Origin of the sequence: Gordonia aichiensis NBRC 108223, from assembly GCF_000332975.1 — a bacterium.
Taxonomy (GTDB): domain Bacteria; phylum Actinomycetota; class Actinomycetes; order Mycobacteriales; family Mycobacteriaceae; genus Gordonia; species Gordonia aichiensis.
In genome coordinates this window covers 171876-229546 of the sequence record NZ_BANR01000007.1, presented here as the reverse complement: position 1 = coordinate 229546, position 57671 = coordinate 171876, and the positions used below count along the sequence as shown (strand labels likewise).

General features: G+C 65.6%; 47 protein-coding genes (1 of these 47 only partly in view). 7 read left to right on the top strand and 40 right to left on the bottom strand.

Translation table 11 applies throughout. The features are described 5' to 3' along the window. Nucleotides 1-10: the 5' portion of an FmdB family zinc ribbon protein gene (locus GOACH_RS23325; protein WP_083859048.1), read on the bottom strand. It extends 341 nt beyond the left edge of the window; 10 of the gene's 351 nt are visible here — the first part of the coding sequence; it begins with the start codon at nucleotides 8-10; the stop codon falls past the left edge of the window. 235 nt (nucleotides 11-245) lie between these two features. On the opposite strand from GOACH_RS23325, the gene GOACH_RS11235 reads away from it, so the two are divergent. After that, on the top strand, nucleotides 246-1790 hold the full coding sequence (locus GOACH_RS11235; RefSeq protein ID WP_005174624.1) for an alanine/glycine:cation symporter family protein: 1545 nt from the start codon (nucleotides 246-248) through the stop codon (nucleotides 1788-1790). Between the two features lie 28 nt (nucleotides 1791-1818). On the opposite strand, the gene nhaA is transcribed toward GOACH_RS11235, so the two are convergent. Continuing rightward, nucleotides 1819-3144, bottom strand: a complete 1326-nt coding sequence (gene nhaA / locus GOACH_RS11230) for a Na+/H+ antiporter NhaA (protein ID WP_083859052.1) — start codon at nucleotides 3142-3144, stop codon at nucleotides 1819-1821. A gap of 280 nt (nucleotides 3145-3424) precedes the next feature. Between nhaA and GOACH_RS11225 the strand changes: the two genes are divergently transcribed. After that, nucleotides 3425-4084, top strand: coding sequence for an SAF domain-containing protein (locus GOACH_RS11225; protein WP_005174621.1), 660 nt, complete (start codon nucleotides 3425-3427; stop codon nucleotides 4082-4084). 183 nt (nucleotides 4085-4267) lie between these two features. Further along, on the top strand, nucleotides 4268-5098 hold the full coding sequence (mscL, locus tag GOACH_RS11220; protein ID WP_005174620.1) for a large conductance mechanosensitive channel protein MscL: 831 nt from the start codon (nucleotides 4268-4270) through the stop codon (nucleotides 5096-5098). 466 nt (nucleotides 5099-5564) lie between these two features. Here the strand turns inward: mscL and GOACH_RS11215 are convergent, their stop codons facing one another. From GOACH_RS11215 to GOACH_RS11185, 7 genes are all read right to left on the bottom strand, one after another. Next, the gene (locus tag GOACH_RS11215) at nucleotides 5565-6275 is read right to left on the bottom strand and encodes an MspA family porin (RefSeq protein WP_005174617.1); all 711 of its coding nucleotides are present in this window, start codon (nucleotides 6273-6275) and stop codon (nucleotides 5565-5567) included. 74 nt (nucleotides 6276-6349) lie between these two features. Then, nucleotides 6350-6994 carry an MspA family porin gene (locus tag GOACH_RS11210; protein WP_005174616.1) on the bottom strand — a complete coding sequence of 215 codons (645 nt, stop codon included), beginning with the start codon at nucleotides 6992-6994 and terminating at the stop codon, nucleotides 6350-6352. Nucleotides 6995-7382: 388 nt separating this feature from the next. Further along, complete coding sequence (locus GOACH_RS11205; protein ID WP_005174614.1) at nucleotides 7383-7568, bottom strand: hypothetical protein; 186 nt, start codon at nucleotides 7566-7568, stop codon at nucleotides 7383-7385. A gap of 123 nt (nucleotides 7569-7691) precedes the next feature. After that, nucleotides 7692-8345, bottom strand: a complete 654-nt coding sequence (locus tag GOACH_RS11200) for a MogA/MoaB family molybdenum cofactor biosynthesis protein (protein ID WP_005174610.1) — start codon at nucleotides 8343-8345, stop codon at nucleotides 7692-7694. 109 nt (nucleotides 8346-8454) lie between these two features. Further along, the gene (locus GOACH_RS11195) at nucleotides 8455-9831 is read right to left on the bottom strand and encodes a S1C family serine protease (RefSeq protein WP_005174606.1); all 1377 of its coding nucleotides are present in this window, start codon (nucleotides 9829-9831) and stop codon (nucleotides 8455-8457) included. Nucleotides 9832-10021: 190 nt separating this feature from the next. After that, a complete protein-coding gene (locus GOACH_RS11190) occupies nucleotides 10022-11458 on the bottom strand; it encodes a sensor histidine kinase (protein ID WP_052003985.1) in 1437 nt (478 codons plus the stop codon). A gap of 44 nt (nucleotides 11459-11502) precedes the next feature. Next, nucleotides 11503-12189: a response regulator transcription factor gene (locus GOACH_RS11185; protein WP_005174598.1), complete on the bottom strand. Its 687-nt coding sequence runs from the start codon at nucleotides 12187-12189 to the stop codon at nucleotides 11503-11505. 166 nt (nucleotides 12190-12355) lie between these two features. On the opposite strand from GOACH_RS11185, the gene dctA reads away from it, so the two are divergent. Beyond that, nucleotides 12356-13789, top strand: a complete 1434-nt coding sequence (gene dctA, locus GOACH_RS11180; RefSeq protein ID WP_040518379.1) for a C4-dicarboxylate transporter DctA — start codon at nucleotides 12356-12358, stop codon at nucleotides 13787-13789. Nucleotides 13790-13862: 73 nt separating this feature from the next. On the opposite strand, the gene GOACH_RS11175 is transcribed toward dctA, so the two are convergent. Both GOACH_RS11175 and GOACH_RS11170 read right to left on the bottom strand, forming a co-directional pair. Beyond that, entirely contained in the window at nucleotides 13863-15458 is a 1596-nt protein-coding gene (locus GOACH_RS11175) for a 4Fe-4S binding protein (RefSeq protein WP_005174591.1), read from the bottom strand. Then, nucleotides 15458-16402 (bottom strand): AurF N-oxygenase family protein, encoded by a 945-nt coding sequence (locus GOACH_RS11170; protein WP_005174589.1) that lies wholly within the window; start codon nucleotides 16400-16402, stop codon nucleotides 15458-15460. The genes GOACH_RS11175 and GOACH_RS11170 overlap by 1 nt, the downstream gene beginning before the upstream one ends. 242 nt (nucleotides 16403-16644) lie before the next feature. Here GOACH_RS11170 and GOACH_RS11165 point away from each other — a divergent pair, with 242 nt between their 5' ends. Next, a complete protein-coding gene (locus GOACH_RS11165; RefSeq protein ID WP_005174587.1) occupies nucleotides 16645-17415 on the top strand; it encodes an SDR family oxidoreductase in 771 nt (256 codons plus the stop codon). Nucleotides 17416-17455: 40 nt separating this feature from the next. On the opposite strand, the gene GOACH_RS11160 is transcribed toward GOACH_RS11165, so the two are convergent. From GOACH_RS11160 to GOACH_RS11150, 3 genes are all read right to left on the bottom strand, one after another. Beyond that, nucleotides 17456-18130 (bottom strand): trimeric intracellular cation channel family protein, encoded by a 675-nt coding sequence (locus tag GOACH_RS11160; protein WP_005174585.1) that lies wholly within the window; start codon nucleotides 18128-18130, stop codon nucleotides 17456-17458. A 107-nt stretch (nucleotides 18131-18237) separates the two neighbouring features. Beyond that, complete coding sequence (rpmF, locus tag GOACH_RS11155; protein ID WP_005174583.1) at nucleotides 18238-18411, bottom strand: 50S ribosomal protein L32; 174 nt, start codon at nucleotides 18409-18411, stop codon at nucleotides 18238-18240. Nucleotides 18412-18651: 240 nt separating this feature from the next. Further along, a complete protein-coding gene (locus GOACH_RS11150) occupies nucleotides 18652-19611 on the bottom strand; it encodes a DUF4190 domain-containing protein (protein WP_005174578.1) in 960 nt (319 codons plus the stop codon). Between the two features lie 152 nt (nucleotides 19612-19763). Here GOACH_RS11150 and GOACH_RS11145 point away from each other — a divergent pair, with 152 nt between their 5' ends. Further along, complete coding sequence (locus tag GOACH_RS11145; protein WP_005174569.1) at nucleotides 19764-20702, top strand: AEC family transporter; 939 nt, start codon at nucleotides 19764-19766, stop codon at nucleotides 20700-20702. Between the two features lie 88 nt (nucleotides 20703-20790). Here GOACH_RS11145 and GOACH_RS11140 read toward each other — a convergent pair whose 3' ends face one another. The 19 genes from GOACH_RS11140 to GOACH_RS11045 all read right to left on the bottom strand — a co-directional run bounded on the left by GOACH_RS11140 (nucleotide 20791) and on the right by GOACH_RS11045 (nucleotide 46167). After that, complete coding sequence (locus tag GOACH_RS11140) at nucleotides 20791-21561, bottom strand: DUF1707 SHOCT-like domain-containing protein (RefSeq protein ID WP_040518376.1); 771 nt, start codon at nucleotides 21559-21561, stop codon at nucleotides 20791-20793. A gap of 169 nt (nucleotides 21562-21730) precedes the next feature. After that, nucleotides 21731-23731 (bottom strand): vWA domain-containing protein, encoded by a 2001-nt coding sequence (locus tag GOACH_RS11135; protein WP_005174565.1) that lies wholly within the window; start codon nucleotides 23729-23731, stop codon nucleotides 21731-21733. Between the two features lie 36 nt (nucleotides 23732-23767). Continuing rightward, on the bottom strand, nucleotides 23768-25228 hold the full coding sequence (locus tag GOACH_RS11130; protein WP_040518375.1) for a sigma 54-interacting transcriptional regulator: 1461 nt from the start codon (nucleotides 25226-25228) through the stop codon (nucleotides 23768-23770). Between the two features lie 364 nt (nucleotides 25229-25592). Next, nucleotides 25593-26519, bottom strand: coding sequence for a TauD/TfdA dioxygenase family protein (locus GOACH_RS11120; protein ID WP_005174561.1), 927 nt, complete (start codon nucleotides 26517-26519; stop codon nucleotides 25593-25595). Between the two features lie 310 nt (nucleotides 26520-26829). Next, a complete protein-coding gene (locus tag GOACH_RS11115) occupies nucleotides 26830-27642 on the bottom strand; it encodes an ABC transporter ATP-binding protein (protein WP_052003983.1) in 813 nt (270 codons plus the stop codon). A 100-nt stretch (nucleotides 27643-27742) separates the two neighbouring features. Further along, nucleotides 27743-28822, bottom strand: a complete 1080-nt coding sequence (locus GOACH_RS11110; RefSeq protein WP_005174559.1) for a taurine ABC transporter substrate-binding protein — start codon at nucleotides 28820-28822, stop codon at nucleotides 27743-27745. A 6-nt stretch (nucleotides 28823-28828) separates the two neighbouring features. Continuing rightward, nucleotides 28829-29695, bottom strand: a complete 867-nt coding sequence (locus GOACH_RS11105; RefSeq protein WP_005174558.1) for an ABC transporter permease — start codon at nucleotides 29693-29695, stop codon at nucleotides 28829-28831. A 103-nt stretch (nucleotides 29696-29798) separates the two neighbouring features. Further along, entirely contained in the window at nucleotides 29799-30542 is a 744-nt protein-coding gene (locus GOACH_RS11100; protein ID WP_005174557.1) for a sulfite exporter TauE/SafE family protein, read from the bottom strand. Nucleotides 30543-30653: 111 nt separating this feature from the next. Further along, complete coding sequence (gene purH / locus GOACH_RS11095; RefSeq protein ID WP_005174556.1) at nucleotides 30654-32234, bottom strand: bifunctional phosphoribosylaminoimidazolecarboxamide formyltransferase/IMP cyclohydrolase; 1581 nt, start codon at nucleotides 32232-32234, stop codon at nucleotides 30654-30656. After that, nucleotides 32231-32812 (bottom strand): phosphoribosylglycinamide formyltransferase, encoded by a 582-nt coding sequence (gene purN, locus GOACH_RS11090; protein WP_052003982.1) that lies wholly within the window; start codon nucleotides 32810-32812, stop codon nucleotides 32231-32233. Before purN ends, purH begins: the two co-directional genes overlap by 4 nt. A 53-nt stretch (nucleotides 32813-32865) precedes the next feature. Next, nucleotides 32866-34443 (bottom strand): cell division protein PerM, encoded by a 1578-nt coding sequence (locus GOACH_RS11085; RefSeq protein WP_245551876.1) that lies wholly within the window; start codon nucleotides 34441-34443, stop codon nucleotides 32866-32868. 174 nt (nucleotides 34444-34617) lie between these two features. Beyond that, nucleotides 34618-35997, bottom strand: a complete 1380-nt coding sequence (locus GOACH_RS11080; RefSeq protein WP_005174550.1) for a DUF5336 domain-containing protein — start codon at nucleotides 35995-35997, stop codon at nucleotides 34618-34620. 121 nt (nucleotides 35998-36118) lie between these two features. Continuing rightward, nucleotides 36119-38161, bottom strand: coding sequence for an acetoacetate--CoA ligase (locus GOACH_RS11075; RefSeq protein WP_005174549.1), 2043 nt, complete (start codon nucleotides 38159-38161; stop codon nucleotides 36119-36121). Further along, the gene (locus GOACH_RS11070; protein ID WP_005174548.1) at nucleotides 38161-39804 is read right to left on the bottom strand and encodes an AMP-binding protein; all 1644 of its coding nucleotides are present in this window, start codon (nucleotides 39802-39804) and stop codon (nucleotides 38161-38163) included. The genes GOACH_RS11075 and GOACH_RS11070 overlap by 1 nt, the downstream gene beginning before the upstream one ends. Before the next feature lie 103 nt (nucleotides 39805-39907). Further along, on the bottom strand, nucleotides 39908-40792 hold the full coding sequence (locus GOACH_RS11065; protein WP_040518420.1) for an HpcH/HpaI aldolase/citrate lyase family protein: 885 nt from the start codon (nucleotides 40790-40792) through the stop codon (nucleotides 39908-39910). 88 nt (nucleotides 40793-40880) lie between these two features. After that, nucleotides 40881-41390: a MaoC family dehydratase gene (locus tag GOACH_RS11060; protein ID WP_005174544.1), complete on the bottom strand. Its 510-nt coding sequence runs from the start codon at nucleotides 41388-41390 to the stop codon at nucleotides 40881-40883. Continuing rightward, a complete protein-coding gene (locus GOACH_RS11055) occupies nucleotides 41387-42532 on the bottom strand; it encodes an acyl-CoA dehydrogenase family protein (protein ID WP_005174542.1) in 1146 nt (381 codons plus the stop codon). Before GOACH_RS11055 ends, GOACH_RS11060 begins: the two co-directional genes overlap by 4 nt. Then, on the bottom strand, nucleotides 42532-44595 hold the full coding sequence (locus GOACH_RS11050) for an acetyl/propionyl/methylcrotonyl-CoA carboxylase subunit alpha (protein ID WP_040518418.1): 2064 nt from the start codon (nucleotides 44593-44595) through the stop codon (nucleotides 42532-42534). Before GOACH_RS11050 ends, GOACH_RS11055 begins: the two co-directional genes overlap by 1 nt. A gap of 24 nt (nucleotides 44596-44619) precedes the next feature. After that, nucleotides 44620-46167, bottom strand: coding sequence for a carboxyl transferase domain-containing protein (locus tag GOACH_RS11045; RefSeq protein WP_040518417.1), 1548 nt, complete (start codon nucleotides 46165-46167; stop codon nucleotides 44620-44622). A 302-nt stretch (nucleotides 46168-46469) separates the two neighbouring features. On the opposite strand from GOACH_RS11045, the gene GOACH_RS11040 reads away from it, so the two are divergent. Continuing rightward, entirely contained in the window at nucleotides 46470-50114 is a 3645-nt protein-coding gene (locus GOACH_RS11040) for an indolepyruvate ferredoxin oxidoreductase family protein (protein WP_005174536.1), read from the top strand. Nucleotides 50115-50556: 442 nt separating this feature from the next. On the opposite strand, the gene GOACH_RS11035 is transcribed toward GOACH_RS11040, so the two are convergent. The 7 genes from GOACH_RS11035 to sucC form a co-directional block, all read right to left on the bottom strand. Further along, nucleotides 50557-51201, bottom strand: coding sequence for a TetR/AcrR family transcriptional regulator (locus GOACH_RS11035; protein WP_005174535.1), 645 nt, complete (start codon nucleotides 51199-51201; stop codon nucleotides 50557-50559). A 57-nt stretch (nucleotides 51202-51258) separates the two neighbouring features. Further along, on the bottom strand, nucleotides 51259-51879 hold the full coding sequence (locus GOACH_RS11030; protein ID WP_005174534.1) for a nitroreductase family protein: 621 nt from the start codon (nucleotides 51877-51879) through the stop codon (nucleotides 51259-51261). Nucleotides 51880-51994: 115 nt separating this feature from the next. Continuing rightward, the gene (locus tag GOACH_RS11025) at nucleotides 51995-53890 is read right to left on the bottom strand and encodes a carboxyl transferase domain-containing protein (protein ID WP_174320828.1); all 1896 of its coding nucleotides are present in this window, start codon (nucleotides 53888-53890) and stop codon (nucleotides 51995-51997) included. Nucleotides 53891-53934: 44 nt separating this feature from the next. Then, nucleotides 53935-54528: an RDD family protein gene (locus GOACH_RS11020; RefSeq protein WP_005174532.1), complete on the bottom strand. Its 594-nt coding sequence runs from the start codon at nucleotides 54526-54528 to the stop codon at nucleotides 53935-53937. After that, nucleotides 54515-55297: a hypothetical protein gene (locus GOACH_RS11015; protein WP_005174530.1), complete on the bottom strand. Its 783-nt coding sequence runs from the start codon at nucleotides 55295-55297 to the stop codon at nucleotides 54515-54517. The genes GOACH_RS11020 and GOACH_RS11015 overlap by 14 nt, the downstream gene beginning before the upstream one ends. Nucleotides 55298-55407: 110 nt before the next feature. Next, nucleotides 55408-56310: a succinate--CoA ligase subunit alpha gene (gene sucD, locus GOACH_RS11010; RefSeq protein ID WP_005174528.1), complete on the bottom strand. Its 903-nt coding sequence runs from the start codon at nucleotides 56308-56310 to the stop codon at nucleotides 55408-55410. A 13-nt stretch (nucleotides 56311-56323) separates the two neighbouring features. Further along, a complete protein-coding gene (gene sucC, locus GOACH_RS11005) occupies nucleotides 56324-57487 on the bottom strand; it encodes an ADP-forming succinate--CoA ligase subunit beta (protein WP_005174525.1) in 1164 nt (387 codons plus the stop codon). Between the last annotated feature and the right edge of the window lie 184 nt (nucleotides 57488-57671).

The following is a 57671-nucleotide window of genomic DNA, read 5'->3' as shown; positions in this document are numbered from 1 at the left end:
AGGTGGGCACCGGTACCTCCGAAGACTTGAGTGATTCGCCATTGATTCTAACCAACTCTGGCACTCCTACATTCCGAGTGCCAAGAGTTCGGAACCTACGACCGTTGTGCCAGGTCAAGTGGCCCGGCGACGCCCGACTTACCGATTCAGCGCGCAGTAAAGCACAAACCATGGAAAGGTAAACGCCTGCCAAAGCCTCGGCGGCACGCGGCCGCGCACCGAGGCACCGCTACCCGGAGGGACCCATGACCGACTTCTTGGATTCGGTGAACGGATACGTCTGGAGCAACGCGCTCGTCTTTCTCTGCCTGGGTGCGGGCGTGTACTTCTCGATACGGTCGCGCCTGGTGCAGCTGCGTCGCATCCCCGACATGGTCAAGCTGATGTTCCACGGCGAGAGCTCACCCAACGGCGTGTCGTCGTTTCAAGCGCTGACGATGTCGCTCGCCGGTCGAGTCGGTACCGGCAATATCGCAGGCGTCGCCACAGCAATCGCCTTCGGCGGGCCTGGTGCACTGTTCTGGATGTGGCTCGTGGCCTTCCTCGGCGCGTCGACGTCGTTCGTCGAATGCACTCTCGCGCAGATCTACAAGACGCGTGATCGCCTCACCGGCGAATATCGCGGCGGGCCCGCCTACTACCTCAGCCGTGCATTCGCCCACACCAAGGCGGCCCCGGCCTTCAAGCTCTACGGACTTCTCTTCGCCGCCGTCACCGTGCTGGCGTGCGGCCTGCTGCTGCCGAGCGTGCAATCCAACTCGATGGCCATCGCAGCCGAAAACGCTTGGGGCATAGAGAAGTGGGTCTTCGCTGTGGCCACGGTGATCGTGCTCGCACTGGTGATCATCGGAGGCGTCAAACGGATCGCCACCTTCGCGTCCGTCGTCGTGCCGTTCATGGCGATCGTCTACATCATCGTCGCGATCGTGATCGTGGCGATGAATGCCTCGGTGGTTCCGAACGTGATCTCGACGGTCTTCTCCAGCGCATTCGGTGCCGACGCCGCATTCGGTGCGATCATCGGCGCCGCGATCATGTGGGGCGTCAAGCGCGGCCTGTACTCCAATGAGGCCGGGCAGGGCACGGGACCTCATGCGGCCGCAGCAGCCGAGGTGTCGCACCCCGCCAAGCAGGGACTCGTGCAGGCGTTCGCGGTCTACATCGACACCCTGTTCGTCTGCTCAGCCACCGGCTTCCTCATCCTGTCGACAGGCGCCTACCGCGTCTTCGAGGGCGAGTCGGAGTCGGGAGCGGTGATCGCCGAGGGCGGTAATCTCCCCGCTGACGCCGAGGTCGGCCCGACGTTCGTTCAGACCGGCTTCGACACCCTGTGGAGCGGCGCCGGATCGTCGTTCGTCGCGATCTCGCTGCTGTTCTTCTGCATCACCACGATCATCGCCTACTACTACATGGCCGAGACCAACCTACGATTCCTTCTCGGCCGGGCGTCGACCGTGTACGTCAGGCCGCTGCGCAGCACCATCGGATCGAACGCGACGATCTGCCTGCAGGTGCTGATCCTGGTGTCGGTGGTGATCGGCGCCGTCTCGACGGCCACCGAGGCATGGACGCTCGGCGACATCGGCGTCGGGCTCATGGCCTGGCTCAACATCATCGGCATCCTGATCCTGCAGCAGCCGGCGTTCAAGGCGCTGCGCGACTACGAGCATCAACGCAAGCGGGGCATCGACCCCACATTCGACCCGGTCGCACTCGGTATCACCGGAGCGACGTTCTGGGAAGACTACGAGCCGGTCGACAAACGACGCCCCGTCGAGGCTGACGTCTGAAGCTCGACGCCTGACGCTCGCGCGGGAGTCAGCCGCCGATCACGTCGACGTCGGTGTCGACGACGCCGTCCCGGTTCATGTCCGGATCACGGGCTTTCCGCGCGTTCCAGCGCAGCAGGACGGCGGCGATGCACGCTGCGATCACCGATCCGACGAGGATCGCGCCCTTGGCAGGCGCGGCGTGATCGGCCTCCCCGAAGGAGAGCTCGGCGATCAACAGCGCGACGGTGAAGCCGATCCCGGTGAGCATCCCGACCGGGATGAGGTCGCGCAGGCCGATCGAATCGGGAAGTCGCAGCGGCGTGAACCGAGTCATGAGCGCCGTCGCGCCCAGCACGCCGGCGATCTTGCCGACGCACAGCCCCACCACGATTCCGATCGAGACCGGCTGGATCAGCGGCTCGTCGGCTCCCACCACCGAGACGCCCGCCGCGGCGAGTGCGAACAACGGCAACGCCACAGCAGACGACCACGGGCGCACGGTCTCGTCGAGAAGCTCGGTGCGCGAGAGCCGCTCCCCGCGGATGGTGAGTGCGGGCACGACGAGACCGAGCAGAACACCGGCGACAGTGGAGTGCACACCGGAGGCGTGCATGCACGCCCACGCGACGACGGCCAGCGGCAGCAGCAGCCAACGATAGGCGCGCGGCAGACGAACCACGACGCCGAACACGGCAATGGTCAGAAGCGCGCAGCCGAGCATCACGAAGTCGATCGACTCCGTGTAGAAGACTGCGATCACGGTGATTCCGAGGAGGTCGTCGACCACCGCCAGGGTGAGCAGGAAGGTGCGTAACGCCATCGGTAGCCCCCGCCCGAAGATCGCGAGGACGGCCAGCGCGAACGCGATATCGGTGGCGGTCGGAATCGCCCAGCCACGCAACGCTTCTGGATCGAGTGTTCCGACGATCGCCACGTAACACAGTGCGGGAGTGATCATTCCGGCCACTGCGGCGACGATCGGCACTCCGGCCAAGCGGACGTCACGCAGACTTCCGGCGACGAACTCCTGCTTCAACTCGACGCCGACGACGAAGAAGAAGATCGCGAGCAAACCGTCGGCTGCCCATTCGCTCAGCGACAGGTGTAGATGCAGAGATTCCGGGCCGATCTCGTACGCCAAGACGTTGTGATATGCCTCGCGCCACGGCGAGTTCGCGAGCACGACGGCCACAGCGGCGCTGACGAGTAGCAGCATCCCGCTCGTGGTGTCGAGGGAGAGGATTCTGCGAAAACGCTCGCGACGATGATGACGACGCCACCCCGGTGGACCGGTCCGCTCCGGTGAACCCGTGGTCTCCGACGAGCCAGAGGCGGTCGACGGGTCATGTGCGGAGGTGTGTTCTGGGGACATGTGCTGGTCCTGTCGGTGCGGTCTCGGCGCCGAGGCCGAGACGGGTGGCGTGTGAATCCGGGTTCGCGAACCCGGATTGCCGACCAGACTTCCCGGCGCACCGTTGTCCATTCTCTCGCATCGACGCCCCGATGCACCAATCGAACAGGTCAGCGGGCGAGTCGTCGACGACGTTCGATACCGCGGCCGGTTTATCCACCGACGGTCTGAGATGGCGTGGTTGTCCACAGGTTGTCCGCGGCCACGGTTGTCGGTCAACCACGCGGGCTACCGTGCGCGCATGCGAACAGCTCGTGGAGAGGGTCTCCGACCACGCCTCATCGACCGCGCGGTCGCCGCCGCACGGCCGGGATGGACGAGATCACTGTTGATTCGACGATCGGCGGCGGTGTTGCTCGTGGTGGCCGCACTTGCGATCGCGGCGTTCGGCAGGGCCGACAAAGACGCCGAGTCGGTGATGGTCGCCGCCCATGACCTGCTGCCGGGCACCGAGTTGGTCGCCGGAGACCTCGTTGCACGGCGGGTCGCAGCAGGCCTCGTCCCGTCGGGCGCGCTGCGCATGTCACGGGACGGGACAGGCAAGACAGCCACCGGTGTGATCAGGGCAGGTGAGATCGTGACCGACGCCCGTCTCCTCTCGCCCCGGCTGCCACAGCAGCTGACCTCATCCGCCGATGCACGCCTCGTGCCGGTACGTCTGTCCGACGACGCGGTCGCCGCACTCCTGCGAGCAGGCGATGTCGTCGATGTGATCGGCCCGGAGGCCGATGTGCTGGCCGTTCGCGCTGTGGTCGCGTTGGGTACCGAACGCCCGGCATCGAGTGGTCTCGCCGCCCGAAGTCAGTCATCTGCGCCCGTGGTCCTTGCAATGGACCAGAAGTCGGCACTGCGCGTCGCGGCGGCAGGGCTCGACGTTGCATTGGCCGTAATCGTGCACTGATCTGCGGATTGTGAATCTGATGTGGCATCTTCGCACAACGTTGCATGGACACAACCTCCTTTGGTTCCACAACGTAGATGGATAACTCCATTAACATCACGGGGAACGGACTGTGCACCACTGAGCAGCTTCCGTCACACCTCACCAGGCACGTCCCCACCCGACCGATGAGAGGAACGGAAAGTGCTCAAGGGTTTCAGGGATTTCATCATGAAGGGCAACGTGGTCGATCTGTCCACGGCCGTCATCATCGGCACAGCCTTCACCGCCATCGTCACCGCGTTCACCGACGGCATCATCAAGCCGATCATCAACACGATTCCGTGGAGCCCGAACGAGGCCGACGGCCTCGGGTTCGAGCTGGTCAGCGGTAAGTCGTCGACCTTCGTCAATCTCGGTGGCGTACTCACCGCGGTCATCAACTTCTTGATCATCGCCGCGGTCGTCTACTTCATCATCATCCTTCCGTACAACAAGCTCGCCGAACTCGGCGGTTTCGGCAAGAAGGCCGAGGTCACCGAGGTCGCCCTGCTCACCGAGATCCGCGACCTCATGGATCCCGACGGCGCATCAAAGGCCAAGGCCGACGCGGAGAAGAACCTGCCGGACCACCTGAGCGACTCAGGCAATGGCGGAGACTCCTCAGCAGGGTCGGGCACCCCCGACTCCCCCGGCACGTATTCGACGTCCTCCGACCCGTACTCGTCCGGCCAGTCCGACGCTCCGCAGCCCACACAACGCCTCACGACGCCGCCACCGGCCTCGCAGGCGCCGTACGAGGCGCCGTCGACCTACGGCAACCCGCCGTCATATCAAGGCCCGTCGGGACAGCCTCAGCAGAACCCGCCGTCGTACCCGGCAAGCCAGCCAGGATCGCAGCCCGGCTACCCGACGCCCAACCCCGCTCCGGGCAACTATCCGCCGCCCGGGAACTACCCGCCGAGCAGCTACCCGCCGCCGGGATCGCAGTTCCCCGGCGACAACCCCGGTGACGCGGGACGACACTCACGCTGATCGCCGCTCGTCACCAGGCTCCTACGCAGAACCGGCCACGCCCTCTCACGGGCGTGGCCGGTTCTGTGTTGCTGGCAGCGCTGGTGGCTGAGGCAGGGCTGGTGCGTCCAGGTAACTGACAGTGACTTAGGCATCGGACCGCAAGGTTTGGTCCCTACCTTCAATTCGGTTGGCGCCGATCATGATCGGACGCCGGCAGGAATCAGGAATCACCAACCGAATTATTGGAGGAGCAACGATGCCTCAGCCTCACGGCAACCAGCGGCCCGGCCAGACCAACCACGGCCGGCCGCAGCCCCAGCCGCGCCCCCGCCCGCGCCCGTGGTTCCCGTTCCCGTTCTTCGGGAGCTGAACCGGTAGCCGATGAGCGGCCGGGCGCTTGCGCCCACACAGCAACGACCGCGGGGCGGGAACCGAGTTGGTTCCCGCCCCGCGGTGTGTGTTCAGTTGTGCGCGACGAGCGCGATCAGCCGAGGCTGAAGGGCTTGCCGTAGAGAGTGATAACGCCCTTGACACTGTCAGTGTCAACCGTGACCTGAACGATGGCCTTGGCCTGCGCATAACCCGCACAACCATCGACACCGAACTTCTCCTGGCTGTACGCGACGCCGCCAGTATTGCCGGTGAAAGAGTAGGAGTTCACGTTGTAGTTCGAGTACGACGTGTCAGAGCCCGAGGTGGTGTTGATAACCCAGACGGTCGACACTCCACCGGGCTTCAACGTAACCGTGCCCGAACCTCCGGGAGCCGGATCCGCCTCACCGTTGTTCTTGTTGAACCTCGGGTACTGAAGGCCACTGTCGCCAAGATCCGACCAGGTTCCCTGGTTCTTGAATCCAGCTGCAGCTCCAGCGTCTGCGCCGAAGTCCACCTGGCATCCGACCAAGTATCCGGCCTTGACCGTTCCACCTGTCGCTTTGCCGCCGACAGAAACCTTTACCTTGCCGGAAACCCACACCTCGCGACTGGTCTGAACGTTGGTCACAGCACGCTGATAGCTGGCGTACTCATCGAAAAGCTTGACAGAAACCGGCGTCCCATCAGCAAGATTCTTGGTGATGCTACCGCCGGGCAGCGCACCTGCAGCAGCTCCACCGGCGCCCAGGCTCGACAGCCCGATCACGACCGCGCCAACAGCACCCGCTGCGGCAAGCACTCGCGTCTTGATCTTCTTCATGATTCCCCTTCGTGGAATGTCAATCTGCTTGGAAGCAGAGAAATCTCAGATTGTTGCTGTTTATCTGCTGCCACTCAGTTGAGACTGAAGGGCTGTCCGTACAGGGTCGACTGCAAGTACGTTCCTGAACCGTTCACGGTTCCCTTGTCCGTGTTGTAGCCGTTTCCTGCCACAACCTTGACTGCCGACCGCGCTGATGCGTAGCCACCGCAGTTGGGGAGTGCGACCTGAATACCGGTCGCCTGGAGCGTTGAAGACCCACCCGCCTTGATGTCCTTATCGAACGCGGAGACGACCGCAACCTGGCCCGGCGACAGCGGCAAGGAAATACTGCCACTAGCACTGATACTCGGGCTTATGTCGAAGCCGCCCGTCAGGCCGAGTGAGAGACCATCGATGTTCACCTGGCATCCGACGATGTAGTTGAGCGAGATGTTGCCGCTGAGTCCCGAACCCAACTTCGCAATGTAGGTGCCCGACGTCACCGCGGCCCGCGACGCTGGGTTGTTGGCCACGGTCGGAACCGCGTTTGCCGACTCACCCTTACGCCAGATCTGGACAGTCTCACCAGCGTTGATACCGGAGGACTGCTTGTACCCGTTTGCCAGCGCACCGGCCTCCGCGTGTCCCGCCCCCATGCTGGTGGCACCGATCACCGCTGCTGCAGCGACGGCGGCCGCAGCAGCTCCGCGGCGCCCAAGCTTGCTGAACTTGCTCATTCGTTCCCTCTCACAGGATTCGGCTGTTATCCGAGGGAGACGAACCCGTTCCCTCGGGTTGACCTTGGCGGCTCGCGGGAATCATTCTCCGCTCCGGTTAACACACTGTTTCGGCATGCTCACCGGAGCGTTAATCTCCCTAGCCCCTCGTCCACTGCTGCCGACCGACATACATCGGACCGCAGGACCACCTGCCCGGCCTCCCCTCACGGAAACCGAGTGTTGTCGGAGCGAACGTTATCCGAGCGATATCAAAACGAGCAACAGCAACGCTCAGCACGATCTCAACATCTTCTTATGACATTCCACAGAAGTAGTTCACGTGAGTGTCAGGATCAGTGTTAACAGAAGGAAAACACGCTGCGTCGGCTACGTCAGAACCGACCAATCACTCATAGTGCGGCGGACGCTGAGCGCGGTACCACTCCTGAGAATCTCCTTTGTGATCTTCGTCACGATCGTCGGAGGTCGATTCGGGAAGGTCGTCGCCGAATACGTCGTCGATCCGGCGCCGCAGCTTCGCGTTCCGTCGCGCACCCTCGTCCACTCGACGATCCGCATCGTCATGCGACATATCGATTACTCCGTCTCAGGAGAAAAATGCTCTACGCACGAATTGTTGATGAACAGAACGTTAATCAGAAGCATGCACGGATGCGTATTTCCTGATATCACGTCGTGCCGATAGGGCGTCGACTCAGAATTCGCTGATCGACTCGATGACGTGCTTGGCCAACGGAGCAACTGTCGCCATTCCGTCGCGGATCGCTGCGCGCGACTCGGCGATGTTGACCACGAGCGTCTGGCCCGAGATGCCTGCGAGTCCCCGCGAGAGCCCGCCGTCGGTGGCACCTGCCGCGAGACCGGAACTCCGGACGGCCTCTTCGATGCCGCGGAGGCGACGGTCGAGCAGCGGCTCGGTGGCCTCGGGCGTCACGTCACGAGCGCCGACACCGACGCCGCCAACCGAAACCACCAGGTCGACGCCCCCGATGACCGCGGTGTTGAGTGCGTTGCGGATCTCTACCTCGTCGCCGGACACCGCGATGGTTGCGTCGACGTGGAAGCCTGCCTCGTTGAGCAGCTCGCCGACCAGCGGACCGAGTCCGTCAGCGATCTCGCCGTGTGCGATCTGGTCGTCGACCACCACCACGAGTGCCCTGCCGATCTCGTCGCCCGGGGTCGTCGTGGCATCGCTGGTGTGGCGTGCGACGAAGTCGCGTGCTGCAGCGTCGGCAGCAACCACGTCTGCGGGATCGACCTCGGAGGCCTCGAGCGCGGTCGAGTCGATCACGGTCGACGCGTCGTCGGTGAGGGTTGAGCCTTGCGGACTGCGGCTTGAGTGAATCATGCTCGCCTCTTTCTCGTTCTCGCCTGTTCTCGCCCCGTGCTCATGGTCTCAGATCGGGGGCGTCGATGATCGGTCGGTGGCAGATCGCACTGCAGTCGATCGACACCGATCAATTCGTCGTAAGGGTTCCCAGCGTCACCGACGCGGTTCGGCTCTGCCCATCCGCCACATAGGTGACGGTCACCTTCTCGCCGGGCGCATGGGAGCGCACCGCCGCGACCAGCGCATCGCCCGACGCGATGTTGCGGTCGTCGAGCTTGGTCACGATCGCATTCTTGGGGATGTTCGCCTGTGCAGCGGGCCCACCGGCCGTCACGTCGGAGACAACGGCACCTGGTGTGCTCGCCGGGCTGTTGGGCCGCACCGACACCCCGAGGCTGGCGTGCGTTGCCCTGCCGGTTTTCTGGAGTTCGTTGGCGACGCGGATGGCCTGATCGATCGGGATGGCGAAACCGAGGCCGATGCTGCCGCTCTGCTGCTGTTCGGATGCCCCGAGTGACGCGATCGCGGTGTTGATGCCGATGAGCGCACCGCGCGCGTTGACCAGCGCGCCACCGGAGTTGCCCGGGTTGATCGCGGCGTCGGTCTGGATGGCGTCGATGACCGACGTCGTGCCGCCTTCACGCGAGGTCGACACGGGACGATTCAGCGCGCTGATGATGCCGGTGGTCACCGTGCCCTGCAGACCGAGCGGCGCACCGATCGCGATGACCGACTGCCCGACGGCCAGGTTCTTCGACGTTCCGACGCTGATCGGCGTGAGACCTCGCTTGTCGACCTTGATCACTGCGATGTCGGAGATCGAGTCGGCGCCGACCAGCCGGGCCGCGGCACGCGAACCGTCCTGGAAGTTCACCTGGATCTGCGACCCGCGGGCGTTGCCGGAGGTCCCGGCGACCACATGGTTGTTGGTCATGATCACGCCGTCGTCGCTGAGGACGACACCGGAACCCTCACCGGCCTCCGAGCCGCTGATCACGTCGATGGACACCACAGACGGAAGCGTTTTGTCGGCGACCTCCTGGATGGAGCCCGCAGGTGCCGCGGGCTCGTTGTTGCCGCTACCGGTGTTCGGGTCGCCGCCGAGCGGAGCCGAACTGCTCGACGTCGAATCGTCGTCGGAAACCTTCGCGCCGACGACCCCGCCGATGCCGCCTGCGACGAGACCGATGACCAGAGCACCGCCGACGAGCGCGGCGATGAGTCCACCGCGGGACTTCTTCTGCGGTCCCGAGGGCTGGGGTGATCCGCCGGATTCCTGACCGAACACGCCGTGCGACGCCTCCTGATCCGGGGACCCGGCCGCGCTCCACGCCTGCTGACCGGGCTGCTGGCCCGCGGGCGGTCCGTAGTACGGCTGCGTGGGTGGGGCGCCGTACCCGGGCTGCTGCCCGCCGTCGCCGCGACCCGCGCCGTAGGCGGGGAAACCGCCCGTCTGCGGATCGTTTCCGTACGGACTTCCCCCGAACGGGCCTCCACCTGTCATCGTCGTGCTTCTTCCTTGCCTTGTTCAGACTTGCCTTGTGGAGACCGCGGCGCTTGCCAGACCACGGGCTCCTCGACCGATTCTCGATGCCGGGCCCGCTTCTCGCCCGACGCCTTCACTTGTGGCTCAACACTATGGGACCGTCTGCCGAGATACGTAGGCGATGGGTCCGACGTGTCGTCTCTCGAAACTATTGACGAATCACCTTCGGTGAAGGTTCCGCCGGAGTCGGACGGCCGGGCAGTGTCATCGTGATCAGCGCGCCGCCGAGACCCGATTGGTCGGCGCGGACCCTGCCGCCCATCCGGTCGACGACCTGGCGCACGATCGCGAGACCAAGCCCCGAGCCGGGCATCGACCTCGACTGTGTGGACCGGTAGAACCGCTCGAAGACCAGCTCACGGTCTTCCGGCGGGATTCCCGGACCGGCGTCGGAGACAGCGAATTCTGCCGCGCCCGTATCGACTTGGCGCAATGTCACCAACACCGACCGCCCGCGGGGACTCCACTTGGCCGCGTTGTCGAGGACGTTGACGACCGCACGCGAGAGTCCGTGCTGCTCACCGAAGACGAACCACGGCTCGAGGTGCACCTCGAATTCGACGTCGGCGCGGCGTCGACGTACACGTTCGAGCGCAGTCTGGACGAGCTCATCGAGGTCGACCTCCTCGAACACCACCTCGGGGGTGTCCTCGCGCGCGAGGTCGACGAGATCACCCACCAGCGTCGACAACTCCTCGATCTGTGCCATGACGTCGGAGCGCAGTTCGATCATGTCCGACGCAGGCACCGCAGGCGCGCCGGGTTCGCTTGCTGCCATGAGCAATTCGAGGTTGGTGCGCAATGAGGTCAGGGGTGTGCGCAGTTCATGTCCGGCGTCGGCCACCAACCGCGCCTGCTGATCACGCGACTGTTCCAGCGCGTGCAGCATGGTGTTGAAACTCTCGGTGAGACGCGCCAATTCGTCGTTGCCCGCGACGGGGATGGGCGTGAGGTCCTGCGTACGTGCCACCCGTTCGGTCGCACGGGTCAGCCGCGCGACAGGGCGTAGACCCGCGCGCGCCACCGTCGTACCCGCGACGGCCGCGAGTGCGACGCCGCCGCATCCGACGACGAAGAGCACCCACGCGAGCCGCTTGAGCACACGATCGGTGTGCAGCAGGCTCTGCGCGAGGATCAGGGTGTTGCCGTCGTCGAGCTTGCGTGCGAGCACCCGCTGGTTGTTCACCGTCCGCAGACTCTGCAGGTTGTTTCCCGGATTCGACGGTGAGCGCGCGATCTTGCGCTCCACGTCCTCGAACGGCACCGATCCGACCAGATAGGTCTGGCCGCTGGGTTTGACCAGCGCGAGAGAGATATTGGTGGAGAACACCGTTCCAGCGACAAGCGCCTCGGGACGGTCGTTGAGCGTGCCCATCTTCGCAAGCGCGGTCATGCCGTCGGCACGACTCTCGAGCTGATTGTCGACCTCGTTGTACATCGCGCGGTAGACCACGAAGTAGGCGGCAGCCGCCATCAGTCCGACCGAGACCAGCACGACCGTCGCCGACAGCAGCGTCACACGTAGACGCAACGAGACCAGCCTGGTCAGCGGCATGGGGTCGCGCATCTCGCCCTTGGGTCGCATTCGCAGCCATGCCCGCGCGAGCCGCAGGCGAAGCACCGATGGCACTACGGCGGCGTCTCTCGCAGGACGTAGCCGACGCCGCGGACCGTGTGGATCAATCGTGATTCGCCGTCGGCCTCGGTCTTGCGTCGCAGGTAGCCGACGTACACCTCGAGCGCGTTACCCGACGTCGGGAAGTCGTAGCCCCACACCTCCTCGAGGATGCGGCTACGGGAGAGCACACGTCGGGGGTTGGCCATCAGCATCTCGAGCAGCGCGAACTCTGTGCGGGTGAGGCTGATCTGACGTTCGCCGCGCGAGACGTCGCGTGTCACCGGGTCGAGCGAGAGGTCGGCGAAGGTCATCGCCTCCGAATCGGCGTCATCGTCGGGTGCAGCACGACGCAACAGTGCCCTCAACCGCGCGAGAAGCTCCTCCAGAGCGAACGGCTTGGGCAGGTAGTCGTCGGCGCCCGCATCGAGGCCCGACACTCTCTCGGAAACCGTGTCGCGAGCCGTCAGCACCAGGATGGGCAGGTCGTCGCCGGTGGACCGGAGTCGACGACATACTTCGAGGCCGTCGAGCCGAGGCATCATCACGTCGAGGATGGCCACGTCGGGCCGCTCGGCCACGATCTTCTCCAGCGCTTCGATACCGTCACCCGCGGTGTCGACGGTGTATCCGTTGAAGGTGAGCGACCGGCGCAGCGACTCACGAACCGCCCGGTCGTCGTCGACAACAAGAATGCGCATGTGAACAGTCTTATCCACTTCGACTGAGAGACCGCTGAGCAACGCGCGGAATACCCGCCACATCGTGACGCGGGTTCGTTGAATTCGCGGATGCAGATCGCAAACGTTTACCAAGGCGCAACAGTTGGCTCACAACGACGAATCCGACTTGTCCGACACTTGCGCGGTGACGACAGACATTGCACTCCCCGACGCTCCCGCCGGGCACACCAAGACTCCCTGGTACAAGTCGATGTTCACGTGGCTGATCGTGGCCATCGTTGCGGGCATCGTGATCGGCGCCGTGTGGCCCGACTTCGGATCCGGCCTGAAACCGCTTGCCGACGGCTTCATCAAGCTCATCAAGATGCTGATCGCGCCCATCATCTTCTGCACCGTGGTGTTGGGCATCGCGCACGTCGGCGACATGAAGGCCGTCGGCCGCATCGGGATCAAGGCACTCATCTACTTCGAGGCCGTGACGACGTTCGCACTGATCTTCGGCCTGGTGATCGGCAACCTCGTCAAGCCGGGCGCCGGTTTCGACGTGAACCCGCAAACACTCGCAACGGGTGCCGAGGCGGTCGCGGAAAAGACCAGCAACGGCGAACTCCCCCACACCGTCGAGTTCCTGATGAACATCATCCCGACGTCGGCGATCTCCGCGTTCGCCGAGAACGAGCTGCTGCAGGTGCTGTTCTTCGCGGTGCTGTTCGGTCTGGCGTTGGCCAAGATCGGCGACAGGGCGCCGATCGTCCTGGGATTCGTCGACCAGTCGAGCCACATCTTCTTCACGATGATCGGCTGGATCATGAAGCTCGCCCCGCTCGGCGCATTTGGCGCGATGGCCTACATCATCGGCCAGTACGGCATCTCGTCGTTGGGCAGCTACGGCAAGCTCATCGGGTGCTGCTATCTCGCCGCAGTGCTGTTCATCCTCGTACTTGCGGCGATCGTCCGGATCTTCGCCGGGGTCAACCTGTGGAAGTTCTTCCTCTTCATCAAGAACGAGTTCTTCGTGGCGCTCGGCACCGCCTCCACCGAGGTTGTCCTTCCCCGGATCATGACCAAGCTGACCTACGCGGGGTGCTCACGCTCGACCACCGGCCTCGTCGTCCCGACCGGCTATTCGTTCAACCTCGACGGCGCGACGCTGTATCTGTCGATCTGCGTGTTGTTCCTCTCGCAGGCGATGGGCGTACACCTGAGTCTCGGCGAGCAGTTGACCGCGATGCTCGTACTGATGCTGACGTCGAAGGGCATGGCGGGAGTACCCGGGTCGTCGTTCCTGGCCCTGTCCGCGACGATCTCTGCGATCGGCCACGGATCGATTCCCGTTGCGGCCGTCGCGCTGCTGCTCGGCGCCGACCGGATCATGGATTCGATGCGGGTATCGGTCAACCTGATCGGCAACTGCGTCGCCACCTTCGTCGTCGCGGCGTGGGAAGGCGAACTCGACAAGGAGAGAATGAAACTCGTGCTCGACGGTCAGCCGGTACCGCCGCTCGAGGAGACCGATCCGATCACCGGCGAGCGTGAGCTGCTCCCCGAAGAAGAGGGGCTCGGCCTGCGCACCGTCGAGTCCGAGACCAAGCAACTCGACGCCGCGAAGCCCGACTGACATCTGCGAGCACACTTGACACGCAGACCCGGGACGAGCACCACCCACGTCCGTTGCGGCAAACGCCCGTCGGTTACCTCTTACGCCAGCCCGCCGCGCCGACCATGTCGCCCACGCGGGTGAACTTCACTCGCGGGCGGCCCTGCTCGGAGCCGCGTCGACGCTCGATCCGATCGATCGCGCGGATGCCGCGATAGCCGATGATGTGACGAGTGCGCTTGCGCAGCAACGAGGTGAACTCACCGGGCTGGCGCGTGGTGCGCACCAGCTTGCCGTCGACTGCATCGCGGATGAAGTCCTCGACCGTCAACTGGGCGCACTTCTTGTTCGCCCCGATGCCGCCACTGGGTCCGCGCTTGGCCCACCCGAGCACGTACGAGCCCGGGATGATCTCACCCGCGTCGTCGAGCATCCGGCCGTCGACGTTGGGGAACAGTCCACGCGCGTCGTCGAACGGGAGTCCGCCGATCGGCACCGAACGGTATCCGATGCTGCGCACCGCGAGATCAGCGTCGATCCGATGGGTCTTTCCGCCGGTCGTGACGGTCACGCCCTCGACGCGCTCGTCACCGAGGATCTCGTCGGGAGTGCTGTGGAACAAGAACACGATTCGACGATTGTCGGGGTCGGCGGGCCCGGTCAGGTCGGGCACCCCCGCGCCGTCGGCATCGTCGACGACGACAACCTCGACGCCGGGAATCGTCGACAGCGCGCGGTACTCGGCCGAGGTGTAGGCCGCGTGCGCCTGATCGCGACGTCCGAGCAGCACCACCTCGTGGACGTTCTGCTGACGCAGGATGTCGAGCGCACGGTCGGCGATGTCGGTGGTGGCGAGCAATTCCGGCGGGGACACCAGGATTCGCGCGACGTCGAGCGCAACGTTGCCGGTTCCGACGATCACGGCGCGCCCGCTCGCGGGATCAGCGTCGGTCGAGCGTCGGATCGGCGGAGCAGCATCGGCACCGGGAACGGCGTTGTACCAGGCGACGAGCTCTGTCGCCGACGTCGATCCGGGCAGGTCTTCACCCGGAATGCCAAGGCGCCGTGACTCACTCGCACCCACGGCGTAGAACACCGCGTCGAAGTGCTCGGCGAGCTCGGCGGGCGTGATCTGTCCTTCGCCCTCGCCGACCTCGACGTTGGTGGCCATCGTGACGCGCGGATCGCGGTAGAGCAGGTCGAAGCCGCGCAGCACCCCCTTGGTGCCCGGATGGTCGGGGGCGACACCCGCACGCACCAGGCCGCCGGGTGTCGGCAGCTTGTCGATCACCGTGACCGACGCCTCGGTGCGGTCGAGCAGCGTACGCAGCGCGTAGCCGCCCGACGGTCCGGTTCCCACCAACGCAACCCGAAGCCCCGCAGGCAATTTGGGGATCTCGGGATACACCACGTCAGACCAGCCCGACTTCACGTCGGGGTTGTTCTTGTAGTAGTCGGCGTTGATCTCGATGAAGACCTTGTCACGTGTACCGAGGTTCTCGGCCGGGAAGATCGCGTCGACGGGACACGCGTCGGCACACGCACCGCAGTCGATGCACGCCTCGGGGTCGATGTGCAGGATGTCGGAGGTGCCGAACCCGCGCTCCTCCGGCGTCGGATGAATACAGTTGACCGGGCACACGGACACACATGCCGCGTCGCTGCAGCAGGATTGGGTGATGACGAACATCAGAGCATGTGCACTTTCCGGTAGTAGTGCGCGGCAGGCTTGGTGAGCAGACCGACCTCGTCGAGGAATTCCATGAGGTGCGCGCAGCTGCTGCGGATCATGGAGTGGAAGTGCGAGTTCGAGTTCATCTCGGCCATGGCGCGGTCGGCGTCGAGTCCCGCGTCGACGAACGCCTGACGCTGGACGAGGCTCGACACGATGAAGTAGCCGCCGAGCGCCACGTAGAGCGCGCTGAACTGGCGTCGCAACCAGCCGATCCCCTTCATGGACTCGCGCACCTCTTCGCGCGCGAACTTCATGTGACGCGATTCCTCGAGCACATGGATCTCGTTGACGGTCCGGATGAACGGCAGGACCCGCTCGTCACGCATGCAGCCGCGCTGGAAGACGTCGAGCACCTCCTCGGCGACCAGGATGCCGGCGTAGGCGACCTCGTTCTTGGCGGTCGCCTTGAAGAGCTTGCCCAGCTTGCCGACGAACCTGGTGGGCTTGTATGAGGTGCCGACCATCTTCTCCGATGCCTTGGCGAACATGATCGAGTGCCTGCACTCGTCGGCGATCTCGGTGAGCGCGAACTGGAACTCGGGGCTGTGATAGGCGCCGAGATACTGATCGCGGACCACCATCTCCTGCAGGATCATCTCGAACCAGATACCGATGTTCATGATCGACGCGAACTCGTGGCGGGTCACCGAGATGCGCTGCTCCTCGGTCATCTCGTCCCAGTACTGCGTGCCGTAGAGCGACGACCACTCCGGACTGCACCCGTACTTCTCCGGGTCCATCGGGAGGCTCCAGTCGATCTCGGTCATCGCGTTACGCGAGAGGCGTGCCGCAGAGGCGAGGAGACGCTCGGACACGGCGTCGGCGCCCTCGTCACGGATGCTGACGACGTTGTCGACGACGTCGCTTGTGGGATCGGTGCGATCCATTGCTGCGGTCATGTTGCTCGACTCCCATCTCCGCCGTCGGCGGGACCTGGTGACCTTGCTTGTGGCGATCCTCCGGCAGCGCGGTGCGGCTACTTCGCGGATCGGTATTACAGTGACAACATTCGATGTCATATCAACGCTTATTGTCAAGATAGCACCAGGGTGTGACCTAGTAAACAAGTTGCGAAACTATACTGACGAGTAAGTTTGAGTTGGCGTGACATACGCGCAGGCCAGAAGGGTTAGGACAGAGCATGGCATCGATCTTCATCACAGGTGGCGCAGCGGGTATCGGCCTGGCCACAGCAGAGCGATTCGCACGTGAGGGCTGGACGGTCGGCGTGTACGACGTCGACAACGACGCGCTCGACAAGGTGAAGGCCAACCACCCCGACTTCATCACCGGCAAGATCGACGTCCGCGATCCCAAGGAGTGGGAGGACGCTCTCGCCGACTTCACTGCGCATACCGGCGGCACGCTCGACGTCCTCGACAACAATGCGGGTGTGCTCACCGAGGGCAAGCTGGCCGACATCTCGCCCGACGCCGTGCGCCGCCAGATCGACATCGACGCCCTCGGCGTGACACTGGGGGCCCAGGCCGCGCACAAGTACCTCAAGAAGACCCCTGGAGCGCACCTGGTGAACATCGCGTCTGCGTCGGCCATCTACGGGCAACCCGGCATAGCCACGTACAGCGCCAGCAAGTTCTACGTCGCCGGACTCACCGAGGCGCTCGAACTCGAGTGGGAGCCCGACGACATCCGCGTGGTGAGCATCTGGCCGCTGTGGGCCAAGACCGCGCTCGCCGCCAACGACGCGAAGTCGACCAAGACGCTCGGCGTGCGGATCACCCCCGAGCAGGTCGCCGACAAGATCTGGGAGTCGGTGCACCCCACCAAGAATGATCTCCGACTTCATCGCACGAGCTACTCCGTCGGCACCCAGACGCTCTTCCTGGGCAACGCGGCGAAGTTCATCCCCAACTCACTCAACCGACTGGTAAACAAGTTCATCGCGCAGTAGGACTCTGACCGCACTCGGGCGAGCAGGCATGGCACAGTCGTCAGGCCGGCTCGTCCCGCTCCGGATCATTGTCGAGAGGTGTGGTCCGCGTGTGCCGAATCCCGAGACCACGCGGCGCCATGGGCAACCGCCACCCGAGGAAGAAGGCCACCACGCGGAAAAGTGCGCCGACGATGAGGCCCGCGATCACCCACACCTGCGACGGCAGCTCGGAATAGGTTCGCCCGACGGCGACCACCGCCGAGGCGACCAGCGCGGGCACCGCGTAGAGGTCGGCTGGTTGCAGCAGGAGTGGGATCTCGTTGGCGAGAACGTCGCGCAGCACGCCGCCGCCGATGGCCGCGAGCATCCCGATGAGCGTCGCCGCGAAGGCGTGCGCGTGGTGGTCGATGGCGATGCTGGCGCCGGTGGCTGCGAACAGGCCCATACCTATCGCGTCGAGCACGACGATGGTGCGTCGTAGCAGCGCGAACGACGGGTGGAAGATCACGGTCACCAGGGCCGCGATCAAGGCGGTCGTCACCGGGACCCAGTTCTCCAGCGATGCGGGCGGGGTGATGCCGAGCAGAAGATCGCGCAGGATGCCGCCACCCACACCGGTCAGCACGGCGACCGTTGCGATCCCCCAGATGTCGAAGTCCTTGCGGATTCCGACAAGAGCTCCCGAGGCCGCGAACACCGCGATGCCCACGATGTTCAGGATCTGAAGCAGCATCGGCACCTCGCTTTCACGGACACGCCTGCACAGAACAGCACAACTGCCGCAACGTCTGAGACGTTGCGGCAGTTGTGCTGGATTAAGTCGCTGAGGTTATGTCGCGATCAGCGGCGGTCGAGATCGATGATGCCAGCGCGCGCTGCCTTGACCAGACGACGCGGAATGCGCTGAGCGACACCGTTCACCTTGACCTCCTGCAGCGCGGGGTTGTCCGCTTTCCACTGCGAACGACGGCTGCGGGTGTTGGCCCGCGACATCCGGCGCTTCGGTACAGCCATGGTTGTGCCCTTCTCTACTGTGTCCTTGCGGACTGGTTCTTCGTGTCCTCGCGGACTTGTGCCTTCATGTCCGTCAGGAACTGGTGTCCTCGGGTCGCCCGTCCGCTCAGTGCGGCGTCGACCGGCATGGGCGTCCCACGCAGCCCTCGGGCGCGGCACGCAACCTCTCTAGACTACCGGTCAGGCGGGCAAGCTCCAAAACGACGCCGTTCCGCTGCCCCTTGTCCCGCCGACGCAGGGTCAGTACGTGGTGTCGCCGAAGTTCATATGCACAACATTTGCGCCGACGAGAATCCAGTAGATCACCCAGATCACCACCAGGATGGCGCCGATGATGATGCCGGCGGTCGCCAGCCCGTCGCCCGATTGCGTTCCGTTGGAGTCCTTGATCTGCCTCTTGGCAACGACGCCCAGGATGATGCCGACCACGGAGAGGATTCCGCAGCAGAAGAGTCCGAGGATCGACGTCACCAGCGACGCGATCGCCAAACCGTTGGTCGACTGGCCGGCCGGCGGATAGCCCGTGCCCGGCTGCCCGTACGCCGGCTGACCGTAGGCGGGTTGGCCGTAGGCGGGCTGGCCATACGCAGGTTGACCGTAGGACGGCTGACCGTAGTTGGGCTGACCGTAGTCCTGCTGACCGTAGCCGGGCTGCCCCGTGCCCGGTTGTTCGCCGTACGAGGGTTGTCCGTGTGCGCCTTGGCCGTACGCCGACTCGCCCGCGGACTGGCCGAATCCCTGTGGGGTGCCGTACTCGGGCGTCGAACCGTATTGAGGCGCCTGGCCGCTCGATCCGTAGTCGGGCGTCGAACCGTACTGAGGTGCCTGGCCGCTCGATCCGTAGTCGGGCGTCGAACCGTACTGAGGCGTCTGGCTGCTGGATCCGTAGTCGGGCGTCGAACCGTATTGAGGTGGCTGATACGTCGAGTCGCCCTGTGACGGTGTTCCGTACGCAGCGGGATCGAACTTGGTCGTCGGGGATTCCGGGGCCCCGCCATCCCCGGGGGGTGTCGAGCCCGACGGCGACGAGCCCGCTGCGTTGGGCCGCTTGATCAGCGAGGTCGCATCGTCTCCCGGCGTCGAGCGCGGGTCATGCGCACCCGCACCCGCGGATGCGGAGTCTGATGGTTCGTGGCCGGCGGGGGTGCTCTCCGGACGCTGTGGGTCCGGCGTGTTCGAGTCTCCGTACGGAGTGGACATCTGTGTTCGCCTCTCTGCGATTCGCTGTCGGCATCATCGCCGCACCGACCGTGTTCTCTGGCAACCGTGCATGCCTTCGGGGCCTGCGGTCACCGAATGCTGCCGCCAGTTTAGTGAAGGGGCCGCAAGTCCGACTGCATACACTCGTTCGAGTGTCAGGCGTCGTCTCCGGTTTCACCGTCATCTTCATCCTGGTGGCCGTCGGATTCGTCCTGGGTCGAACCGGAATCCTCGGAGAGCACGCACACGATGTGCTGTCGCGGCTGGTGTTCTTCGTCTGCACGCCCGCGTTGCTGTTCACGTCGTTGGTGACCTCCGACCTGTCGGTCATCTTCTCGTCCACCCTCGTCATCGCAGGGGCCTCGGCGTTCGCCATCGGGACGCTCTACGTGCTGGTGGCCCGCACGGTGTTGCGACGCCGCGAGATCCCGGAACTGGTCATCGGAGCCCTCTCGTCGTCGTACGTCAACAGCGTCAATCTCGGCCTGCCGATCGCGATCTTCGTGCTCGACGACGCGTCGTTCATCGCTCCGTTGCTCCTGTTCCAGATCCTCATCTACTCGCCACTGGCTCTGGGCGTGCTCGACGTCACGGCCCTCGAACGCACCTCGGGGACGTCGGCGTTGCGCGACACCCTCCGACTCCCGCTGACCAATCCGATCGTGATCGGCGGCCTGATCGGCGTGGTGGTCTCGGTCATCGGTTGGCATCCGCCCACGGCGATCGTCGAGCCGATGAAGATGCTCGGCAACGCGTCGGTGCCCGCCGCCCTCCTGGCCTTCGGGATGTCGCTGACGGGCGTGCCACTGTTCAAGAAGGGAGAGAGTCCTCGCCGTGAAGTCGCGCTGGCGACGGTGCTCAAGATGCTGGTCATGCCCGCACTGGTGTACGTCATCGCACGGTGGGGGTTCGGGGAGTCCGGGCACACGCTGTTCGCGCAGGTCGTGATCGCCGCGCTGCCGACGGCGCAGAACGTGCTGGTCTACGCGACGCGGTATCGGCGAGGTCAGGTGCTCGCGCGCGACACCGCGCTGCTCACCACGATCGTCTCGATACCGGTCATCGCCGTGATCGCGTGGCTGTTGGCGTGACCGGCGAGTTGCGTGGGATCCCCTGGGGCATTTCTGTACCCCTGGATCCCACACAACTGGATCCCCCACAACTCGATGGTGACACCACTCAGCGGCGCTTCTTCTTGACGGTCACACCACCCATCAACGCGAACCCGGTCACGTGCACGGTGGGCGCACCGGGTCGCCCCGCTCCCTCAGCCTTACCGTCGAACCCGCCCATGATCGCGAACCCCCCGACCTCGACCGTCACGTCCGGGGGAACGATCACATCCACGCCGCCCATGATCGCCACGCACTGCAGTGTCAACACCGGCTCGGTGAACTCGGCATCGCGCAGATCGATCTCCACACCGCCCATGATCGCCGTCGCCTCGAGTTGATCGGCAACGACCGCATGGCCTTTCAGCTCCGAACCGGACATGATCGCGAGCCGATGCCGCACCGGTGCGCGCCCTGATCCGGTACCAGCACGCGTCACGCCCGTCGGATACGGTTCGCCGGGCTGCGGCAGCGGCACGCCGAGCTGACCGACCGGGAGATCGTCGGTCAATGCGTCGAGATCACCGAAAGTCTTTGCCGTGGAGGCCTTCAGTGCCCGTTCCTCGTACTCGGCGGGGGTCAGGGCACCGCTGCTCATCGCTGCCGAGAGGATCTGGTGGACGAGTTCACGGTCGGCGTCAGCAGCACGCAGTCGATGATCTGCCGCGCGGGAGTGTGCGTCACGGGAGTCGGCCGCCGGGGGTTCGGCTGCAGGGGTTTCAGCGGCAGGGGTGTCAGCGGCCGGGGTTTCGGCGGCAGGGGTTTCGGCGGCAGGGGTTTCGGCTGCAGCTTCGGGCTTCGTCGGTTCGGGTTCTGGGACCTCTGCGGGCACGCTCATGACGTCGACGTTAGTGTCCCCGATACGCACCCGGTACCCGGAAACACCCTGACCTGTCCCCTGATATCCCGGTGATCAAACCCGGGCACCAGCTCCTCTGTATCACGTCAGCGAGGCGACGGGGCGACGTCGTCGACCGTCCGACGGCACTGACGCGACCGGTGACCGATCAACGACGACGCGGCCTGCGCGAGCGAAGGTAGTCGCCGACAACCGCCGCGCCGAGGCCGTCGACGTCGGGAGCCACGACCCGCCCGCCGATCCGTCGGGCGATCTGATCCATGAAATGCGCGAGGCCCGGGTCCTCCCCGAGACGGAAGAACGTCACCTGCGCACCCATCCGGGCCACGTGGTCGAGTTCGCGGACGGTGAGCGCGATGGTCTGCGGGTGGGGCGGATAGAAGAAGAACGGCTCGCCACTCGGATCGAGGTGTGCTGTCGGTTCGCCGTCCGTCACGACGAGCACGACAGGCTGGGCATTGGGGAATCGGCGCAGGTGGCGCTGCGCGAGTAGTAGCGCATGATGCAGATTGGTCCCCTGCTCCATTCGCGGCTGGAGTCCGGTGAGTTCGGCGATCTCGATACTGCGCGCATAACGGCCGAACGCGATCACTTCGAGCTCGTCGCTGCGAAACCTGGTGGAGATCAGGTGATTGAGGGCGATCGCTGTGCGCTTCATCGGCGTCCAGCGCCCCTCCATCTCCATCGAGAACGAGGTGTCGACCAACAGCACCACCGCGGCCTGCGTACGAGCCTCGGTGTCGGCGACCTCGACGTCACGAACAGAGATGTGTACGCCGTCGCGTGCCATCGCCGACGGCGCGTGCGCGGGGTCGGGACTCTCGGAAATGGTGCGCAGCACTGCATTCGAGACGGTTCGGGTCACATCCCACGGATCGGTGTCACCGAACTGCCACTCGCGTGTCGCGCCGGTCGGCTCACCGAGCAACCCCGACTTGCGGGTCTGCCGGTCACCACGCCGCCCCGACATCTGATCGGCGATGTCACGAAAGATGGTCTGTCCCAGCTGCCGCATGGCCTTGGGGCTCAGTCGTAGGGTCCCGTCGGAAGTGCGGTCGAAGAACCCCTGCTCGGTCAGCGCCTTCTCGAGCTCGGCGAGGGTCCGCGCGTCGACGGCGGCCTGCTCCCCCAACTGTCGTGCGAGAGCGTCGAGATCGATGTCGTCCATCTGGGCGCCTGCGTACTGCTGCGAGAGTTGCTCGGAGAGCGCCTCGAGCTCGGACAGGTCGCGCAATGCCGCAGCCCCCTGCCCCAGACCCATCTGCTGATCACCCGAGAACGATTGCGCATTGTCCCAATCGAGTCCCGGCCTGGCCTCACGAAGTGCCGAATCCATCTGTGCGAGTTGACTCATCAGGTCCGGCGACCCGAACGCCTGCTGGGCGAGCTGATCGAGTTCGGCGCGCTGCTCTGGCGAGAGCGAGTTGTAGAACTGCTGCGCGGCCGCGGCGCGCTGAGCGAGTGAATCGATGAGTTCTTCTGTGTTGCTCGGATTCTCGGGAAAGTACTCACCGTGCTTCGCCATGAACTCGTCGAACTGTTCGCTGGTGTCCTCGCCGCGGTTGTGTGCGTCGAGGAGCGCGTTGAGGTCGGTGAGCATCTCCGAGATACGCTCGCGGTCTTGCTCGGTGGCACCCTCGAGCGCCTGCTTCATACCGTCGAACCGCTGGTCGAGCAGTTCCCGACCGAGTAGGTCCTTGATCTTCTCGAAATCCTCACGTGCCTGCGGGCTTCGCCAGTTGTACTCGGAGAGTTCCTCGACGGCCTGCGCCGTCGACGGCGGCAGACTTCCGATCTGCATCTCCGCGAAGCGCGCGTCGTCGTCGAGGTCGCGAGCGAGTTGTTTGCGCTCCTCGAGTACTGCACGGTCGAGGAGTTCGCGGATCTCGTTGAACGTGCCGTCGAGGTTGCGCTGCTTCAACAATTCCTGCCGACGCCGATTGACCTCCTCGCGCAGCTTGTCCAGTCCACGCATGTCCGACGTCCCGCGCCGCAGGAACTCGCGTAGCGCACGCTGGGGAGACGCCCCTGCCATCACGTCGTCGCCGATCTCCTCGAGCGCCTCGCGGAGGTCGACGGGCGGCGCGAGCGGATCGGGACCGCCCGTGTAGCGCTGATACCGCGAACGGTGGAAGTTCTTCTGAGCCATGTGTTTACGTCCAGCCCGAGGTCGGTACGGCTCGAATCAGCCGTAGATGGTCTGCCCCTCGTCGTCGGCTTCCTTGCCGATACGACGGGCCAGGAAAAGTCCTTCGAGTGCCAATTCGAGTGCGCTCGCACGCTCACCGTCGGCCTCGGCGTCGAGGCGTTCGGCGATTCCGTCGATGATCGGTCCGGTCGTCTCCGGTGACGGGATCGACGCCAGGAAGTCGGCGGCCGTCACCCGGTCGCCGGTGACGACCGGCTCACCGTTCTCCAGCGCGTCGACCAGCGGTGCCATGTCGAGGCCGCCGAGGTGCGCGCGCACGGTATCGGCGACGGACTTGCGCAGTAGATGCTCGAGGATCTCGAGCTCGCGGCCCTCTTCACCCGACTCGAACTCGATCTTGCCGCGCAGCACCTCGATGACCGATTCCAGGTCGACGACGCGGGCAACCGGTACGTCCTCGCCGGTCACCGCGGCGCGGTGCAACGCAGCCGCGGCGACGGTCTCAGCAGCTGCGATCGAGAAACGCGCCGACACCCCCGAGCGCTGGTCGATCGACGGATGATCGCGCGCATAACGGGTGAAGCGCGCGAGGATCTCGATGATGAAGGTCGGCACCGTGGCGGTGAGGTCGGCCTCCTGCTCGATGACGGAGATCTCGTCGTCGAGGTCGAGTGGGTAGTGCGTGCGGATCTCCGCGCCGAAACGGTCTTTGAGCGGCGTGATGATGCGGCCGCGGTTGGTGTAGTCCTCCGGGTTCGCGCTCGCCATGACGAGCACGTCGAGCGGGAGGCGCAGCGTGTAGCCGCGCACCTGGATGTCACGTTCCTCCATCACGTTGAGCATGGAGACCTGGATGCGCTCAGCGAGGTCGGGCAGCTCGTTGATTGCGACGATGCCGCGATGCGCCCGGGGAATGAGCCCGAAGTGGATGGTCTCCGGGTCTCCGAGGCTGCGCCCCTCTGCCACCTTCATCGGGTCGATGTCGCCCACGAGATCGGCCACCGACGTGTCGGGCGTCGCGAGCTTCTCGCTGTACCGCTGACTGCGGTGACGCCACTCGATCGGCAGATCGTCGAGCAATGCGGCGGCGCGTCGAACCGAGGCCGGGGTGATCGGCTCGTACGGGTGTTCACCGAGTTCGGAGCCTGCGATGACCGGGGCCCACTCGTCGAGCAGTCCGACAAGCGTGCGCAGGATGCGTGTCTTGCCCTGACCACGCTCGCCGAGCATGACGACGTCGTGACCCGCGATCAGCGCGCGCTCGAGCTGCGGGATGACCGTCGCCTCGAACCCGACGATTCCCGGCCACGGGTCGTCGCCTGCACGCAGGGCGGTCAGCAGGTTGTGGCGGATCTCGTCGCGCACGCTCCGCTGCACGTGGCCGCTGGCACGCAACTCGCCGACGGTTCGCGGCGAGGGCGGTCGGCTTTCGGTCGACTGGGAGGCGGTGGACTGGGAGGCGGATGTGGTGAAGTTCTCCTCTGGCACCTTCTCCACGGTACTCCCGTCGACCTTGCGGGCGCCGGGTTCACGAACGCGTTGGTCGCTAGTGCTCCGGACGCCAAGCGGGATCACGGCCGCTGAATCCGACGAGCCGCGTGATCGGATCGGCGTCGTCGTCGACGGGCACTGCTGGTCAGTACTGACCAGACGATCGCAGCAGTTCCTCGATACCGTCATGCCGTCGAGCAGCCGCTCGAGCGAAAACGGGGTCGAGACCACCGATCAGTATGACGCGCAGCTCGAAAACCACGGCCCACCGTCATACTGATCGCGCCCGACGCAGCCGGCCGAGCCTCGCTGGTCGTGCATCCGCCGCAAAGGCGGTTCGACTCGGGTGCTCGCTGCGCTCGCGGGCCGCTCACACAGCGGCAGACGGGCCGACCGGCTCATCGCCGCGCAGCGTGATGCGGTGCATCACCCGACGGTTGTCTCCGTAGTCGCGGTTGGCGTAGTGCAGGGTGTTGCGGTTGTCCCACAGCACCACGTCGCCGAGACGCCAGCGGTGTCGCACAATGTGTTCCGGCTTCGTCAGGTGGACGTACAGGAGATCGAGAATCCCGCGGCTCTCGGCGTCGGATACGCCCTCGATGTGCGAGGTGAAGCCCGGGTTGACGAACAACGACCTGCGGCCGGTTTCCGGGTGTACGCGCACGACGGGGTGGGACACCGGGACCAGCTCGGTCACTTCCTTACCGTCCCAGACGTTTCCGCGTCCACCACGGCGCTGCTTGAGGTAGTAGCCGAATTCGCGGTTGCCGTCGTGCACGGCTGACAGCTCGTCGACGAGTCGTCGGACGGGCGCCGACAGCGACTCGTAGGCCAGTTCGGCGTCGGCCCAATTGGTGTCGCCGCCGTTACGCGGCAGCACAACCGGTCGCAGGATCGACCCCATCGGGGGTCGCGGCATGAACGTGACGTCGGTGTGCCAGACGTCGGCGAAACCGTTGTCGGTGCTGTCGAGCGAGTACACCTCGGCGGGGACGTCGCCGCTGTTCCACACGGGGTGCCCCGCGGTGAGATCGCCGATGCGGCGCCCGAACTCGACGTGCGAGGCGTCGTCGAGCGGCTGGTCGCGCAGGACGATCACCTTGTACTCGATGAGCGCTGCACGAATCGCACGGATCTGGTCGTCGGATGCCGTTGCGACGTCGACGCCGCGGATCTCGGCGCCGAATCGCGGGCCGAACTCGTCGATGTCGAATTCGACGCCAGACGACACCACCGAACTCTGGTCGAGTGCGGAGTGCGCGGCGGTTCGGGAGGAGTCAGGAAGCGAAATGGTCATGGTGGATGGTCCTTCTCGGGGAATCGGGTGTGGTGTCGAGTCCGAGAGAAGGCGGCGGGGAGCCGTGGTGGCTGCCCTCTGACCAGGTCATCCGGTGGATCATTCGCGCGTAACCTTGCTGCTGGCGTGAGGTCGTGGTCCGCGCCGACCGACCGTCGTCGACCACAGACTCCCACGAGTGGCACCTATCCGCAGCGCGAAGCGTGCCTGCGGGTGCGATGCGGTGGGATGTGCTGGTCACTCCCCCTGTGTAGTCAACGACGGACGGCCCGAACAGGGTTAGCCGCAGCGCGAGAAAAACCCCCGACGTTCAGCCCTGTCCTGCGGGTTCACCCCGGGCCGCGCTCTTGACGGCACTGGCGATCTCGGTGCGCAACACGGTGTACTCCGGGGAGTCCCTGATGTCGTCGGCGCTGATACCGGTACGCGGGATCGGCGACGAGATGTCGAGTGCTACCCGGCCGGGTCGGCTCGTCAACACCACGATCCGCGATCCGAGGAACGCCGCTTCCTCGGCGCTGTGGGTCACGAAGACGTTCGTCCGACCCAACTCGGCGCTGACCGTCCGGACGTCCTCCTGCAGTGTCTCGCGCGTCAACGCGTCGAGCGCGGCGAAGGGCTCGTCGAGCAGGAGCAACGACGTGTCGCCCGCCAGGGCACGCGCGATGGCGACGCGCTGCTGCTGACCACCCGAGATCTCCCAGATTCGACGGCTTGCCGTGTCGGACAGTCCCACTCGCGCAAGTAGCTCCTCGCGGCGCGCAGGACGCTCCGGTCGCGGCACCCCGGCATACTTCAATGCGAGGTCGACGTTGCCGCCGACAGTCCGCCACGGGAACAGTCGTGGTTGCTGGAACACCACACCCGACGATGCGCCCGGTACGGGCGTGCGGCCGGAGACCTCCACCGAGCCCGACGCCGGCTTCTCGAATCCCGCGATCAATCGCAGCAGCGTCGATTTACCACACCCCGACGGCCCTACGAGGACGAGCACTTCACCGGGATCGACGTCGAGGTCGACGGGGCCGACGGCCGTCACTGCGCCAGTGCCCTTGCCGTAGCGCTGGGTCACCGCACGCAGGCTGATGCCGCCCTCGCCGCCAGGCGCTGTGGGGGTCGCAATGCCCGGATGACCCGACGGTGTGGCGTCGACGCTGGTGTTTCCGCTGTGCGATTCCGATTCCGCGCTGTGCTGCCGGATATCCCCGCTGTGCGGCTCTAGATCACTGCGTTGCTGTGAGGACACCTGGCAGCCCCTTGGTGTAGATGGCGTTCTGGAACGTCGACAGCGGTGGTGCCGACGGGATCTGCTGTTCCTCGGCGAGAAACTCCGCGGCACTGTGCAGATTGTCGGCGACGTTGCCCGGCTTGCCGTCGGTACCGAGCCACTGCGCAGAGGTCAGTTCGTCGGATGTGAGGTAGATGCCCTGCTTGAGTTGGTTGGCTGCGTCTTCGGGCGACGTGTTCAGCTGTGCGGCAACGGCCTTCGCCGCAGCCTGTGGATCGTCGTGGATCTGCTTGAGTGCGCGTGCCTGCACCTTGCGCCAGGTGTCGACGACGTCGGGGTGGTCCTTGGCGAAGTCGGACGATACGACGCCGAGGTCGAGCGTCGGCTTGCCCCAGGTGGCCACCTCGCGGCTGGTGACGATGGTCTTGCCGGACTTGCGGAGTTCGTCGAGCGTCGGCAGCCAGGTGTACACCGCATCGACGTCTCCTCGCTGCCATGCGGCAAGCGATGCCTGCGGCTGGAGGTCGACCAGGTCGACGTCCTTCGGGTTCACGCCTGCGTGGTCGAGTGCGGCGAGCAGGCTGTAGTGCGAGGTCGATGCGAATGCCGTTGCCACGCGCTTGCCCTTGAGATCGGCGAGGGAGTTGATGTTGGTTCCGTTGCGCGCCACCAGCGCTTCGTTGTCACCTGCGACATCGAGGATGAACGCCACCTGATAGCCGATGTTCAACGGCGCAGAGAGTCCGCGCGCCACCGGGCTCGATCCGATGGCGCCGAAGTCGATCTGCTTGGCGACGAACGCCGTGTTGATGTCGGCGCCCGAGTCGAACTTTGTCCACTTGACGTTGTAGTTCGGGAGCGCGTCCTCGAGCCATCGATTGTTCTTGACGATCAGATCGCCACTCGGAAACGACTGGTACGCAAGGCGGATCGTCGGCTTGTCGCTGTCACCACCGGACTTGTCCACCGAGCATCCGGTGAGCGCGAGGGCTGCAGCGGCGACAAGCGCACCGACGGAGACTCCCAGCGAGCGCAACCGCGATCGACGAGGCGCGCTCGAAGTCAGGAATATCATTGTTGTTCAGGCCTTTCCACGCCACGGCACCAGGCGGTGCTCGATGATTCTGAGTGCCCCGTCGATGATCAGACCCGACAGTCCGATGAGGACGATGCCGACGAGCACGACGGGAGTGTTGTTGTAGTTGCTGGCATCCTTGACGACGCCGCCGATGCCCGGGATGCCGTTGAAGAGTTCGGCCGCGACCACCGACGAGTAGGCGATCCCGACCGAGAGCCGGATGCCGGTGAACGTTTCGGGCAGCGCCGCTGGGATCACGACGTCGGAGATCACCTCCCGGCGACTCGCTCCGAGCGCCCGCGCCGCCTCGATCAGTGAGACCGGGGTGGCACTGACAGCCGCAGTCGTCGCCACCGCCGCAGGCGGGAGGGCGGCGAGCGCGAGAAGAGTGATCTTGGGGGCCTCGTCGATCCCGAGCCAGATGACCAGCAGGAAGAAGTACGCGAGTGGGGGCAGTGCCCGCAGGAAGGTGAGCCACGGCTCGAGAAGTCGACGCACCCACGGCACCGACCCCATGACCAGACCAAGGATCACACCCGCTGCGACGCCGATGACGACACCGACGAAGACACGGCGCAGCGTCATGTACAGGTGTTCCCACCAGTAATAGCCGGCGTATCCGACGACACCGCTGTGCGTCGTGGACATCTCGACGAAGGCATTCCACACGGTGCCGAGTCGCGGAACGAAGGTCTCGCTCCAGACGCCGCTGACAGCGATGGCCTGGTAGACGGCGAGGAACAGGACCACCGAGAGCACCGGCAGCCCGACGTGCAGTGCGAGAGAACGGAGTCGGCTACCGGTCGGGGCCTTCTCGGCACCGGCCTGACCGAGCTGCTCCTCGGGCGAGATATCGACGAACAAAGTCACCGGCTATGTTTAGCCGCCGCGCAGCCATCGGACCATCTTTAACCTCAGCGTGAGGTAAACCCGGCCGGGTTGGCGGTCCGCCTGAGATCAGTTGCTCTGCAAACTAACTCACGGCAAGCCACGCCGCAAGACCGAGACCGCCGATCCCGACCGCGATACGCAACGGACCCGCGGGCAACCGCTTCACGACGGGCGGGCCACACCACCCGCCGACCAGGCAGCCGATCGCCATGGCAAGAGCCGCAACCCAATTGACTGGTCCGAAAATCATGAAACCGACGGCCGCAACGAGATTCGCGACTCCGAGGAACAGGGATTTCAACAGCGTCGCACGCCACAGCGGTTCGCTCGTCACGACCAGGGTGAGCGCAAGCAGCACGATCCCCGCGCCCGCTCCGAAATAGCCTCCGTAGACGGAGATCACGCCGAGACCGATCACGAACACCCACGGACGATCGGCATGCCGTGAGGCGAGGCGTCGAAGTTGCGGTTGCACCAGTAGCGCGATCGCGGCGAACCCCACGAGGTACGGGACGATGACCTTGAAACTCTCGGGCGGAGTGATCAGCAGGATCACCGCACCGATCGTCCCGCCGATCAACGACGCCACGACACCGGCATACAACGGACGGCGATCGCCGGTGAGCAACACCTTGCCGGACTGGCCGAGACTCCCCGCCCCCACCGCAACGAGCGAGACCGTATTGGTGACGTTCGCTGCGATCGGACTGAGCCCCACCGCCAGCAGCGCCGGGTAGCTGACAACCGACGCGAGCCCGGTCACGTACCCGATCAGACCCGCCCCGAATCCGGCGAGGAGCAGCAGCGCGAAGTCGAGAACCGTCATCAGGGCTGCACAGTCGACGCCCCGGCACGCACGGTCAACACCTGGGAACGCACAGTCGACGCCCCGGCACGCACGGTCAACACCTGGGAACGCACAGTCGACGCGATCAGATCAGTGCGCGAAGTGCCGTGCCCCGGTGAGGTACAGGGTGATGCCTGCCTCTGCGGCGGCCTCGATGACCTCGTTGTCGCGGATCGACCCACCCGGCTGCACGACGGCGGACACCCCACCGTTGATCAGCACCTGCAGCCCATCGGGGAACGGGAAGAAGGCATCCGAGGCGCCGACGCTGCCGTTGGCCCGATCACCGGCGCGGGTCACGGCCAGGTGCGCCGAGTCGACTCGGTTGACCTGCCCCATACCGACGCCGACCGACGCTCCGCCCTTGGCCAGGAGAATGGCATTGGACTTGACCGAGCGGCATGCGCGCCAAGCGAATTCGAGATCAGCGAGAGTATCGGGATCCGCCGGCGCTCCTGCGGCCAAGGTCCAGTTCTCCGGGTTGTCGCCCTCGGCGTCGACGATGTCGCGATCCTGCATGAGCAGACCGCCGGACACCGGACGGAATTCGAGTCCGGCGCGTACCGGTGGGACAGCACGCAGGATGCGAATGTTCTTCTTGCGCTGCAACACCGAGAGCGCGCCGTCGGCGAAGCCCGGTGCGATGATGACCTCGGTGAAGATCTCCGCGACCTGCTCGGCCATCTCGACGGTGATCTCACGATTGGCAGCGATCACCCCGCCATAGGCGCTCACCGGATCGCAGGCGTGCGCGAGACGGTGTGCCTCGCCGATCGTTTCACCGATCGCAATGCCACAGGGGTTGGCGTGCTTGATGATTGCCACGGCCGGAGCGTCGAAATCATGAGCGCTGCGCCAGGCGGCGTCGGAGTCGGTGTAGTTGTTGTAACTCATCTCCTTGCCGTGGAGCTGTTCTGCCGACGCCAGCCCCTCGGGGGCCGCGGTGGAGAGGTAGAGCGCGGCGGCCTGGTGCGGGTTCTCGCCGTAGCGCAGCACATCGGAGCGCTCCCACGTGAATCCGGCCCATTCGGGGAAAGGTGAGCCGTCCGCCGCGGGCGCGACCTCCTTCGACATCCACGAGGCGACCGCGACGTCGTAGTCGGCGGTGTGGCGGAATGCCTTGGCGGCCAACTCACGTCGCTGCGTGAGGGTGAAACCACCATCGGCCACCGCGGCAGAGACCTGCTCGTAGTCCATCGGGTCGACGACGACGGCAACCGTCGGATGGTTCTTGGCCGCACCCCGGACCATCGACGGTCCGCCGATGTCGATCTGTTCGATGCACTCGTCGGGCGTGGCACCCGACGCGACGGTCTCGGTGAACGGGTAGAGGTTGACGACGACCAGATCGAAGGGAGCAACGCCCAGTTCGTCGAGTTGCGCGACGTGCGACTCCTTACGACTGTCGGCGAGAATGCCCGCATGCACCTTGGGGTGAAGCGTCTTCACCCGTCCGTCGAGACATTCGGGGAACCCTGTCAGCTCCGACACCTCGGTAACCGGAAGTCCTGCCGCAGCAATGGTTTTCGCAGTCGAGCCGGTCGACACCAGTTCAACACCGGCCTCGTGCAGCGACGTCGCGAGATCGGCGAGGTCGGTTTTGTCGTAGACGCTGACCAGCGCGCGCCTGATGGGGCGTCGACCGGCGTCTGCTGGGGTGGCTGCGTTCACGGGATCCGGGCCTTTCGTCCGTCGATGACAACTCCTCGGGTGACGAGTTTCGCCACAACGTCGGCGAGCAGGAATCGCTCTACCGACTTGATGCGTTCGTGCAAGGTCTCCTCGGTGTCGCTCGGCGACACCATCACCGGCGCCTGCGCGAGGATCGGTCCGGTGTCGACGCCGTCGTCGACGAGGTGAATTGTCGCGCCCGTCACCTTCACTCCGTGTTCGAGCGCGTCGGCCACTCCGTGCGCGCCGGGAAAGGATGGCAGCAGCGCGGGGTGGGAGTTGACGATGCGACCACCGAAGCGCGCCAGGAAGGCCGGACCGAGGATCTTCATGAAACCGGCGGTGACCACCCACGCCGGGGCGACCGCGGACACGTGCGTGGTCAGTGCCTCGTCCCAGTGGGCGCGATCGGCGTGGTCGGCAACACGACACACCACGACGGGGATGTCGTGACGCTGTGCGATCGACGCCGCGCGGCAGTCGCGGTCGACGACAACGGCGCTCACCTCGAAGGCGGAGTCGGGTCCGTTGGCGCGATCGATGAGCGACTCGAGCAGAGTTCCCGTTCCCGACGCCATCACGACGATCGGGACGCGTACCGGGCTGTCGGTAGCGTCAACGGGAGTGCTGTTCACATCTGCGAGCCTAATGGATCGCTCTTCGCGCCCCGTGGGCGAGGCGCGGTCTCCGCGGTGCCGTCAGCGTCGAACCCGATACCGTCGACGTCGGTCTCATCGGTACCAGCGTCGAACCCGGCACTGTCCGAATCGGTCTCGTCGCCATCAGCGTCGAACTCGGCGCCGTCAACATCGGTCTCATCGGTAACAGCGTTGAACCCGATACCGTCGACGTCGATCTCGTCGGTATCAGCGTCCGACCTGATTCCGTCAGGGTCGGTCTCGTCGACGTCTTCGTACCAGGAGTCGACCACGTAGTCGTCGTCGAATCCGGAGTCGTCGAACCAGGTGTCGAGGTCGTCGTTCTCGTCGAGGTGTGGAGCGGCTTCCAGCCTGGCGCGCCGCGTAGACGGCAGGCAGCCGTAGATGAGCGCGACGATGAGTCCGACGACGACGATCCAACCGAGCGTGAACACCCCTGCCGCCGCCGCGTTGACGCCTGTCTCACCGATCTCGCCGAGGCGACCGCCCGCGGGCCAGGCGAGCAGAACGACGATCGACGCCGCGACGGCACCGGCCACGCCGACGGCCCTGACGTGGGCGATGGGGTCGAGCGAACGGCACCGCCAGCCCACGTAGCCCGCAACGGCAACGGGGACAGCGAATCCCACGATGCCGAGCATGCCGTGGTCGGCATCGGGAAGCGCCGCGAGCAGAGGTACCGGCGGCATCGGTCCGGTGCGCACCGAGAGCAGATCCACCGACATCGCTCCGATGTGGACATCGGCGCCCACCAGAACGGCGGTCGCGCCCACGATCGCGTTGGGCAGGTACAGGATCGACAGCACCGTGAGCCCCAGGTAGCCGTCGAAGCGGTAGCCGCCGGCGATGAGGTGACCGACCTCGGAAAAGCTCAGCAGAAGCCGCACCAGAACCAGGAGCGATCCCGCTGCGAGGAGTGCCACCGCCGCCAGGAGCCCGAAGCGGAATCCGCGACGGTCGGCTGCGGTGACAGACGTCTGTGCTGCGAGGTCGCGGCGTCGACGCCATGCGACGCCCGCTGCGGTTGCCAGCCCATGCAGCGCGATCGTGCATCCGAATGCCAAGAGAGCGTTGGGAGCGGTGACCGGCATGTCCGCCGACCCGTCCATGAGCACGGCCAACGCCATCGCCGTGATCACCAGTGGTCCGCCGACCGCAGCGGCGGCGATCGCCGCGACTTCCGACGGCGACCGTCCGACACGACTCGCCGACGACGCGAACCCGGCGGTCCCGGCCGCAACGAGCAGCGTCGGGAGCATCGGGAGCACACCAAGCGTGACACCGTTCATCGTCAGCGGCACCTGGTGAATAGCCAGCCAGCATGCCGAGATCACGCTCGCAATGCCCGAGACATCCCCACCGGACATCAGCAGAACCGCGAGCACACACACGACGAGGACCATCAGCGTGACGACCGGAACCCCGAACGCCACGAGGATCAGCTCACGGGCGCTGCCCTCGCTTCCCATGCGTTGCGCGCGGGTCGCCTGCCGCACCTGACGCAGACGCGCGGAAAGACTCTCTCTGGGCACAGACCTGATCGACGACATCGTTACGAGCGTGACACGAGTGACACCAGTTGAGTCGGAGACGCGCCGAGAGGTGACGCTCACGACATACGCGTAGGGCCCCGCCGTGTGGCGGAGCCCTACTGCGTGTTGAGTCGCTGTGCGTGCTGAGCCGCTCGAGTGGCCGGACGAACTACCCGGTCAGCCGCTGAGCCATCACTTCGACGACGAGCCGCTCTGTCCCGGCTGCTCCCCGGACTCCGGGCGGTGGAAGGCCGTCGTGCGATCGCCGTAGCCGCTCTCGGCCGCCGGTCCGGAGGTCGGTGACGCCGTCGGAGACGACTCTCCCCTCGACTCCGAGGCTGCGGCGCCCGGATATCCGCCGGGTGCCTGTGCCGAGGGACCCGACGACGGCTGCGCCTGCGGGTACGACGACTGGGACGCGGCCGACTGTGACGAGGGTGAGTAGGAAGAGAGTGACGACGAGGACGAGTAGTGCGAAGCATCGGACGGCTGCTGTGCCGACGCTGCACTCGTGCCGTACGAGCTGGAGTCGGCCTGATGCGACGGAGACTGGCCGTAGCTGTACGCCGACTGACCCGAGTCCGAAGCGCCCGGAGTCGATGCCACCGGCGCCTGCGCCTTGCCCGATGCCTGCGCGTCGCCGTAACCGGTCGCGCTCCCCTGGCCGTAACCCTGCGATGCGGGGGCCGTCCCGGTGATCACGGTCGTCTGCTCGGCTCCTGTCACCGTCGAACCCGCAGGTACGGATCCGGTGGCTGCAACGCCCCCCGGCACCGGCGCGACCTTGACCGCGTCGAGGATGATGAGCAACCAGAGGATCGCGGCGCCCGCGATCAGCAGTTCGAGCACCAACTGCACGTACACGGTCCAGTCGACGCTGAGATCGGACACTGCCGCGTCGATGACCGCATAAACGCGGAAGACGAAAGCACCGCTCGTCACTGCCGCCACAACGGGGACAAGCGCGTTGACTGCAACCTTCGTCGGGAACAGACCCGCGAGGAGCGACAACGCGATCACGACGACCGCCAGGTCCACACCCGAGCCGGAATTCCAGAAGCCGATCAGAAGATTCAGCGCCGACAACCCGCTCAACGCGATGGCGAGGATCATCGCAATGTTGGGCGGAAGTCCCTGGCTTGCGGGCTTCGCCGGCGCACCGTACTGGCCCTGCCCGTAGCCGTACTGGTTGTAATCCTGCTGACCGTATCCCGATTGGGGGTACCCGGACTGGGGATAGCCCGACTGACCCGAACCTTGCTCGCCGTAGCCCTGCTGTTGCCCGTAGCCCTGCTGTTGCCCGTAGCCCTGCGACTGCCCGTAGCCCTGCTGTTGCCCGTAGCCCGCAGCCGACTGCTGACCGTAACCGGGTGTCTGACCATAGCCGTACTGCCCCGGCTGCTGCTGCCCGTAGCCGTACTGCGAACTCGCCTGCCGCGAAGATCCTTGCTGGTCAGAGCCGTACTGGGCACCACCGGCCTGCGGGTATCCGCCTTGCTGTCCAGCTTGCTGTCCGTAGCCCTGACCCGAGTCGGAAGCACCGAAACCGGAGCCTCCCGGCTGATAACTCATACGTCATGTCTCCTGGTATCAACTCACCCTGACCACGCAGGGCGTCCGGACCGCAACCCGCACGTCGGCAGGGCACGGCAGTTCCCCGACCACGCTAGTACATCGGTGTGAGACGGATCCCCTACCACCGATGTTCGCGACCGCGAGCCGCGTACCAATCGATGAGGCCCGGATCGTCTATCGACCGGGGGTCGACGTCGACGCCGGTGCGCCCGGCGAGAATCGCCGTCACGGGCACCTCGAGCTTCTTACCTGTGCGGGTATGCGGGATACCGGGAGCCTCGATCACCTCATCCGGAATGTGTCGTGGCGAGAGTCGGGTGCGAATCGACGAGGCGATCGTCGAGCGCAACCGGTCATCGAGCGCCGCACCGGGCACCAGGGTCACGAACAGCGGCATCCAGTACTTGCCATCGGGTCCGTCGACGCCGAGCACAAACGCCTCCGCGACCTCGTCGAGGCTCTCGACGACCTCGTAGATGTCGGCCGAGCCCATGCGCACGCCCTGCTTGTTGAGCGTGGCGTCGCTACGACCGTGAATGACCAGCGACCCACGATCGGTGACCGTCACCCAGTCGCCGTGTCGCCAGACAACGGGTGTGTCGGTTGCACCCGTCCATTCGTGCGCGAAGTACGCGGCCCGATAGCGTTCCCCGCCGGGGTCGTTCCAGAAGCTCACCGGCATCGACGGCATCGGTGCGGTCACGACCATCTCGCCGACCTCGTCCACCAACGGCGTCGCGTCGGGAGCCCAACTGGCCAGCGCCACACCGAGGTAGCGCACCGACAGCTCTCCGGGCACCACCGGTTGGCCCGACGAGCCGCCGGCGAACGCGGTCACCACGTCGGTGCCACCACTGATCGACGACACCGGGATTCCCGGGCGCACGTTCTCGTCGATCCACTCGAACAGGTCGGCCGACAAGGCCGACCCTGTGCTGCCGATCCCGCGCAGCATCGCCAGGTCGTGGTCGCGCCCGGGCACGAGGCCCGCCTTGCGACTTGCCTGCAACTGCCCGGGACTCGTGCCGAAGTAGGTGACGCGCTCGTCGGCGACGAGTGCCCACAACCGGTCGGCGTCCGGATACAGCGGCGAACCGCTGTAACAGACGATCTCGGCGCCCACCAGCAACCCCGCCGCCTGGAAATTCCACATCATCCAGCTCAGCGCGGTGTGCCAGAAGAACACATCCTCATGCGACAGATCAGCATGCAGCCCAGCCGCTTTGAGATGTTCGACGACGACGCCCCCGTGCCCGTGGACGATGCCCTTGGGCCGCCCGGTGGTGCCCGAACTGAACAGCACCCACAGGGGATGGTCAAACGGCACCCGTACCGGTAGGTCAGTGTCGGCCTCGCCTTCCGGAGCCGATCCCGGCTGTGAGGATCCTCTGGGGGCGATCACGTCGTCGAAGGCAAGCACCTCGATGTCGCGATCGGGTTGGCGTGACGGATCGCCGACGACGATGTGTGCGCGCAGCTCCTCGAGAAGACCTGCCAGTTCTGCACTGTCGGGCGCCTTGTCGATCTCCTTGCCGTTGTAGCGGTAACCGTCGGCTGTCACCAGCACGACGGGTGCGAGCTGGGCCAGTCGGCCCGCAGCGCCCGAGGGCGCGTAATCCTGACCGCAACCCGACCAGATCGCACCGACCGCAGCGGTACCCAGAAATGCGACCAGCGCCTCGGGAACGTCGGGCAGATACGCCGCCACCACATCCCCGACACCGACGCCGAGCCCGCGAAGTGTCTGTGCGAACGCCACCGATTGCTCGCGCAATTGGCTCCAGGTCAACGACTTTCGCTCCCCAGCCTCGTCGACGCCCACGACCGCCGTCCGGTTGGCGGCGTCGGGAGCATCGGCGTGCCGGAAGACCTGATCGACGTAATTGATACTCACACCGGGAAACCATTGTGCGCCCGGCATGTCCGTCGACGCGAGAACTGCGTCGTCGCCCTCGGCGAGCGGCCCGGCGATGGCATCGAGATCGAAGAAGTCCCACACCGCCCGCCAGAACTTCGCCGGCTGAGCCACCGACCACGACCACAGCGCCTCGTAGGTCGACGTGTCGACGCCGTGGCGTTCGGCAACCGTCGCCGCGAATTCGTCGATGCGCCCGTTCTTCTGCCGCTGGTCGAGTGAACCGGATGCCGTCGATCCGCTCATCACGCCAACCCGAGAAGGTCGACGGACTCCTCGCGCATCGCCACCTTGCGCACCTTGCCGGTCACCGTCATCGGGAACTCCTTCACCACGTGCACGTATCTCGGGATCTTGTGCCGTGCGATCTTGCCTGTCGCGAACTCGCGGATGTCGTCGGCCGTGAGATCGGCGACGCCGTCACGCAGTTGGACCCACGCCATGAGTTCCTCGCCGTAGCGCTCATCGGGAACGCCGATCACCTGTGCGTCGAGGATGTCGGGGTGGGTGTAGAGGAACTCCTCGATCTCGCGCGGGTAGATGTTCTCGCCGCCGCGGATGACCATGTCCTTGATCCGTCCGGTGATCCGGACGTAGGAGTTGGGGTCCATCACGGCCAGATCGCCCGTGTGCATCCAGCCGTCTGCGTCGAGCGCCTCGGCCGTCTTCTCGGGTTCGTTCCAGTATCCGTCCATGACGCTGTAGCCGCGCGTACAGAACTCGCCGGTCTCGCCCCGGGGCAGCGTATCGCCGGTGATGGGGTCGATCACCTTGATCTCCAGATGCGGTCCGACCCTTCCGACGGTGCCGACCCGGAGTTCGAGCGGATCGTCGACGCGGGTCTGGCACGACACCGGTGACGTCTCGGTCATCCCGTAGCAGATGGACACCTCACCCATGTGCATGCGCTCGACGACCTGCCTCATCACATGCTCGGGACAGGGCGAACCCGCCATGATCCCGGTCCGCAGACTCGACAGGTCGAACTGATCGGGCTCCGCGTGATCGAGGAGCGCAAGTTCGGCGATGAACATCGTCGGCACGCCGTACAGGCTGGTGCACCGGTAGTCGGCCACCGCTCGCAGGGCTGCCTCGGGGTCGAAGGTCGGCGACGGAATGACCATCGCCGCACCGTGACTCGTGGCGGCCAGATTGCCCATCACCATCCCGAAGCAGTGGTAGAAGGGCACCGGGATCGCGATGCGGTCGGACTCGGTGTAGGCCAGGAGTTCACCGACGAGATAGCCGTTGTTGCTGATGTTGCTGTGTGTGAGCGTGGCACCCTTGGGGAAACCCGTTGTTCCCGAGGTGTATTGGATGTTGATCGGGTCGTCGGGGTGCAGCGTCGACGCACCTTGCGCAACGGCCGCCAACTCGTCGTCCGACGGATGAGTGAGCAACTCGTCCCATTCGGGGGTGTCGAAGCAGATGACCTCGCGCAACTGCGGTGCTGTCGGCCGCGCGGCGTCGAGCATGCCCTTGTAGTCCGAATCCTTGTACCGCTCCGCCGCGAGCACCATGCTGGTCCCCGACTGGTTGAGTGCGTAGTCGAGTTCGTTCTGCCGGTAGGCCGGGTTGAGGTTCACCAGGATCGCACCGATCTCTGCCGTGGCGTACTGCGTGATGACCCACTCGGGACGATTCGGCGCCCACAGACCGATCCGGTCGCCCTTGCCCACACCGTGCCGCAACAGACCGGCCGCGAGTGCGAGCACCTCGGTACGGAACTCGCGGTAGGTCCAGGTTCGACCGCTCGGAGCGTCGACGAGGGCGAGGTTCTCCCCGTACGCCTGTGTGGTGCGCGCGAGGGTCTGACCGATCGTCTCAGTCAGCAGCGGCGGGTTGTCTTCACCACGGGCATAGGCCAATTCGACTGTCTGCTCGCCCATTTCCGATCACTCTCTCTCGTGGACTCGTTAATGCGCCGGACTTGATGCGCTCGACGGTGGTCTCAACACCGACCGGCGCGCCCGGTCCGACCAGCCGGCCGGGTCATTGTTCTTCCAGGTTCTCTGCTGCTGCGGCCCTGGCCAGCACAGCTTCTGCCTGACGCAGGACCGGGCCGTCGATCATCTGTCCGTCGAGACTGAAGACGCCGCCATGGAACTCTTCGGACTTCTCGAGAACGCTCTTGGCCCAGTCGATCTCATCAGGGTCGGGGTTGTATCCGGTGCGGATGATCTCCACCTGGGATGGATGGATGCACGCAGTGGCGGCGTATCCGAGTGCGACAGCGTCACGCACCTCCGCGACGAGACCGTCGGTGTCCGCTATGTCGATGTGCACGGAGTCGACGGCGAAGATTCCGGCAGCCGCAGACGAGATCCGCACCATCGAACGTGCGTAGCGCGCGACGTCACGGTAGGTACCCGCACCCGATTCCCCTGGCCCGAAACGGCTCGACTTGCCGCCGAGCCCCGCAACGAGATCTTCTGCACCCCACATCAACCCGATACAATTGACCGCCTGTGCTATCTCGTTGACATTCACCACACCCAGTGGCGTCTCGATGAGCGCAATGGTCTGGAAAGCCGTCTCGATGATCGACGCCGCGGTCTCGGCCTTCGCCTGCATGACCACCCGGTAATTGGTGTCGCTGAGCGCCGCCAGGTCGCGGCGATAATCGCCGGTGCCCGCCGGATTGATGCGTACGACGGTCCGATCGGGGTCGATCGGGTTGGCCACCAGTGATTCTCGTGCGGCGACCCGGTTCTCCGGCGCGACCGCGTCCTCGATGTCGAGGATGACGACGTCGGCTCGCTCAAGCGCCTTCTCGTACCGATCCGGACGGTCTGCGGGGCAGAACAGCATCGCCGGGCCGGACGGCAGCCATGCGTTGGCCAACATCTGCGGCTCGTTGCCGATCTGGCTGGTCATACCGAACTGATTGGACGGCACTATCGGGCCGGTGGTCACGATGGTCACTCCTGTTCGTCGGACGGCCGCGGAGGCTTCTCCGGCAGCGTCAGTCGTCGGGTTGCTTCCGTACCAGTGTGGCCCTCGCGGCACGCGCCACCACCACCCCGTCCTGGTTGCGTCCGATGTGGAGCAGGTTGACCACTCCCTCGCCGGGCCGCGACGTGGACTCGCGCTTGCCGGTGCACTCGGTTTCGGCGTAGAGGGTGTCGCCCGCGAACAACGGTGCGGGAAAAGCGACCTCGCTGAATCCGAGGTTCGCCACCAGAGTCCCCTGGGTCAGCTGTGACACCGACAGTCCGACGATCGTGGAGAGCGTGAACATCGAATTGATGAGCCGCTGTCCGCCGAAGCCGGGTTGCTGCGCCGACCACGCGGCGTCGAGGTGCAGCGCCTGGGTGTTCATGGTCAGCGTGGTGAACAGCACGTTGTCGGCCTCGGTCACGGTGCGACCGGGCCGATGCTCGTACACCGCGCCCTCGTCGAATTCCTCGAACCACAACCCGCGTTGTACCACCCGCCGGGGAGTCGATGTGGTCGATTGCGCGTTGTCGCTCATGAGAATCCCAGTTCACGGGCGATGAGCATGAGTTGCACCTCGGTGGTGCCCTCACCGATCTCGAGGATCTTCGAGTCGCGGTAGTGCCGCGCCACCGGGTACTCGTTCATGAATCCGTAGCCGCCGTGGATCTGTGTGGCCATCCGGGCATTGTCCATGGCGGCCTCGCTGGCGATCATCTTGGCGATCGACGCCTCCTTCTTGAACGGCTTGCCCGCCAACATCTTCGCCGCGGCGTCGTAGTAAGCCGTTCGGGCGACATGCGCCCTCGCCTCCATCCGGGCGATCGCGAAGGACACCGATTGGTAGTTTCCGATCGGCTGCCCGAATGACTGCCGCTCCTTGGCGTACTTCACGCTCTCGTCGACGCATCCCTGCGCCACGCCCGTCGCGAGTGCCGCGATGGCGATGCGTCCCTCGTCGAGGATCGACAGGAAGTTGGCGTACCCGCGGCCGCGTTCGCCGAGCAGGTTCTCCTTGGGTACGCGCGCGTCGCTGAATGTGAGCGGATGGGTATCAGAGGCGTTCCAGCCGACCTTGTTGTACGCGGGTTCTGCGGTGAATCCTTCGGTATCCGACGGCACGATGATCGTAGAGATCTCCTTGCGCCCGTTGTCCTTGACACCGGTCACCGCGGTGACGGTCACCAGGGACGTGATGTCGGTGCCCGAGTTGGTGATGAACTGCTTGGCGCCGTTGATGATCCAACTGTCACCGTCATCGCGTGCTGTTGTCGCGGTCGCGCCCGCGTCTGAACCCGCCCCCGGTTCGGTGAGGCCGAAGCCCGCCAGCGCCACACCCGAGGTGAGGTCGGGCAGGTAGCGCTTCTTCTGCTCGTCGGTGCCGAACTTGTAGATCGGCATCGCACCGAGGCTGACCCCGGCTTCGAGTGTGATCGCAACGGACTGGTCGACCTTGCCGAGTTCTTCGAGTGCCAGCGATAACGCGAAGTAGTCTCCGCCCATACCGCCGTACTCCTCGGGGAAGGGCAGGCCGAACAATCCCATCTTGCCCATCTGGGACACCACGTCGTACGGGAAGCTGTGTTCGGCATCGTGTTTCGCCGCGACCGGCGCGACCACCGACTGCGCGAAGTCGCGCACGCTGCCGATCAGGTCGGTGTATTCCTGGCTGAGTTCCATCAGTTGACCTGCTCCATCGAGTTCTCGTCGGTTACCTGTGCAAGTGTTTGACCGGCCGCGACCTTGTCGCCGACCTTGGCCGCCAGCGCCACGACGCCCGCGGTCGGCGCGGTGAGGGTGTGTTCCATCTTCATAGCCTCGACGACGAGCACGGGCACACCCGACTCGACCTCGTCGCCATCTGCGACCGCCACGGCCACAACGGTTCCCGGCATGGGTGAGGTGATCTCACCCGCCTTCTCGTCGGCCGCCTCGTCAAGGACCGGTCGGGCGAGTTCGAGTGTCCACGACCCCCGCGGTCCCGACACCCACCAGGTGCCGTCGATCTCGGTGTGCGACCACGACTGACTGACACCGTCGACGATCAGACGGTCGGCGTGATCGCCGTTGTCGCCCCTGTCGATTCGACGGTACTCGACATCGGCGTCCCAGCTCTCGACATCATCTCCGGTGATCGACGCGCGTCCGCGCAGGGTGTCGCCGGTTGCCTCGTCGACCCGCAGTGAGATCGTCGCGTGCCTCCCGGCGTCGTCGACGATGCGGGTCACGACGGGGGCCTGCGCACCGATCCGCCAGCCGACCTCGGTGTGCCAGACGTCGCCGGGACGCCGTAGACCGGTGCGCGCAGCACCGACGAGGACCAGTGCCTCCGGGACCGGCTGCGGCGCAGCGTAATCGACAACGAGTCTGTCGAGGAGTTCGGTGTCGAGGTCGGCGTCGCGGACACGATCCTGCGCCAGCACGAAACGGCAGAAGTCGATGTTCGTCACCACGCCGAGCACCCTGGTGTGTGCAAGCGCCTGGTCGAGACGCTCGATCGCCTCGTCGCGGTCACTGCCGTATGCGATCACCTTGGCCAGCATCGGGTCGTAATCGCTGCCGACGACCATGCCCTCGAACATCGCCGAATCGACTCGAACTCCGCTGTATTCGGTGGTCGTACCGGCGCCGGCCGGTTGGTCGAGTGCGACGATGGTGCCGCCGGTCGGCAGGAATCCACGTGCGGGGTCCTCTGCGTACACCCTCGCCTCGATCGCGTGGCCTGTCAGGACAACGTCGGCTTGCGTGAGCGCGAGCTTCTCACCACGCGCCACCCTGATCTGTTGTTCCACGAGGTCAATCCCGGTGACCATCTCGGTGACGGGATGCTCGACCTGCAGACGGGTGTTCATCTCCATGAAGAAGAACTGTTCCGGGCGCTTGGCCGACACGATGAACTCGACGGTACCCGCTCCGGTGTAACCGACGCTGCGCGCGGCGTCGCATGCCGCCTCACCGATTCTGGCGCGCGTCGCCTCGTCGAGGAGCGCAGAGGGTGCCTCCTCGATGACCTTCTGATGGCGGCGTTGCAGCGAACACTCGCGCTCACCGAGGTGGATCACGTTGCCGTACTGGTCGGCGAGTATCTGCACCTCGATATGGCGGGGCGTGTCGACGAAGTGCTCGAGGAACAGCGAGTCGTCGCCGAACGCCGATCCCGCCTCACGACGCGCGCGCTGCAGTGCGGCAGGCAGTTCGGCGGCTTCCTCCACGCGGTGCATACCCTTGCCGCCACCGCCGGCACTTGGCTTGATCAGCACCGGGAATCCGATGTCGGGCGCCGCAGTGATCAGGTCGTCGTCGGTCAGGCCGGGACGTGACAGGCCGGGCACCACCGGGACGTCGCGTTCGACGACGGCCGCGCGTGCGGTGATCTTGTCGCCCATCGTCGCGATCGCCGCAACGGGCGGTCCGATGAACGTGATGCCGGCGGCGTCAAGCGCTGCCGCGAATTTCTGGTTCTCGGACAGGAATCCGTAACCGGGGTGAACCGCGTCGGCACCGGTCTGCCGGGCAGCACGCACCACCGCGTCGATGTCGAGGTAGCTCTGCGCCGCGGGTGCGGGTCCGAGCCGCACGGCGACGTCGGCCATGCGCACGTGCAGCGCGTCGGCGTCTGCGTCGGAATAGACTGCGATGCTGCGAATCCCCATGCGGCGCAAGGTCTCGATCACCCGGCACGCGATTTCGCCACGGTTGGCGACGAGCACACTGCGGACGGGGCGGGGTATCGGTGTCGTCATGACGTTCTCATCCATCATCTCGTGTCACATCCGGAAGACGCCGTAGCGCTGGTCGGCCAGCGGCGCATAGCGGGCGGTTTCCAGTGCCAACCCGAGCAGCGTGCGTGTCTGTGCCGGATCGACGATGCCGTCGTCCCACAGCCGTGCCGTCGAGTAGTAGGCATCGGACTGTTCGTCGAACTGTTCGCGGATAGGCGCCTTGAACGCCTCCTCGTCGTCGGTCGACCACTCCTCACCGGATCGCTCGATCTGATTGCGGCGCACCGTCGCGAGGGTGTCGGCGGCTTGCGGTCCGCCCATCACCGAGATGCGCGCATTCGGCCACGACCACAGGAATCGCGGAGAGTAGGCGCGGCCGCACATCGAGTAGTTGCCCGCACCGAACGAGCCGCCGATCATCACGGTGAACTTCGGCACACGAGCACATGCGACGGCATTCACCATCTTTGCGCCGTTCTTGGCGATCCCGCCCTCCTCGTATGCTCGACCCACCATGAAGCCGGTGATGTTCTGCAGGAACACCAACGGGATTCGACGCTGATCGCACAATTCGATGAAATGTGCTCCCTTGAGGGCCGATTCGCTGAACAGCACCCCGTTGTTGGCCACGAACCCGACGGGATGTCCGTGCACGTGGGCGAAGGCCGTGACCAGCGTCGTGCCATAGTTCGCCTTGAACTCGGTGAACTCACCTGCGTCGCTGATGATCTCGATCACCTGGCGGACGTCGTACGGGGTGCGCGCATCGGTGGGGACGACGTCGTAGATGTCGGTCTGGCTACGCTTGGGTTCGCGCGGTGCCACCGTCTCCCACTGAGGAGACTCACGCGGCCCGAGAGTCGCGACGATCTCACGCACCTTGGCGAGCGCCTGCTGATCGTTGTCGACGAGGTGGTCGGTGACACCGGACACCGACGAATGCATCGCACCGCCGCCGAGGTCCTCTGCGGTGACATCCTCACCCGTCGCCGCCTTCACCAGTGGCGGACCGGCGAGGAAGATGGTGCCCTGATTACGGACGATCACGGTCTCGTCGCTCATCGCGGGCACATACGCCCCGCCGGCCGTCGACGATCCGAGCACCGCAGCGATCTGAGGGATGCCCGCGGCACTCATGGTGGCCTGGTTATAGAAGATCCGGCCGAAGTGCTCGCGGTCGGGAAAGACCTCGTCCTGTTGGAGCAGCATGGCTCCACCCGAATCGACGAGATAGATGCACGGCAGCCGATTCGCGGCAGCGATCTCCTGCGCGCGCAGATGCTTCTTGACCGTCATCGGGTAGTAGGTACCCCCCGAGACCGTCGCGTCGTTGGCGACGATCATGCACTCGCGTCCGGTCACGCGCCCGACACCCGCGATGACGCCTGCGGAGGGCACCTTGTCGTCGTACATACCGAACGCCGCGAGCGGCGCGACCTCGAGAAACGGGGAGCCGACGTCGAGCAGCCCGTCGACCCGGTCGCGTGGCAGCAGCTTGCCCCGGGAGATGTGACGCTCGCGGGCGCGTTCGCCACCGCCGACCGCGACGCGCGCGAGGCGATCGCGCAGTGCTGCGACGTTGGACTCGTGCACCTCGCGGCCGCTCGCACGCGCCCCCTCGGCGTGGCCATCACTGGTCGAGCCCGCACCGCTGGTCGAGCTTGTCGAGAGCACCCTCGTCACAGTCTCGCCTTTCAGTTAGCTGCCATTAACTGAATCGACTGTAGCCGATCGGCTGGCTGCTGTCATCCACTTGTCATTGTCGAGTCTGACGTGACGCGCGTCACGCAATTTCGTAGGGTGGACAGTGTGGTCCACCACCCCCGGACCCAGCCCACCCGTCGTCGGCCGCATCCCCTACCGACGTCGACACAACACGAAGGCCAGGTGAACCCGTGACCCTCGCAGATGATCGAGCCGACCGATTCCGGCGCGACACCACCGCGAACAACTCAGCATCAACGCAGGCAGGAGCGCGTGCGACATCGCGCATCGCCGACTTCACACTCGACGACCGCTACACCCGCGAAGACGGGCCGATCTTCCTCGGCGGGATCGCCGCACTGGTTCGGATGATCGCCGACCGCGCACGAGTCGATCGCAGACAGAATCTCCGCACGGCGTCGTTCGTCTCCGGTTACGAGGGGTCCCCACTGGCGGGCTTCGACCTCGAACTCATGCGACGTCGGGCGCTTCTCGAGCCGTTCGATGTCGTGCACCGACCGGGGCTCAACGAAGAACTGGCCGCGACGTCGGTGATGGGATCGCAACTCGCGCCGACGTTGGGCCCGCTGGCCACCGATGACGACGGCCACCGACGTGACGGTGTCGTCGGATACTGGTACGGCAAGGCGCCGGGTCTCGACCGGGCGTCGGACGCACTCCGGCACGCCAATCTCATCGGCACGCATCCCGACGGAGGCGCTGTGGCGCTCGTCGGCGACGATCCCGCCGCCAAGAGTTCGACGGTCCCGTGCACCTCGGAGATGGCCCTGGCAGACCTCTACATCCCGACCCTCTACCCTGCCGATTCCCAGGACATCCTCGACCTCGGCGTGCACGCTGCGGTGATGAGTCGGGTCAGCGGTTTGTGGACCTCGCTCAAGATTTCCGCACACGTGGCCGACGGGTCGTCGACCGCTGTGGTGCATCCCGACCGCGTGCTACCCGTCTACGGCGATCTCGGTCGCAGCCCCCACGTACCGAGCGGCAAGCTGCTCGGCGCCAACCTGATGGAACTCGAGCAGAATCAGCTCACCACCCGCATCCCGCGCGCGCTCGCATACGCGCGACTCAACGGCATCAACCGGATCGCGGTGCGAAGCGGCGACGACAGGATCGGTCTGGTCGCCGCCGGAAAGACCTACCTCGATCTGCGTAATGCATTGCGCCTCATGGGCCTCGACGACGCAGACCTGCAGCGCGCGGGTATTCGCATCCTCAAGCTCGGCATGGTCTATCCGCTCGACCGCGAGATCCTCGAACGCTTCATCACCGACACCGCCGCGGGTCGACTCGACGAGGTCATCGTCGTCGAGGAGAAGCGCGACTTCATCGAGACCATGATGCGCGACATGCTCTATCGCCATCCCCGAGCCCCGCGCATCGTCGGCAAGGTCCACGAGGACGGCTCGACGTTGTTCTCGCGGTTTGGCGAACTCGACGTCGACGCAGTCACTCTCGGACTCGCGACGCGGCTGGCCCGACATCATGATCTCGACGCCGCACAGACGTGGCTCGACGAACACTCGGCGCGTCGGTCGAGCACCCGCATCGATCTGCCACTGGCCGTCCGCACGCCGTACTTCTGCTCGGGCTGCCCCCACAACAGCTCCACCAAGGTCAGTCCCGGAACCCTCGTCGGCGGCGGAATCGGCTGTCACGCCATGGTTCTGATGATGGACCCGCAGCAGGTCGGCGACATCGCCGGAGTCACGCAGATGGGCGGCGAGGGGGCGCAGTGGCTCGGCATGGCGCCATTCGTACCCGCCGACCACTTCGTGCAGAACATCGGCGACGGGACGTTCACGCATTCGGGCTCGCTCGCCCTGCGTGCTGCAGTGGCGTCGGGTGAGAACATCACCTACAAGCTGCTCTACAACGGCACGGTCGCGATGACCGGCGGACAGGATCCGGTCGGCGAGTTCAGTCTCGCGCAGTTGACACGTCTGCTCTGCGCCGAGGGCGTTTCTCGCATCGTGGTCACCTCCGACGATCCGTCGCGCACGCGTGCGGCAGACCTGGCCGACGGTGTCGTCGTGCGCGATCGGGACGACCTCGCCGACGTCCAACGCGAGCTCGCGGAGATTCCCGGCGTGACGGTCCTGATCCATGACCAGCACTGCGCGGCGGAGAAGCGTCGAAAGCGTAAGCGTCATCAGATGCCCACCCCCACGCAGCGCGTCGTGATCAACGAACGCATCTGCGAAGGGTGCGGCGACTGCGGCGAGAAGTCGAATTGCCTGTCGGTACATCCGGTCTCGACCGAGTTCGGCCGTAAGACACGCATCGACCAGAGCTCGTGCAATCTCGACTTCTCCTGCCTCAAGGGCGACTGCCCGTCGTTCGTCACCGTCACGCCGGGTCACACGCCCGAGTCGCGCCGCGCACCAGAGATCGACGCGGCCGCGATCCCCAGCCCCCACGTGTCACGACCTATCACCCCCGCCGACGATTTCACGATGCGCATCACCGGCATCGGCGGAACCGGAGTGGTCACCGTCTCGCAGATCCTCGCCACCGCAGCATTTCTCGACGGATACGCCGCGCGAACTGTCGACATGACCGGCCTCGCGCAGAAGGGCGGCGCGGTCGTGAGTGACATCAAGGCTTCTGCACTGACTGCTCCTGATTCGGGCGATGGTCGAGACGCCGACCCGAGTCCCGTCGAGCAGGCCGCCAAGGCCGCTGCCGACACCTGCGATCTGTACCTCGCGTGCGACTCCATCGTCGGGACCGATCCGGTGAACCTGAAGGTGACCGCACCCGACCGCACCGTCGCGGTGGTCTCGACGACCCGAATCCCCACCGGTGCCATGGTCATCGACACGTCGGTGGGCTTCCCCGCCGACGTCTCGATACATGATTCGATCGACGCCAGGGTGTCACGGGCGGCCTATCTCGACGCCGGAGCCCTCGCCACCGAACTGTTCGACGACGAGCAGTTCGCCAACATGCTGATGGTCGGCGCGGCGTATCAAACCGGCGCACTACCGATCTCGGCAGAGTCGATCGAGCGGGCCATCGAGCTCAACGGCGTGGCCGTCGCGGCCAACCTCCAGGCATTCCGACGGGGACGCCAGGTGATTGCGGATCCCGAAATGGTCTCGCGTGAGATCTCCGCAGCAGGCGTCGAACCCGTTGCGGTGGAGCCGAGTTCGTTCGCCCGTGGGCAGATTGCGCACCTCGTTCTCAGCGATGAACTCGCCCACACCGTCGGAATCCGCGTCGACGAGCTCGTCGCCTACGCCGACGAGCGTTATGCCGGTGAGTATCTCGATGTCGTCGGCCGAGTGGCCCGCACGTCGGGTAGTCCCGAACTCGTCGACGCCGTGGCCCGCAACCTCTACAAGCTCATGGCGTACAAGGACGAGTACGAGGTGGCACGGCTCACCGCAGACCCGGCATTCGCCGCGCAGATCGCGGGCGAGTACGGCGACGACGCGAAGGTCGCCGTACGCTTGCATCCCCCGCTACTGCGTGCGCTCGGCCGCAAGGAGAAGATGTCGTTCGGCGCCCGCACCGCGCCCGTGCTCGCCGGGCTCGCGAGGATGAAGAAGATGCGCGGCACGCGCCTCGATCCGTTCGGCTACACCGAGATCCGTCGCACCGAGCGCGAGCTCATCGTCGAATACCGAGAGCTCGTCGACGCGATTCTCGGTGCCCTCGGTTCCGGGCTTGTGGAGCCAGAACGTCTCGCTGCGCTTGTCGAACTGGCAGGGCTGCCCGACATGGTCCGCGGCTACGAGCAGATCAAGATGGACAACGTCGCGAAGTATCGCGCGGAGGTCGAGCGCCGCCGCGCCGAGTTGGGAGTCTGACGCTACCGCCGGGCGGGAGCCGGGGCGCGGAAGTAGGGGAAGGGTCGAGCGCGGAGCCTTCCCCTGCTTTCTTCCGCGGGTTTTCGACGTTTCCCGCAGAAGTTTCCGGAGCGAACGTCGAAAACTAGAGGAAACAACTCTTCCTCTACTTTCTGCGGGACGCGGACCTCTCCCTGATCTTTCCACGGGTTCTCGACATTTCCCGTAGAAGTTTCCAGCCGGAACGTCGAAAAGTGCGGGAAGAGTCGAGCGCGAATTTCTCCCCTATATCCTTCCGCGGGTTTTCGACGCTTCCCCCGGAAATTCCCAGCGGAAACGCCCAAAACCAGCGGAAACACCGCTTCCCCTACTTTCTGCGCGGCGCAGAACTCTCACCCAGACCCTTCCCCTACTTTCTGCGCGGCGCCGCTCTGCAGTGGCGGCCCCACCAGCCACCGCGCGACTACGGGGCGCACTCCAGCGCGGCGGTGGCCATCGCGGTCAGCACGGCGCGCAGTCGCTCACCGTCGAGCGCGGGCAGTCGCGGCGACGAGTTGAGCAGGCCGAACATCGCGTGTATCCGCACGCGGGCCTCCTGTCTGGCCAGCGTCACGCCGCGTTCGGTCATCAGCGCCAACAGCACGTCGACCCACTGCTCGACGTAGCGACGCTGCAGCGACCGCACCTCGTGGTTCGCCTCGGGCGTCAGGTTGTGCAGGTCGCGGTCCTGCACGACGATCAGGTCTGGCTTGGTGACCAGCACGTCAATGTGGAAGTGAATCAGCGCTTCGAGCGTGTCAGCCGGTGTCAGTCCGCGATCGACGACGTCGGCACCACCATCGCGCAGACGACGGCTGATGTCGAGCAACATCTGGTCGAGGAGGTCGGTCTTCGACGCGAAGTGCCGATACATCGCGGGTCCGCTCACACCTACGGCACCGCCGATGTCCTCGAGACGCACCCCGGCGAATCCCCTGGCAGCCATCTGTCGGGCAGCGGCGTCGAGCATTTCCCGACGTCGCGCAGCCTTTGCCTCGCCGCGTTTGGTGAGCGGCGGTGTGACAGGTGCGGACCGCGTTGCGGTCTCGACGGGGTCTGCTGGGCTCATGGTGTCATCGAATCTACCGCCGCGGCGGTCGGGGACGCGACGCCGTCGCCAAGTCGGTCACCACCCGTTGACGTGCAGGATGTCGTCGAGCGGCTTGCGCTGAGCGGGCGAGAAGTCGGTGCCCTGGGTGTAGGCGACCGGCAGGAGGACGCCCTGGTGCACGCCGTCGGGGATGCCGAGAAGTTCGGCCACCTCCTGCTCGTAGGTCAGGTGCAGGGTGGTCCATGCCGAGCCGAGTCCGCGTGCACGCAGTGCCAACATCAGGCTCCACGCGCCGGGAAGCAGCGATCCCCACACCCCGGCCTGATTGCCCTCGGGAAGATCACCGCCGGTCTTGATCGCTCCCAGTACGAGCACGGGCACGTCGCCCATCACGTCGGCGAGGTATTGGGCACTGGCCGCGACACGTCGGGCGGTCTCGGTCGAGACCGTCCGTTGCGCCGAATACGCGGCAAACGAGCGTGCGTAGTAGTCGGCGACCTGGCGCTTGAGGTCGGCATCGGTGATGACGATCCAATGCCACCCCTGCGCGTTCGAGCCGGTCGGGGCCTGTGTCGCCACCTCGAGCGCCTCGCGGACCACCTCGATCGGAACCGGTCGCTGCAGGTCGAGTCGCTTGCGCACCGAGCGTGTCGTCGTGAGCAACTCATCAGGGTCCAGCGGCAGAAGGTCGGTCATCTCGCTCCTCGGTCGTCGGTGCCGCGCGGTGTCATCGGTGGCGTGCGCGCGAGTCAGCCAGTTCCCAACGTACTGGCCGCCTGCCGAATTGTGTTCACGGTGAACCGAATCGACGCTAGTCGACGAACCCGCCCGCCGTCAGGTGCTCGATGAGTCCGTCGGTGAGCGGCAGTCCACGCATCTCCTCGATCGTGAACCACCCGGCGTCAGCCGCGTCGTCGGCGGCACGCAGTGTCCCGCCGACCGGGACAGCGACGAAGTCATGTATCTCGAAGATCCCGCCCTTACCATCGGGGATCTCGACCACCCACGCCTGTGCACGGACGGCGACATCGATGCCCGTTTCCTCGGCAATCTCGCGAATCACTTCTGCGACGAGTACATCTGCGTCGTCACGGATTCCGTTCGGACCGACTGCGTCAACCGGGTCGACCTTCCCGCCGGGCACTGTCCAGCGGCCCGCCTGTGGGTCACGCAGCCGCTGTACGAGCAGGAAGCGTTCGCGGTCGTCACGGATGATCGCGCCGACGGCGAGGATACGGTGTCCGCCCCTGTCTGCCGAGTGACGCACTCGCCGTGCGCGATCGGGCGCCAGGCCGGCCAACGCATGCCCGATATCCGTGCGGACGTCTGCTGCCACATCCAATCTCCAGTGCACCACTTGGTCGATCTCGCCTTGTGCGGCCAGATCGGTCGCGGCAATGCCCTGTGCCGCAGCGAGTTCCGGCGCGTGCGCGGTGTCGCGGTGCACGATCACGCTCGCCCCCTCCGGAGGTAGCGGCGACAACCACGCGTCGTCCGCCGCGAGTCGACGATCCGCGGGAAACAACGCGAGTGCAGCGCCCCCGGCCCCTTCACCGAGCAGGACCGACACCGTGGGTCGCGGCACTGCGACGAGATCTGCGAGGCAGAGCGCGATCTCCCGCGCGAGTCCTCCCTCCTCCGCGGCGACGGACAACTCCGCGCCGGGGGTGTCGATCACCGTGACCACGGGAAGCCGCAGTTCTGTCGCCGCGGCCAGCCCCCGCCGCGCGACCCGTAGGTCCGCGGGGCCGATCAGCCGACCCTCGGCCTGAACACTCCTGTCCTGACCGATCACGACCGCCGTCGTCTGTCCGAATCGACTCAGCGCCAGGACGATCGGGCCGACGTCGTGGATCATCGCGGTATCGGCGCCGAGTAGGTCACGCAGACCGGGACGGCCCGGCGCTCGCGTGGCGCGCACGCGGTCCCACGGCGTGCCTCCGCTGGACTCGCTCAGCGATGAATTCGGCTGTGCTGGTGAGGAACTGTATGTGGTCGTCGACGACGCGGTGTCCGTCGAATCGTCCGGCTCGGCGAGCAGTTCGACGACCCGCCCGACACGTTCTGCAAGCTCAGCCACCGGCACGATCGCGTCGACGATGCCCTGGGCGGCGAGGTTCTCCGACATCTGCACGCCGTCGGGAAATGGCTTGTGGTGCAGTCCCTCGTACACGCGTGGGCCGAGGAATCCGATGAGCGCGTGCGGTTCCGCCCAGGTGATGTGTCCCATCGAACCCCACGACGCGAACACCCCTCCGGTGGTCGGGTTGCGCAGATAGACCAGGTACGGCAGCCCCGCGCGCCGGTGACTCTCAACAGCCTCGGCAATCGACGCCATCTGCAGGAACGCGGCAGTGCCCTCCTGCATCCTGGTTCCACCGGACGCGGGTAACGCCAGGACGGGCAGCCGCTCACGCGTCGCGCGCCGGACCGCCGCAACCACCCGCTCCCCGGCTGCGCGCCCGATGGACCCGCCCAGGAACCCGAACTCGCTGACCACCAGCACGATCGGCGTACCGGAGAACTCCCCTACTCCGGTGAGTACCGACTCGTCGACCCCGGTACGTCTGCGTGCCCGACCCAGCGCGGCCGCGTAGTCGACGTCGAGTGCAACGTAACCGGGTGCGGTGTCCCACGACTGCCAGGTGCCCTCGTCGACCAGCGAGGTCACCAGGTTCTGTGCCGTCATTCGCTCGGAGTCGACCACGCCCCTCACGCTAGTCGTCGACGACCGCCGCGCGGGTGATGAACCTAGCGCGAGTACACGACCCGAGTGCGCAGCAGCATGTCGGCCACCGAGCGACGTTTGCTGTCGACGCCAACCCACAGCAGCCCGATGGCGAAGAACACGCAGATTACCGAGCGCAACACCGCGACCGTGGGGCGCAGACGATTCCCCTTGCGGTTCACCACCCGAATCCCCATCACCACGCTGCCAAGCGTTCGGCCGGACACTGCCCAGCACGTCGCGAGGTACACGATCGACACGAGGATGAATGCACCCACCGTGAAGAATCCGTTGGTACTCGGCATCGAGAAGTCGTGGACGCTATAGAGCAGCCTGGCCATCACGACCCCCAGATAGATGGCACTCATGATGACCAGCACGACGATCAGGTCGATCACCGCACCGACCCCGCGGCTCACGATCCCCGCCGACTTCGAGGTGTCGTGAACGGCGTGGAACTGGTTCTTCCGCGCCTCGCGGCGCGCAGCCCGATCACCGGACACGACGTCGGAGGAGTCGCATCCGCCGTCGTGTTCGTGCCGCGCTCCCTGCCCGAACACATCGGAGTGGGAGGGATCGGAGTGTGACGGATCGGGGTGGGATTCAGTCACGCTCACCGGACTCCACCTCCGCAACCACACGTCGACGCAGCAGACGGCCCACCATGTCGGCGACGGCATCGTCCGCTCGTTCACTGGTACTGCGCACGTCGGTCATCACGTCCGCGGTCACCGAGGTGCTCGCCTCGCGGATAATTCCGGGAAGGTCGACGCCGTCGATGATGACATCGGCGAGTCCGATGAGGTCGACGCGGTTGATCACTGCGTCGATGTCGACACGCGAGACGGCACGGTCGAGGTCAACGGTCTCGATGATCGCGTCGAGATCGACGCCGGCGATGACCGCCTCGATGTCGACACGCGAGATCACCCTGTCCACATCGATGCGGTCGATGATCATGTCGAGGTCGACCCGCGCGACCGCGGCATCGAGATCCACCCGCGCCACCGCGGTATCGAGATCAACGCGGGCCACGATGGCGTCGAGATCGAGGAGGTCGACGATCGCGTTCATGTCGACCGAGGCAATGACCCTGTCGAGGTCCACATTGTCGAGCACCAGCGCGGTGAGGTCGATCTCGGAAGTGAACGCATCGACGATCTCACGGATCAACGCCGCCAGAGAGGCGCGCGTGCCAATGGTTACCAGCGCCCCCGCGGAATCGATCGCGGAGTGCACTGCGCGTCGCCCATCACGGACAACCGTCCCTGCCACGGGCACGCGCTCGGCTGCGTCGGCCATCGCCGACGCGACGCGGAACGGAAGCCTCATCGCGCCGAGCACGGCGCTCTGGCCTGCTCCGGCAACCGCGGCATCGTTGGTCACCGGTGCAGTATCTCACCCCGGGGACCACCGCACGCCGACAACAAGACACCCCCGGCAGGGCCCGGAGGGGCCCCAGCGGGGGTGTCTTGTGAGAATCGACGACTACGAGATCACAGGTTCTCGTACAGTTCACGAGCCAGCTTGGCGGTTTCGCTCGGCGTCTTGCCGACCTTCACGCCTGCGGCCTCGAGGGCTTCCTTCTTCGCCTGCGCGGTGCCGGAACTACCAGACACGATCGCACCGGCGTGACCCATCGTCTTGCCTTCGGGAGCGGTGAAGCCCGCGACATAGCCGACAACGGGCTTGGAGACATTGGCCTTGATGTAGTCGGCAGCACGCTCCTCGGCGTCGCCGCCGATCTCGCCGATCATCACGATCACCTTGGTGTCGGGGTCCTTCTCGAAGGCCTCGATGGCATCGATGTGCGTGGTTCCGATGACCGGGTCGCCGCCGATACCGATGGCGGTCGAGAAGCCGAGGTCACGCAGCTCGTACATCATCTGGTAGGTCAGGGTGCCCGACTTCGAGACGAGACCGATCGGGCCCTTGCCGGTGATGTTCGCCGGGGTGATGCCGACCAGCGACTCCTCCGGCGTGATGATGCCGGGGCAGTTCGGGCCGATGATGCGCGTCTTGGCGCCCTTGTCGACGTTGTAGGCCCACGCGTACGCGGTGTCCTGCACAGGGATGCCCTCGGTGATGACGACGAGCAGCGGGATCTCCGCGTCGATCGCCTCGATGATGGCGTCCTTGGAGAACTTCGGCGGCACGAACGCGATCGACGTGTCGGCGCCGGTCTTCTCCATCGCCTCGGCGACAGACCCGAAGACGGGCAGCTCGATGTCGTTGCCGTCGGAATCCTTGTGGGTGACGGTTGTGCCGGCCTTGCGTGCGTTCACGCCGCCGACGACGTTGGTGCCGGCCTTCAGCATCAGCGCGGTGTGCTTGGTGCCCTCACCGCCGGTGATGCCCTGGACGATGACCTTGTTGTCCTTGTTCAGAAAAATAGACATGTCCGACGCTCCCTTACTTGCTCGCCAGCTCGGCGGCCTTGTCGGCGCCCGAGTCCATCGTTTCGGCGAGCGTCACCAGCGGGTGATTCGCATCGGCCAGGATCTTGCGGCCCTCGTCGACCTTGTTGCCGTCGAGGCGGACGACCAGCGGCTTGTTGGCCTCGTCGCCGAGCTTGTTCAGTGCGCCGACGATGCCATTGGCCACGGCGTCGCACGCGGTGATGCCGCCGAAAACATTCACGAAGACGCTCTTGACCTGATCGTCACCGAGGATGACGTCGAGGCCTGCCGCCATGACCTCGGCCGAGGCGCCGCCACCGATATCGAGGAAGTTGGCCGGCTTGACGCCGTTGTGCTTCTCACCCGCGTAGGCGACAACGTCGAGGGTGCTCATCACGAGACCTGCGCCGTTGCCGATGATGCCGACCTGTCCGTCGAGCTTGACGTAGTTGAGGTCGTTCTCCTTGGCCTTCTGCTCGAGCGGGTCCGTGGCGTCCTTGTCCTCGAACTCTGCGTGATCGGGGTGCCGGAAATCAGCGTTCTCGTCGAGGGTCACCTTGCCGTCGAGGGCCAGGATCTGATCATCGGGGGTGCGGACCAGCGGGTTGACCTCGACGAGGGTGGCGTCTTCTGCGACGAAGACCTCCCACAGCTTGGCGATCGTGACCGCAGCGGCGTCGAGCACCTCGGCGGGCAGATGGCCCTGTTCGGCGATCGACCGCGCGGTCGCGACGTCGACACCCTTGACGGCATCGACGGGCACCCGCGCCAGCCGCTCCGGCTTGGTCGCTGCGACTTCTTCGATCTCCATGCCGCCCTCTACCGAGCACATGGCCAGGTAGGTGCGGTTGGCGCGATCGAGAAGGAACGAGATGTAGTACTCCTCGGCGATGTCGCTGGCTTCCGCCACGAGGAGCTTCTTGACGATGTGCCCCTTGATGTCGAGGCCCAGGATGTTTTCTGCGTTGGTCTGCGCGTCGTCAGGGGTCGCGGCGTACTTCACGCCGCCTGCCTTGCCACGTCCGCCGGTCTTGACCTGCGCCTTGATCATCACGGGCTTGCCGATTTCCTCGGCGATAGCTCGTGCATCGGTGGCGGAGTCGGTGACCCGACCGGGTGTGGTGGGAACCCCATGCTTGGCGAACAGTTCCTTCGCCTGATATTCGAAGAGATCCATTCAGCTCACCATTTCGTCGTTGTGCCCGCTGATGTTGGGTGTAACACGGGCCATATCGGACTCTAAACCTGCCGGATACAGGCCTAGTGAGGGCCTCCGCGGCATGTGCGACAGATCACTCGCTCGGTCGGCGTCCCCATCGCAGGACACCAGGGCATCGATCAGCGCGCCACGCTCCTCGTAT

What these genes read in the sequence shown, in the direction of transcription:
- GOACH_RS11140 (WP_040518376.1), bottom strand. Translation starts at nt 21,561, where the DNA reads ATGAGCGTGCCCGCAGAGGTCCCAGAACCCGAACCGACGAAGCCCGAA.
- GOACH_RS11060 (WP_005174544.1), bottom strand. Translation starts at nt 41,390, where the DNA reads ATGAGCGACAACGCGCAATCGACCACATCGACTCCCCGGCGGGTGGTA.
- GOACH_RS11050 (WP_040518418.1), bottom strand. Translation starts at nt 44,595, where the DNA reads ATGACGACACCGATACCCCGCCCCGTCCGCAGTGTGCTCGTCGCCAAC.
- GOACH_RS11100 (WP_005174557.1), bottom strand. Translation starts at nt 30,542, where the DNA reads ATGACGGTTCTCGACTTCGCGCTGCTGCTCCTCGCCGGATTCGGGGCG.
- GOACH_RS11225 (WP_005174621.1), top strand. Translation starts at nt 3,425, where the DNA reads ATGCGAACAGCTCGTGGAGAGGGTCTCCGACCACGCCTCATCGACCGC.
- GOACH_RS11035 (WP_005174535.1), bottom strand. Translation starts at nt 51,201, where the DNA reads ATGAGCCCAGCAGACCCCGTCGAGACCGCAACGCGGTCCGCACCTGTC.
- GOACH_RS11185 (WP_005174598.1), bottom strand. Translation starts at nt 12,189, where the DNA reads ATGCGCATTCTTGTTGTCGACGACGACCGGGCGGTTCGTGAGTCGCTG.
- GOACH_RS11110 (WP_005174559.1), bottom strand. Translation starts at nt 28,822, where the DNA reads ATGATATTCCTGACTTCGAGCGCGCCTCGTCGATCGCGGTTGCGCTCG.
- rpmF (WP_005174583.1), bottom strand. Translation starts at nt 18,411, where the DNA reads ATGGCTGTACCGAAGCGCCGGATGTCGCGGGCCAACACCCGCAGCCGT.
- sucD (WP_005174528.1), bottom strand. Translation starts at nt 56,310, where the DNA reads ATGTCTATTTTTCTGAACAAGGACAACAAGGTCATCGTCCAGGGCATC.
- GOACH_RS11200 (WP_005174610.1), bottom strand. Translation starts at nt 8,345, where the DNA reads ATGATTCACTCAAGCCGCAGTCCGCAAGGCTCAACCCTCACCGACGAC.
- GOACH_RS11080 (WP_005174550.1), bottom strand. Translation starts at nt 35,997, where the DNA reads ATGAGTTATCAGCCGGGAGGCTCCGGTTTCGGTGCTTCCGACTCGGGT.
- GOACH_RS11160 (WP_005174585.1), bottom strand. Translation starts at nt 18,130, where the DNA reads ATGCTGCTTCAGATCCTGAACATCGTGGGCATCGCGGTGTTCGCGGCC.
- GOACH_RS11175 (WP_005174591.1), bottom strand. Translation starts at nt 15,458, where the DNA reads ATGTTCGTCATCACCCAATCCTGCTGCAGCGACGCGGCATGTGTGTCC.
- GOACH_RS11210 (WP_005174616.1), bottom strand. Translation starts at nt 6,994, where the DNA reads ATGAGCAAGTTCAGCAAGCTTGGGCGCCGCGGAGCTGCTGCGGCCGCC.
- GOACH_RS11120 (WP_005174561.1), bottom strand. Translation starts at nt 26,519, where the DNA reads ATGACCATTTCGCTTCCTGACTCCTCCCGAACCGCCGCGCACTCCGCA.
- GOACH_RS11150 (WP_005174578.1), bottom strand. Translation starts at nt 19,611, where the DNA reads ATGTCCACTCCGTACGGAGACTCGAACACGCCGGACCCACAGCGTCCG.
- sucC (WP_005174525.1), bottom strand. Translation starts at nt 57,487, where the DNA reads ATGGATCTCTTCGAATATCAGGCGAAGGAACTGTTCGCCAAGCATGGG.
- GOACH_RS11190 (WP_052003985.1), bottom strand. Translation starts at nt 11,458, where the DNA reads ATGCGACCCAAGGGCGAGATGCGCGACCCCATGCCGCTGACCAGGCTG.
- GOACH_RS11070 (WP_005174548.1), bottom strand. Translation starts at nt 39,804, where the DNA reads ATGGGCGAGCAGACAGTCGAATTGGCCTATGCCCGTGGTGAAGACAAC.
- GOACH_RS11075 (WP_005174549.1), bottom strand. Translation starts at nt 38,161, where the DNA reads ATGAGCGGATCGACGGCATCCGGTTCACTCGACCAGCGGCAGAAGAAC.
- GOACH_RS11135 (WP_005174565.1), bottom strand. Translation starts at nt 23,731, where the DNA reads ATGGCTCAGAAGAACTTCCACCGTTCGCGGTATCAGCGCTACACGGGC.
- GOACH_RS11195 (WP_005174606.1), bottom strand. Translation starts at nt 9,831, where the DNA reads ATGACAGGTGGAGGCCCGTTCGGGGGAAGTCCGTACGGAAACGATCCG.
- GOACH_RS11165 (WP_005174587.1), top strand. Translation starts at nt 16,645, where the DNA reads ATGGCATCGATCTTCATCACAGGTGGCGCAGCGGGTATCGGCCTGGCC.
- GOACH_RS11215 (WP_005174617.1), bottom strand. Translation starts at nt 6,275, where the DNA reads ATGAAGAAGATCAAGACGCGAGTGCTTGCCGCAGCGGGTGCTGTTGGC.
- GOACH_RS11235 (WP_005174624.1), top strand. Translation starts at nt 246, where the DNA reads ATGACCGACTTCTTGGATTCGGTGAACGGATACGTCTGGAGCAACGCG.
- GOACH_RS11085 (WP_245551876.1), bottom strand. Translation starts at nt 34,443, where the DNA reads ATGTCGTCGATCAGGTCTGTGCCCAGAGAGAGTCTTTCCGCGCGTCTG.
- GOACH_RS11170 (WP_005174589.1), bottom strand. Translation starts at nt 16,402, where the DNA reads ATGACCGCAGCAATGGATCGCACCGATCCCACAAGCGACGTCGTCGAC.
- GOACH_RS11205 (WP_005174614.1), bottom strand. Translation starts at nt 7,568, where the DNA reads ATGTCGCATGACGATGCGGATCGTCGAGTGGACGAGGGTGCGCGACGG.
- nhaA (WP_083859052.1), bottom strand. Translation starts at nt 3,144, where the DNA reads ATGTCCCCAGAACACACCTCCGCACATGACCCGTCGACCGCCTCTGGC.
- GOACH_RS11055 (WP_005174542.1), bottom strand. Translation starts at nt 42,532, where the DNA reads ATGGAACTCAGCCAGGAATACACCGACCTGATCGGCAGCGTGCGCGAC.
- purN (WP_052003982.1), bottom strand. Translation starts at nt 32,812, where the DNA reads ATGGCGTCGGGAACGGGAACTCTGCTCGAGTCGCTCATCGATCGCGCC.
- GOACH_RS11030 (WP_005174534.1), bottom strand. Translation starts at nt 51,879, where the DNA reads ATGACCGACCTTCTGCCGCTGGACCCTGATGAGTTGCTCACGACGACA.
- GOACH_RS11065 (WP_040518420.1), bottom strand. Translation starts at nt 40,792, where the DNA reads ATGACCAGCCAGATCGGCAACGAGCCGCAGATGTTGGCCAACGCATGG.